Here is a 55537-nt window from a genome sequence, read left to right on the forward strand (position 1 = left end):
TAAATCAAACCCCAAACCGAGCCGGAAACTCCAATCTTCAAAAGCACAAATAGTCTCAAATCATTCGACGACGGACACAAGATGCAGGCCGGTCGCACGAGCTTCGAGCCGTTCGCCAATCTGGCCTATGTCCGGCTTCATACTGACGGATATGATGAGGACGGTGTTGCCGGTCTTCACAGCGACAGCGACAATAGCGATGTCACCTACACGACGCTGGGTCTGAGAGCCGCGACCGATCTGACGCTTGGCGGTATCGCCTCGACGTTGCACGCAACGGTCGGCTGGCAGCACGCGGTCGGGGACACTACTCCCGTTGCAAATCATGCATTTACCGGTTCGGATGCCTTCACTGTAGCGGGTGTACCGATTGCTGAGGATGTAGCCTTGATTGAAGCTGGTCTGAACTTCCAGTTCAGTGAAAACGCTTCGCTTGCAGCCGGTTACAAGGGGCAATTCGGTGATGGAGCCGTGCGAAACGGCTTCAACGCTTCGTTCAAAGTGAAGTTCTAGGCTCATAAAATTTGTGACGATTGTTGCTCATGGCAACGATCGTCACAAATGAAGATATGGCAATTACTTCTGTTCGGGTGCCGTTGTCTGAATGCTGGCAGTTGTTTGAGGCTTCTCCATCTTCGTGGAGGATTGGGCACTATGATAGGTGCAGTCTGCCATCGCCGCTGTAACCGACAGAGCGAGGACAGCGGTAGTCACGAATACGACTTTCATGTCTGTCTCCCTTCAGTTTGGATGTGGCATTGCAACGGCAAGTTTAGCAGAGCCTGATCGTCCTGTCGCATCACATCGTTCGCCAAAAACCGCCTGCCTCATTTTCGCCATGATTTTGTCGGGCGTTAGCCATAATTTTCGACGGTAAAATGTATTGGTTCTCGTCGCAAAAACGTATTTGGCGCGAAAATCGCGCCAAATCATGGTTCTGCCTTAATGTGATTTCGCCCCCGTTCAGGAGGCGCAGCGGCTCACCACTGCGCGCTTGCCGCCGAGCGACAGGAACGAGATATGCAGGGACTGGCCGACGGGTGAAATCGTGATGTTTTCATTCGACTGTTGGCCGTTGGCGGTGCAGGACATGGCCACGGTATACGTCCCTTCGTAATTGTTCATCCGCGTGACCGAACATTGGCTGTCGCGGCTATCGAAACGCTCGCCGGAAATGGAGAACCGCTGGCCATCGGAGCTGCACCAGTTGCCGGTGATGGGTGTAGGGTCGACGGGCGGCTTTGCGAGGGCGGCACTTGCCGACGGGCCAGGCGTCGTTTCGGAACATGCAGTCAATGCTGTGACAACGAGGGCGAGGGCAAGCAAACCGGGTTTCTGCAACAATCTTCTCCTTCATGCATCGGACAAGCCCCTCCTAAAAAATGAGATTCGGGCGATATCGCGACGCGAAGAAAATAAATCCGCTGATTACATGAAAAGGGCCGGATTGCTCCGGCCCTTCTGTTTGGACATAAGGGAAGACTCCGGATTATTCACCCGGAGCCAGATGCGGGGCTTCGATCTTCGCGCCTGCATGCTTCAGCGGACGTTCTCCGGAGAGCTTGCGGATCAGCACATAGAACACCGGCGTCATGAAGATACCGAAGGCCGTCACGCCGATCATGCCTGCAAAGACCGCGATGCCCATGGCCGAGCGCATTTCAGCACCGGCGCCGGTTGACGTGACCAGAGGCACCACGCCCATGATGAAGGCCATCGAAGTCATCAGGATCGGGCGCAGACGCAACCGGCTAGCCTCGACTGCAGCCTGCACGACGCTTCGTCCGGACAATTCCAGCTCGCGGGCGAATTCCACGATCAGGATCGCGTTCTTCGCCGATAGTCCCACAAGGACTATCAAGCCGATCTGGGTGAAGACGTTGTTGTCACCTCCCGTCAGCCAGACGCCGGTGAGTGCTGCCATGATCCCCATTGGCACGATCATGATGATCGAAAGCGGCAGGGCAAGGCTTTCATACTGTGCAGCCAGCACCAGATAGACCAGCAGCAGCGCCAGCGGGAAAACGAGGAAACCGGAACTGCCAGCCAGAATCTGCTGGTAGGTCAAGTCGGTCCACTCGTAAGCGATGCCCGGAGGCAGGGTTTCTTCCGCGATCCGTTCGATGGCAGCCTGAGCCTGACCGGACGAGAAGCCGGGAGCCGGGTTGCCGTTGATATCGGCGGAAAGGAAGCCGTTATAACGGATGGCGCGTTCTGCACCCACGGTCTGCTCGACTTTCAGAAGAGCCGACAGCGGGATCATCTCGCCCGACTGCGAACGAACCTTCAGCTTGCCGATATCCTCGGCATGGCTGCGATAATTCGCATCGGCCTGAATGCGCACGCTGTAGGTCCGCCCGAAGGCATTGAAGTCGTTGACATAGAGTGAACCCAGATAAATCTGCAGGGTTTCGAATACATCGGTCACCGCCACACCAAGCTGACGTGCCTTCGTGCGGTCAAGATCGGCATAGAGCTGCGGCACATTGATCTGGTAGCTCGAATAGAGACCGGCCAGCTCAGGTGTCTGATAAGCCTTGGCGAGAAACGCCTTGGTCGCATCGTCAAGCGCTTTGAAGCCAAGTCCGTTGCGATCCTCAAGCTGAAGCTTGAAGCCGCCTGTCGTGCCGAGACCCTGAACGGGCGGCGGCGGGAACATGGCGATGAAAGCATCCTGAATGGCACCGAACTGCTGGTTCAGGTCTGCCGTGATTGCATTGGCTGAAAGCTCCGGCGTCTTGCGCTCCTCGAACGGCTTCAGCGTCACGAAAACGATGCCGGAGTTCGACGAATTGGTGAAACCATTGATCGACAGGCCGGGGAAGGCGATGGCATTGGCCACGCCCGGATGTTTGAGGGCAATGTCGCTCATGCGGCGGATCACATCTTCCGAACGGTCGAGCGTTGCCGCATCCGGCAATTGCGCGAAGCCGATCAGATATTGCTTATCCTGTGCCGGAACGAAACCACCGGGCACCGCACGGAATAGCACGAAGGTGACGCCAAGCAGCACGACATAGAGACCCATGACCAGCGACTTGCGCGAGAGAATGCTGCCAACACCGCGTCCATAGGCTTCCGAACTTGCACCGAAGAACCGGTTGAAGCCACGGAAGAACCAACCGAACGCCTTGTCCATGATGCGGGTAAGCCGATCCTTCGGCGCATCGTGACCGCGCAGCAGCAGGGCTGCCAGAGCAGGCGAAAGCGTCAGCGAATTAAACGCGGAGATCACCGTCGAGATCGCGATGGTGAGAGCAAACTGACGGTAGAACTGGCCGGTCAGGCCGGTGATGAAGGCAAGTGGCACGAAGACCGCAACCAGCACCAGTGCAATGGCGATGATTGGCCCGGACACTTCCTGCATGGCGCGATAGGTTGCCTCGACCGGCGACAGGCCCTGTTCGATGTTGCGCTCGACATTTTCCACCACCACGATGGCGTCATCGACCACAATGCCGATGGCAAGCACAAGGCCGAAGAGGCTGAGCGCATTGATGGAGAAGCCGAACACATACATGACCGCGAACGTGCCGACGATGGAAACGGGAACGGCAACCAGCGGAATGATCGAGGCGCGCCATGTCTGCAGGAACAGGATGACGACGATCACCACCAGCACGATGGCTTCGAGCAGTGTGTGAACGACCGACTCGATGGAGGCTTTCACAAAGGCCGTCGTGTCATAGACGATGTCGAAATCCACACCCTCCGGCATGGTCTTCTTCAGATCGGCCATGGCGGCGTGGACGTTCTCAGAAATCTCAAGTGCATTGGAGCCGGGGGCCTGGAACACGCCCATGCCCACAGCCTGCTTGTTGTCGAGCAGCGAGCGCAGCGAATAATCGGCAGCTCCCATTTCAACGCGCGCAACATCGCCCAGCCGGGTGATTTCACCTTCGCTGCCCGATTTTACAACGATGTTGGCAAATTCTTCCGGTGACTGGAGACGGCCTTGCGCATTGACAGAAAGCTGAAGGTCGAGACCCGAAACCGACGGCGATGCACCGATGACACCGGCAGCGGCCTGAACATTCTGCTGGCGGATGGCATTGGCGATGTCGCTTGCGGAAAGTCCGCGCTCGGCTGCCTTCTGCGGGTCAATCCAGACACGCATCGAATAATCACCGCCGCCGAATATCTGCACCTGACCGACACCCGGAACACGGGCAATGCGATCCTTGACGTTCAGAACGGCATAGTTGCGCAGATAGTTCACGTCATATCGCCCATCGGGCGAAATAAGGTGAACGACAAGCGTGAGATCGGGCGAGCTTTTGGCGGTTGTGACGCCCAGCGTGCGCACTTCTTCCGGCAGGCGTGGTTCGGCCTGCGAAATACGGTTCTGCACCAACTGCTGGGCCTGATCGGGATCGGTGCCAAGCGCGAAAGTGACGGTCAGCGTCATGACGCCATCGGCGGTCGCCTGGCTCTGCATGTAGAGCATGCCTTCGACACCGTTGATCTGTTCTTCAAGCGGCGTTGCGACGGTTTCGGAAATAACAGCCGGGTTGGCGCCGGGATATTGGGCGCGGACCACGATCTGCGGCGGCACGACTTCCGGATACTCCGAGATCGGCAGACCTGTCATGCCGATCAGACCGGCAACGAAGATCAGGACCGACAGAACGCCAGCGAAGACCGGGCGGTCGACGAAAAAGCGTGAAAAGTTCATCTGTTTATCCCCCTTAAGCGGGAAGGCAAAGACTCTCCTGTCCCGCGGGAACTTGCGTTCTCGCGGGTTGATGAGGCTGAGTTCTTGCGTCTAGCGCGCGCCGTAAGACGCGCCGTTTCAACTAATTCTTGGCAAGTGTTTCGGTGACAGGCTGCGGTACGACGACCACGCCCGGACGAATGCGTTGCAGGCCGTTGACGACGATGTTCTCGCCGGGCTTCAACCCGCTTTCGACAATGCGCAGGCCGTCATAATTGCGACCGAGCACCACCTGCCGGTATTCAACCTTGTTATCCGCGCCGACCACGAAGACGAATTTCTTGTCCTGGTCGGAAGAAATCGCCCGGTCGCTCACCACCAGTTTTTCATCCGGTTCCGGTTCGCCGAAACGAATGCGGACAAACTGGCCCGGTATGAGCCTTCCATCCGGATTGTCGATTGCCGCGCGAACGCGGATCGTGCCGGTCGTGGCATCGACTTCATTGTTGATGAGCTGGATATGGCCGGAAATCGGAGTGCCTTCATCGGAAGCGGTGCCGATCTGGACGGGAATGCGCTCGATGGCACTTCCGCCGGGTGAGGCGGCAAGCTTGGCAAGCGCCTTGGTGACGACTTCCTCATTGGCGCTGAAGCTTGCATAGATCGGATCGACCGAAACAAGCGTGGTCAGGACCGGCGAGGCGGAACTTGCGGCAACCAGATTGCCCGCCGTGACTTCCAGCCGTCCGACGCGACCGGAAATCGGCGCGCGCACTTCCGTATATTGAAGGTCAAGCTCGGATGAACGAAGTGCTGCCTTGGCGGAACGCAGGCTTGCCTGCGCCTCGTCATAGGCGCTGGAGCGCTGGTCGAGGCCGCTCTGGGCAATGGTGCGGGTGGTCACGAGCTGACGCCCGCGTTCCAGTTCCGTTTTGGCCAGCGCAACGCGGGCTTCTTCGGCTGAAACCTGCGCTTTCGCCTTTTCGACCGCTGCTGCATAGGGCTCGGGATCGATGGTGACGAGCAGGTCGCCCTGCTTTACCAGCGCACCTTCGCGGAAATGAGCTTTCAGGATAGCGCCGCCGACGCGCGGGCGAATTTCAACCCGGTCAATCGCTTCCAGACGACCGGAAAATTCTTCCCAGCTCACGATGCGTCGCGATTCCGCCTTGGCGACCGAAACCGGTACGGCAGGTGGTGGAGCGGAAATATCGGTTGCGGCGTCGGCCTTGAGGTGTGGAACACCAAAGAGAATGGCGCCGCCGCCGGCTGCAGACAATAGGATACTCAGGCCGGCGCCCCAGAGGGCCCGGCGGGCTGTGATCGATGTCATTGTTGTATCTCCTAGAGCATAATCCGACCGGAGTGGAACGAGGATCGGTCAGATTATGCTTTCAATAAAGGAGGTTAGAGCTTCGCTCTAACCGGTGGGGGCCGGCTTCAATGTGAGCATCAGATCAAAGCTTGGGAGGACTTCAAAACTGATGTTATGCTGCGATTGGCTTTGCTCCTGCCTGCCGGAAGAAATCGGCAAACAGGTCGATAAGTTTATGTTCCTGTGGCGACCAGTCGGTGCCCGCCACCTTGTTTTCGGGTATCCAGCCGGCTTTTCCGGGCAGGACATGAGACTGAACCTTCACGCCCGCCTGACGGAGACGCTCGGCATAGGCCTGCGTTTCATCGCGCATCGGACATTGGGCGCTGGTGACAAGCAAAGTGGGTGCCAGGCCAGCAAGACGCGTACACAAGGCGGGTGCAGCATAGGGGTGGGTGAAACCCGCACACTCGCCCAGATAATGCTGCCAGCCATCCGACATCGTCTGGACGGCGCTTTCCGGGCAATATTTGCGGAAAGACGCCGTGGCAAGGCAGGGGTCTAGCATGGGCGAAAGCAGTATCTGACCCTTGAGATCGGTCAGATATTGATCGCGCGCCATGAGGGCCACGCCGGCAGCAATATTACCGCCCGCCTCTTCACCGGCGACGAACAGCATCGACTTCTTGTGCGCAAATTCAGGGCAACGCTCGCGCATCGAAGTCAGAATGGAGTAGGCTATCTCAAGCGCCGCCGGGAACGGGTTGAGGCAGGCCGACGAATATTCCGGCGAGACGACCACCGCACCTGCCTCGGCAAGTGTTTCGGCAACGCGTTCGCAAGCGCCAAGGCAGTTGACCGAGAAAGCCCCACCGTGAAGGTGCAACACCACCGGCGGCGGAGAGAGCAATTTGGCGCCCTTATAAATGCGCGCCGTGCAGTTGGTGTTACCCGCCTGCATTGTCTCAACCGTAAACTTCTCACACATCTTTCCTGGCCTTCATGTATAGCGGCAAACCGCCATGGTTAGATATTATCATTGTCTATAGACTGGAATAGTCCCCTATAATTGGTTACACTGTCCAGAATCTCGAACAATGACGGCTTTTTGATAATGGACCAGCTTTCGGCCATGCGCGCTTTTCTCCGGGTTGTTGAAACCGGTAATTTCACGCGCGCCTCCGCCTCGCTCAATATGCCCAAGGCGACGATCAGCAATCTCATCCAGGGATTGGAAGCCCATCTGCGTACAAAACTCCTCAATCGTACGACCCGCCGTGTTCTCGTAACACCGGACGGCGCGCTTTACTATGAGCGCGCAGCGCGTTTGCTGGCCGATCTCGCGGAGCTTGACGGCAGCCTGTCGAGTGCCCAGACCTTGCCGAAAGGTCGGCTGCGCGTTGAAATGGCGAGCGCGGTCGCCAATCTCATCATCATTCCGGCGCTGATCGAGTTTCACCAGCGCTATCCCGATATCCAGATCGATCTCGGCGTATCGGACCGGCCTGTCGATTATGTGGCGGAAAATGTCGATTGCGCCATTCGTATCGGTGAGTTGACCGACCAGTCGCTGATTGCGCGCCGCATCGGCGACATGCATTTCACTGCCTGCGCTTCCGCCGAATATCTCGACCGCTGTTCCACGCCGCTCCATCCTTCCGATCTGAGCCGTAACTGCACGGTGGTTGGCTATTTCCGGCCCTCGACGGGCCAGCAGATGCCCTTCCGTTTCAAAAAGGGGACGGAGGAAATCGAGGTCAACGGGCGCTACGTGGTGGCGGCGAACGAATCGACCACCTACCTCGCCGCCGCGCGAGCAGGGCTCGGCGTGGTGCAGGCACCATTGTTCATGGTGCGCGAGGATCTTGAAAACGGCACGTTGCGCCCTGTCCTGCAGGAATGGGAAATCGAACCGATGCCGATCTATCTGGTCTATCCACCAAACCGGCATCTCAGCAACCGCCTCCGCGTCTTCGCGGACTGGGTCGTCAAGACCGTTGCAAAGTCTCAACTGACCGATAGCTGACGCATCTGCAACTTTGTCGGGAACAAAACCGCTTCAGATTCATTTACTTCGAGCGTTTGTCCGGGAATCACCGGATGATCAGCTGTGTCCAGGTTTCCGGTCGTCACAAATCGGGAGTTTGGGGGCATATCGATTTTCAACGATTGGAGTTCATTATGGGGATTTTCGATAAGATTAAGAACGCCATTTGGGGAGAGGCACAAGCGGCTACTCCTGGGACGGAAACGGCTGCACAGCCTGCGCCGACACCAACCGCTTCACCTACTGCCGCCGCTCCGGCGCCATCCGCATCCGCACCCGCTTCGACGGGCGCCGTCGATGTCGGCGCCATTCTGGACGCTGCTGTTGCCAAAAGCGGTCAGAAGCTCAACTGGAAGACTTCGATCGTCGATCTGATGAAGGCCCTTGGCCTCGACAGCAGCCTGGAACACCGCAAGGAGCTCGCCAAGGAGCTGGGCTATACCGGCGATACGGGCGATTCCGCGACCATGAATGTCTGGCTGCACAAGCAGGTCATCCAGAAACTCAAAGATAATGGCGGCAAAGTACCCGCCGGATTGTAATCAGGAGGGTTCCCGATGGGAAGCGCAGGAATAGGCTGGATTGCGGCAATCATCATCGGCGGTTTGGCCGGCTGGATTGCCTCCAATTTCATGAACAGCAATACCGGGATATTCATGAACGTCATACTCGGTATCATCGGCGCAGCCGTAGCGAGTTTTATCTTCGGATTTCTCGGTGTTTCGTTCGGCGGCTGGCTGGGCTATCTGATCGCGGGCTTTATCGGTGCCTGCATATTGATATGGCTGGGCCGATTGGTAAGTTAGCAAAAAGGCGCCGCAAGGCGCCTTTTTCTTTGCGGGATTAATTCCGAGTCCGATGCTCTGCGAGAAAAATGCGGTCATCCCGATTGGAGCAGATTACCGCGAAGATGATCGCCAGAGCCGCACCCAGAAACGTATCGAGGATACGTTCGGAAATCATGCCGTCGTGCGGCACTCCCGGTGTCGCCAGATAGGTCATCAAAAGCGCCATCGGCGTCACCAGAATCTGTCCCAGCGCATAATTGCTGCCGATAATGACTTCGGTAGCGAATTGCAGTCCGGCCAGGATTGCAATGACGGACCAGAGGCTGGGCCCTTGCGCAAGCACCAGCCATGTAATCAAAGCGCCCAGAAGAGTGCCCGCCATGCGCTGCAAGGCCCGGTTCATGCTGATGTGCAGATGCGCACCCTGCATCACGGCGACAGCGCCCATGGCCGCCCAGGCGGGATGCGTAGCACCCAGAGCATGGGCAGTCAGGGCAGCAATTGCGGCACCAAGCGCAATCCGACCAGCGGCAACAAGCCGGTGAGCGGCCGGTCGCGACGGCTCGGACGGAAACGGTCTTTCCGGCGACGCCTGATGACGAAACTTCTCGGTCAGGGCACAGATCAGGCAGGCGAGAGCCGAGACAATTGCCGTCGCGGCGGTGCGCTCGAAGACATCATGCAGCGATCCGACCGGCGCCATGGAGGCACCGGCTGCGAAGATGAATATGAGCGCGCCGGGCGGCCCGAATTTTCCGGTGACAGTTATGAAAGAGAAGATGCCCGCGGAAAGTGCCAGCAGCACAAGCTGGCCGGGCAGGGGCAAGCCGACCCATGTGGCGAGCGACATGAAAAATACCGCGAGCGTCTGGCAAATCGCGCACAGGAAGACGATCCATTCGCGTTTTGCCTCCGGAGCGAACCGGCCAAACAATGCGACAAGTGAGCCAAGCGAAGCAAAGCCGATCAGATGCGACCACGAGGACAGGCTGACCAGCGGAAGCGCGATAGCGACGGTGGCGGCAGCCTGAAGCCCGGCAAGCGACGAGTTTCGGAGCGAAGGCTGGCCAGCAAGGGCAATGCTTTCCCGAAACTGCTGCGGCTTCAAAAGATTATAGGCGGCGTGGCGCCGCCCGGAAAGAAATCCATCCGTTTTCATTGTTCTGGGTCCTGCTCGCGGTCGGATTGTATCTGCGACAGCCGGTGCTCGATGCTGTCGAAGCTGCGAAGTATGGTTGCAATGTCATCGTCCGACAGATCGGCAAGCATTTCTTTCTCGCCTTTTGCCAGTTCCTGACGAATTTCGGCGACCCGCTTTTCCCCTTGCGCCGTGAGATGGACCAACCTTGCACGACTGTCCCTTTCATCGACGCGGCGTTCCGCCAGGCCTTGACGGCATAGAATGTCGAGAAGGCGCACGAGGCTGGAGCCGTCTATCCCGACCAGGGCAGCCAGTTCCTTTTGCGTCAGGCCGCCTCCTGTCTGGTGAAGATGGACAAGGGGAACCCAGGTCGCATCGGTCAGTCCGGCTTCGGCAAGCCGGATGTCAAGCGCACGCCGCCAGCGCCGCGCCAGCAGTGAAAAGCGAATACCAAATTGGGAACGGGGAGTGTCTGAAATCATGCAATGATTAAGGCATAAAATAGTTTGAATTGCAAATCAAATTATAATTGAGGGCGCATGGGGAGCGACCGGAACGGGATCGACCGTTCCGGCGTAACGGTTCAGAGATTGCCTGTTGTGCGTGCGATGACCTTGATTTCAAAGTCGAAACCGGCAAGCCAGTTGACGCCAACCGCTGTCCAGTTGGGAAAAGGTGGATCGCTGAAAATCTGGTTCTTGATCTGCATGATGGTTTCGAACTGGTTTTCTGGATCGGTATGAAAGGTGGTCACATCGATGATATCGTCGAAGGTGCAACCGGCAGCCTTCAGCGTTGCTTCAAGATTTTCGAAAGCGAGCTGAACCTGCTTTCCAAAGTCTGGTTCAGGTGTTCCGTCGTTGCGACTTCCAACCTGACCGGAGACGAAAACCAGATCGCCTGAGCGGATCGCGGCGGAATAACCGTGCGCTTCATAAAGGGCATGGCGGTTGGCCGGAAAGATAGCCTCTCTTTTTGTCATTCTCGTTTTCCTTCGTCGTGTTGCGGCGTGGGTCGCTGGGAGAATTTACCCGTTCGTGGCTTCACAAGCGGTCGGTTTATTTGATATACGCCATGTATATTAAACAGCACATATACGGCCTGTATGTCAATTCATATACGTATCGTATATAAAAATGGGTGTGATAATGGCGGTGAACCTGCGCATCAAGGCGATGGAAGAAAACCGGGTGAAGCTGATTGCAGCGGCCCGGAAAGCTTTTGCGGAAAAAGGTTACGCCGCCGCCTCAATGGATGAATTGACCGCTGAGGTGGGCCTGACACGCGGTGCGCTCTATCACAATTTTGGTGACAAACGTGGGCTTTTGGCAGCCGTGGTTAGCCAAATGGACAGCGAAATGGCTGCGCGTGCGCAAGCGATTGCTACGCGCGCCGATAATCTGTGGGAGGGGCTTCTGGCGGAAGGGGTCGCCTATATGGAGATGGCGCTCGATCCGGATATCCAGCGCATCGTGCTGCTCGATGGACCGGCGTTTCTCGGCGATCCATCACAATGGCCGAGCCAGAATAGCTGTCTGCAAGCGTCGCGGCAGAAGATGGCGAAGCTGATCGAGCAAGGCGTGTTGAAACCGGTTGACCCGGAAGCCGCCGCGCGATTGCTCAACGGCGCTGCACTGAATGCGGCGCTCTGGATTGCTGCCAGCGACGATCCGAAAGCCGTTCTTTCCAAGGCGATTGAGGCCTTTCAGTCACTCGCGACCGGCCTGCTGGCAAAACCGGTTTAGGGTCAGGACCTTTTGACGGAAATGGCGCCTGAAATGACAGGAGCAGATCGCGAGTTATTTCAGTGTCCAGAGGATGTGGTCCATCCGCCCGGCTACTTCATCGAAAAAGCTCGGAAATGAACCACATTTCCTTCGCCTTTTCTCCTCGTGTCCAAACGGATGGCCTCGTACCATTTTCACCAAATTAATAGGTCCTGCCCCCTAGATATCTGGCAATCCGGTTGACGGAGATGTGGTAATTGTTCAGTTTTTATTGACTTGTTATATTAGGAAAACAGAACAAACCGATCCCGACACGGAGACCCTATGGCGACTGAAGGACTTGGACAGACACTTGGGCCTGCTGTGGTTCTGCTTGCCGCCGGTGTCGTGGCGGTGCCGCTGTTTCGGAAGCTTGGTCTCGGTTCGGTGCTGGGGTATTTCGCTGCCGGTGCCCTGGTCGGGCCGTCGGTTTTCGGGTTCTTCACCGACCCCGCAACGATCCTGCATTTTTCCGAGCTTGGCGTGGTCATGTTCCTGTTCGTCATCGGACTTGAAATGCGTCCCGGCAAGCTCTGGACAATGCGGCAGCAGATATTCGGTCTCGGTCTTGCACAGGTTCTAAGCTGCATTGCCCTTCTCACCGGCGCGGGCGTTCTTCTGGGCTTGTCGCCGGTAACAGCCCTGATTGCCGGCTCCGGCTTCGTCTTGTCTTCCACAGCCGTCATTATGTCGATGTTGCAGGAGCGGGGGGAAATAGCCACGCCGGACGGCCAGAAGGCCGTCTCCATCCTCCTGCTCGAAGATCTCATGATCGTACCGCTACTGGCACTTGTCGCCTTTCTTTCACCTGCTCAGCATGAATCTGGCGGGGTTTTGGGTATTGCGATAGCCATTGGCGCCATTTTGCTGCTGATTGCTGTCGGGCGCTGGTTGCTCGATCCGTTCTTTTCGTTACTGGCGCGGGCCCGGACACGGGAGGTTCTGACAGCGGGCGCCTTGATCGTCGTGCTTGGCGCTGCCTTGTTGATGGAAGCGAGCGGGCTTTCCATGGCAATGGGCGCCTTCCTGGCCGGGGTGATGCTGTCCGGTTCCAGTTACCGGCATCAGATTGAAAGCGACATCGAGCCGTTCAAGGGGCTCTTGATGGGGCTGTTCTTTCTGGCAGTCGGCATGTCGCTCGATCTTGGCGTGGTAGCATCGGATTGGCCGTCGGTTCTCATCTTCCTTGTCGCCTATGTGATTACGAAGGCAATCGGCATCTATGCTGTCGCCCGTATTTTCGGCTCCAGCCATCATTCGGCGCTCGAACGGACACTGCTCTTTGCGCAGGGCGGCGAATTCGCCTTTGTTCTCTATACGTCGGCATTCGGCAACGGGCTGATTTCCGCGCGAGACAACGCCCTTTTTTCAACCGTCATCATTTTGTCGATGGCTGTGACGCCATTCGTTCTTATTCTGGGTTCCCGGCTTTTGCGTGAGGAAGCGCCGTCTCTCGAAGGCATTGAAGCCGCGCACAATCTCAAAGGCCGTGTACTGATGATCGGCTTCGGGCGGTTCGGGCAAATCGCATCGCAATTGCTGCTCGCACAAAGGTCGGATGTTTCGATTATCGAAGCCGATCCCAACCGCATCCGTGAAGCCGGGCGGTTCGGTTTCAAGATATTCTATGGCGACGGATCGCGGCTCGACATCCTGCATCACTCAGGCGCGGACGAAGCCGAAATCATCATGGTCTGCGTGGACGACCGGAAGACGGCCAATCGGATTGTCGAGCTGGTCAAGTCCCATTTTCCGGCGGCAAAGCTCATGGTGCGTTCCTATGATCGTACGCATTCCATCGAATTGCTCAAGGCAGGAGTGGATTTCGAGCTGCGCGAAACATTCGAATCCGCGCTCCTTTTCGGAAAGGAAGCTCTTTGCGAGCTTGGGCTGGACGAGGTGGTCGCAGAAGACACGCTGCGCGATATTCGCATGCGCGATGCCGAACGGCTGACGGCGCAGGTGCAGGGCGATATCTATTCCGGTGCCGATCAGCTGCTTACCGGCGTTCCTGTCCCTGAACCTCTGACGCCTCCCGGCAAGATTACGAAACTCGCCGGGGAAGAAGGTTCAAGCTGAACAATATGCTTTGAAGTGCCGAATTAGCGCATCCCGAAAAGTGTGAAACGGCTTTCGGAATAAGATGCGCGTCAAAACAAACAGGTAGAGCGTCGATCTGATTCGAACAGATCGAAATGCGCTCTAGTCCCGCACTGCCATTTGCAGTTCGGCCTGACGCCCCAGTGTCGTCATCCATTCGCTGTACTGGGGGTTCCGCTCGATCTGGCGCCCGTAATGCCTGCGCAATGCGGCTGTCAGTTCGCCTTTACGCCCAAGCTGTTCGTCCGCAAACCCGATCATCTGGGAGTTCGGCCAGGCCTGCGGGCGAATGGCGACAAGGCGGGTGAAGAGGCTTTCGGCCGTCTCGTCCTGATTGGCCTGCGCCATAAGCGAAACCATCGCCGCCGTCGAGCGCGACACGCCCATGTGGCAATGGACCAGCAGATGGCTTGGCGCTTCCGGGTTTTGCGCGGCAAGGAATTCCGAGCCGAACTCGAGGATCGCACTCATATGATCTGGGGTCGGCATTGTGTGGTTGTCGGCGGCATTGATGATGTCATGAAAACGCAACGTCACGCGATGATGTCGCTCGAAAGTCTGAAACGCATCGAGTTCCGGAAGGTCCGGATCGACCAGCGAAAGAACATGGGTGACTTTGCGCGTCCGCTGTTCGGGTAGTTCCTGAATTCCACACACGGTCAGTTGCGGGGCGAAATGCACAGTCATGCCAGTCTCCTTGGATTTCAGTTATGCCGTCCAGAGCATTTCCTGTTTTTTTGAATCATCAGGAATGGTCTATCCATTTGTTTTTACACACATCTTTTTCCGAAGGCCGCTTTGCGCTTTTCGGAGTGCGCTCTGGTTTGAAAATGACGGGATGGTGATACATCGCATAGACGACATTTTCATGTTCGATGTCCCGAGCCCGTCTCATCGTCGTTGGTGCTCCCAAGCCCCATACCGCCGCCCATGCCACCTCCCATTCCCATGCCGCCGCCTTTCCCGCCTTCGCCCTTCGCGCGGTCATCCTTGCCGCGTCCACTGCCGCTCGACGGTCGTGTCGGACCCTGAGACGGGATTTGCAGATCCAGCGGGATAGGATCAAGATCAAGGGCGGTGCGAATGAAATTGCGCAATGACGTGACCAGCTCACCCGTATGAACCGGGTGTCCTGCCACCAGTTCGCGGGCCGCCTTTTCTGCAAGCCTTACATGCTCTTCCGTCCCCAGAAGAAGAACATCCGAAAGTGCCGCCTCGACAGAATCGCGAATACGCCGGCGGCGCTCGGAATGCGCAACGATCTCCACCGTCTCGGCTTCTTCCGTCTCCGGTGGATGCCGTAACTCGCGCAAATGGCGCGGATCGACGGAAAGGTCGCCCGTAAACGAACCGCCAAGCGTCTTATAGGCAGCGATGAGTGTCTTCAGCCGTTCGTTGATCTGGCGATTCATGCGCTCGCGTCGCTGTTGTATCGTCAACATCATAAGCAGACGGATGCCAACGCCGATCAGCGTAAAAAGTGCGAGGCCCAACAAAGTGGCTGTCAGACTTTGCCAGGAGCTGAAATCAATGCCGCGCAGCGAAAATCTCCATGGGGAAGGTGTACGGTTCCTACTAAAGCCCGAAGTGTGGTGCGTTGCAACACTTGTTGCGGCTACAGGCATGTTCATTTGGGCCGTGCAAAGGGCAGTTTGAAATCGCTGATGCTAATCCCTTGGAAGCTGCCTTCTGGCCCATTCTCCTTCGGGAATGGCCCGTCCGATATTGTAGCTGAAAGTGTCGATCACCATCGTTTCCGCATCGACCTTGCACGTGAAATCGATAGCATACCATTTGCGCTTGCTACGAAAGGCGCCGTCGCTGACCGTCAGGCCAGTTGCTGAAACGGAACCGCCTTCACGCGCAAGCATATCCGGAAAAGCGCCAGGTTGATGGCGGCGCACCTGTTCGAGCGCCTCGATACCGCATATCTGGATGATCCGGTCGTTGGGCGCGAGCTTGCCCAGCGCCTGTTTCACACGAGGATCGGACATGGCATCCTTCGAATAGATTTCGCGCGCTCGCGTCAGCTTTTTGGCTGGCGTCGCCGGTTTGGGAGCGTCGGCTTTCTGATCCTTTGCCGTTTGAGCTTTTTCGGACGTAGCTGGCTTTTCTTGCGGTGCGGGCGGCTTCTTTTCTTCAGCTGCCGCGATCTGACCGGTTTCGGATGGTTTTTCCTTAGCCTGCTCAGCATCCGTTGCCGCATCAGCCTCGGAGGGCTCGTCCGGCTTTTGCGTTTCTTCAGGTGTCGTGGGCGGCAGGTCCTGCTCTGGCGGCGATTTCACCTCCTGTTTAGCTGCCGCGGACTCGAACGCCTGCGGTTGCGGTGGAGGAGCGGCCTGTTCCGGTGTCTTTGGTGCCTTTGGCTGCGGCTTCTTTTCAGGGGGCGGCGGTTGAACCAGCTCCACATTGACGCTTTGTTCGGCAGCGGGCGAGGGAAGCTCCGGAAGGCGGATCAGAAACAGCAATGCCAGCATCAGATGCAAGGCGACCGAGGCGGGTAGTCCCCAACCGGCCTCTTGCAAAACTCTTCTGGTGAACTGCAGCATGGCTCCAACGATCAGGGACTCGAAAAGTTCAATCTAGAGCGCATCCTGAAAAGTGTGAAACGGTTTTCGGAAAGATGCGCGTCAAAATAAACAGTTAGAGCCCGACATTCGGCCTGTCGATAATTTCACGCAGGGCAAAGCTGGAATTGATCTTCACAACATGCGGAAGAGCCGAAAGCCAGTCGCGATGAATGCGCTCATAGTCTTCCAGATCGCGCGCCGCAACCCGCAGAATATAGTCATATTCGCCCGACATGAGGTAGCAGACCAGTACGTTAGGACACCGTTTCACCGCCGCCTCGAATTCGGACAGCGTCTTGGCGAATTGCCCCGAGAGCGAAATATGGACAATCGCAATCATCCGGTACTCGAGCGCCTTCTGGGAAAGGCGGGCGTGATAGCCCGCAATCACACCGCTCTTTTCAAGAATATCGAGGCGGCGCGAACAGGCTGAAGGCGACAGTCCAACCTTCTCCGCAAGTTCTGCATTGGTGATGCGTGCATTGGCCTGCAATGTCCTGAGAATTGCAAGATCGATAGGATCAAGATTGCTCATTCGAAGAACCTTCGAAAAAGAGGATAACTTGCGCAATAATTCACCAAAAAGACGGGACGGGCAAATCTTCTTTGCAAGGACATTGCGAGCCGCAGGTGTTCTCATTTTCGGATCGACAACGACCCACGGCAAGTGGGCAAAAAATGAGAGGAACGCTTATGCGTGTCGGTTGCCCGAAGGAAATCAAGAACCATGAATATCGTGTCGGACTGACCCCCGCCGCAGTTCGTGAATATGTGGCTCATGGCCACGAAGTCTGGATTGAAACAAAGGCAGGTGCCGGTATTGGTGCCGATGATGCCAGCTACATCGCGGCTGGCGCGAAAATTGCCGCTTCTGCAAAAGACATTTTCGAGAAGTGCGACATGATCGTGAAGGTCAAGGAGCCGCAGCCCTCCGAATGGGTGCAGCTTCGCGAAGGTCAGCTTCTCTACACCTATCTCCATCTTGCGCCCGACCCGGAACAGACCAAGGGGCTGCTTGCCTCCGGCGTAACGGCAATTGCCTATGAAACCGTAACGGATGATCGCGGCGGACTGCCGTTGCTCGCTCCGATGTCGGAAGTGGCGGGTCGCCTGTCGATACAGGCCGGTGCGACAGCGCTTCAGAAGGCAAATGGCGGCCTTGGCATTCTGCTGGGCGGTGTGCCCGGCGTACTTCCGGCAAAAGTCACGATTATCGGCGGTGGTGTCGTCGGGCTTCATGCAGCCAGAATGGCAGCGGGCCTTGGCGCCGACATATGCATTCTTGATCGCTCGCTGCCGCGTCTGCGCCAGCTCGACGATATATTCGCCGGTCGCGTTCACACGCGCTATTCCAGCATTCAGGCGCTGGAAGACGAAGTCTTCTCTGCCGATCTCGTCATCGGCGCCGTGCTGATCCCCGGTGCTGCAGCGCCGAAACTCGTTACCCATGAAATGTTGTCCGGCATGAAGAAGGGTGCGGTTATCGTCGACGTGGCTATCGATCAGGGAGGCTGCTTCGAGACCTCCCATGCCACGACACATTCCGATCCCACTTACGAAGTGGACGGGATCGTGCATTACTGCGTGGCCAATATGCCGGGCGCCGTTCCGGTGACCTCGGCCCATGCCCTCAACAATGCGACCCTTCATTACGGTCTGGCGCTTGCCGATCGTGGTCTGAGGGCGCTTGCCGAGGACAAACATCTGCGCAACGGCCTGAATGTCTACAAGGGACGCATCACCAACAGGCCCGTCGCGGAAGCGCTGGGCTATGAAGCTTTTGCGCCCGAAAGCGTTCTGAACGTGGCATAGGGCCTTGCAAGGCGGCGCCAGTCACTCGGAGCCGCCTTGATTGTCGGGACTGTGGACAAGTGAGGCGGGTGCCGCAACGGGGCACGTCGGCATGGATTGACAAGCTGTCCGAACCGTCTATAACCGTAAATGCAGACTGAAGATTTAAGACCATCTGCAAGGGTGGTCTTATTGCGTCTGGAATCCGGATAAGTCCTCTTGCAGATGTCTTAGCGACGTTGGGAGGACGCCGTAATGCACGGTAGCAAAATAGCCCTGAGGGGCGTGCCGGATATTATTTCCTACATTGATGCGAATGACGGTATTCGAGGCCGCGCCGGTATTATCTGGTGGCTTGCCCTCGGTGGCCTGTTCCTTGATGCCTTCGCCAATTCGGCGCTGAGCGCAGGGCTTGGGCCGATGACACGCGATCTGGGACTGGATGCGGCGCAGGTCGCGCTGATGACATCCTTCGCTTCGTGGGTAGCGATTGCATTCAATCCGATTGGTGGCTGGATCGCCGACCGCTGGGGCCGCATGCGCCCGCTGGTCTTCGCAAAGTTCATCGCCCTCATCGGCGCGGTGCTGGTGATGACGGCCCATTCCTATGAAGTTATTCTTATGGGGCGCTTCTTCGTGGGTGCCGCTTACGGCATCGATTTTGCCATTGCGATGGCCGTGCTCGCCGAATTCACACCGGCGCGCCTGCGCAGCCGTCTCAACACCTGGCAGGGCATCTGGTACACAGCCGTTTGTACAAACGTGCTTCTGGCCATGTTGTTCTATAGCTGGGATGTCGGTGACTCGATCTGGCGCTATTCGGTCGCGGCAACCGGTGTCTTCGCTTTCGCGATCATGATGCTGCAGCTCGTCTTCATGGTTGAAAGCCCAATCTGGCTTGCCCGCAAGGAAAGGCTGGAAGAGGCCGCTCGTGCGATGACCCGTATCTATCATCGCGATTTCGTTGCCGCCCTGCCGGAAGACCGTTTGCCGGTTCTCAATCAGGCTCGCCGCGGCATTGCCAATGTTGCCCTGATTTTCCGCGGCATCTATCTGCCGCGCACCATTCTTGCCGCGACCGTCCAGATCGGGCAGTCGATCCAGTATTTTGCCGTGGGCTGGTACCTGCCGCTCATCAGTGCGGCGCTGTTCGGCAAGGATTTCCTCTATGCCATGCTGGGCACGCTGGTGTTCAACGTCTTCGGCATCATCGGCGGTTTCTCTTCGCCGGTCATCGGGCGCGTACTTGGCTTGCGCAAGGCTTCCGCCATCGGCTTCGGTGCGGTCTTCGTCATGCTGGTCATCATGGGGCTGTTCCATGACACCATGCCGACCTGGCTTGCAGTGATCGTGCCTTCGCTGTTCATCCTGTTCCATTCTGGTGGTCCGGGCGCAAACGGCAAGAGCCTGTCGTCGCTCTCGTTCCGCAGCGAGCTGCGTGCAGGCGCCAACGGCATCATCGGTGCCCTCGGCGCCATGGGCGCGGCGCTTGGCCTTCTGGTTTTCCCGCTCTTCCGCGAGAATTACGGCCTCGGCCCGACGTTCCTGATCCTGTCGGTCGTTCCGCTGATTGCCTGCATCATCTGCTCGATCATTCAGTGGGACCCGACCCGTACCAAGGTCAGCCCGGATGACGAGCCGAATGCGCCGCAGTTCGAAGGCGACCGGTAACAACGGAGGATAATGTGAACGGACGCAAACAGGCCATTCTGGCCATTGATGAAGGAACGTCCGGAACCAGGGCCGCGCTTGTCGCGGCCGACGGTTCGGTCTCCGCCGTCAATTACACGACGCTTGCCGTCTCTTCCCCGCGTCACAACGTGGTGGAACAGGACGCCGATGTTCTTTTGCAAAAGACCATCGAAGTGTGCGGCAAGACGATTGCCGCAGCGCGTGATGCTGGCGTGGAAATCGCTGCAATGGCAATCGCCACGCAGCGCGCGACCGGTGTTCTGTGGGATACGCAAACGGGTCGGGCGCTGGTCCCGGCCATGGTCTGGCAGGATTCGCGCTATGCAGAAGAGCTGAAACCGCTTGGGGCCATATGGGACGCGAAACTCGTGTCGCTTGCCGGGCGTCCTGTCGGCGGACGGGCGATCTATCTGTGGGCGGCGCGCCACATGCAGGAAACGCCCGCCGTGCGCGAGGCATGGAAGGCAAAAAGGCTTGCTTTCGGCACCGTCGACACCTGGTTGCTCTGGAACCTGTCCGAAGAACGCAAAGCCGTCACCACGCCGACGAATGCGACCTCTGCCGGTGCCTATATTCTCGGTGAGAACCGCTATTTCACTGACTGGGTTGAGGCACAGGATTTTCCGCTGGAGCTGTTGCCCGAGCTGAAACAGGACGCTGACGATTTCGGTTATACGCGGCAGGATATTCTGGGTATCCGCGTGCCGATCAAGGCGTCCTGCGGTGATCAGCTGGGCGGTCTTGTCGGTCTTGGCTGTCACGATGCGGGGCAGGCCATGTGCGTGCATGGCACGGGCAGCTTCGTTGATCTTGTGATCGGAAAGCAGACGCCGAAAAATCCCGGCCTCTATGAAGCAACTTTCACCATGACGGCCTGGCGGAGCGAGAACCTCTCGCATTTCGCGGTCGAGACCTATGCCGCCACAACAGGATCAGCGCTCAACTGGCTTTGCAATGAAATGCGCTGGTTCGAGAATGCCAGGGAAATCAGCGAACTGGCTGCAACCGTGCCGTCTTCCGACGGCCTGTTCTTCATGCCAACCCTGACGGGATTGCGCCAGCCGAATATCGTTCCGGATGGCCGGGCATCGCTGACCGGGCTTTCGATGGCACACAGCCGGGCGCATCTTGCTCATGCCATTCTGGAAGGCATTGCCCATTCGGTCGTCTCCTGTGCGGAGGCGAGCTCGGAAGTGGCTGGCGTTCCTGTGCGGGAAGTGGTGGCAGGCGGAGGGCTTTCCTCCAGCGACACGCTGCTGCAATTGCAGGCTGATCTCAGTGGTGTGCCAGTAAGGCGCATGGCGGATCAGGATCGCGCGAGCCTGCGGGGCACCGCGTTTCTGGCAGGTAGCGATGGCTTGCTCTGGAGCGACCTTGCGGAAGCCCGCGCCACGCTGCCCGAAGGCAATCTTTTCATCCCCAAGACCAGCGAAGCGGAAAGACAGGACCGCAGAGCGCGATGGCACGCCCTCACGGATGAGGAAGTCGCACGCGTCCGATCCGGTCATTATGAATAAACAGGAGTTGAAATGCTGAATCTGCGCTCCCGGCGCGCGGACAAGGATCGCGCCCGGATGATCCGCACCGAGCCGCTGAGGCTGAACCGGTCGGAACAGGAAGACCGTCTTGCCACTGAAACCTACGATATTCTGATCGTCGGTGGCGGCGTGACCGGTGCTTATTGCGCCTTTGACGCAAGTCTGCGCGGCTTTCGTGTTGCGCTGGTTGAGAAGGATGATTTTGCATCCGGCACGTCGTCAAAATCCTCCAAGATGGTGCATGGCGGCTTGCGCTATATCGAGCAGGGCAATCTTGGCCTGGTTCGTCATTCCCTGCTGGAGCGCCAGCGCCTGCGCCGCAATGCAAGCCATCTGGTGCAGCGCCTGCCGTTTCTCTTTCCCATTCTGGAACGGGATGGTGTGTTCGATTCACGCTTCGCCAAGGCGTTTGAAGGCTTGCTCTGGACATATGATCTGGCCGGCGGCTGGCGCGAAGGCATTCTGCACCAGAAGCTGACCGCTGCCGAAGTGCTCGCCCACTGCCCGACCTTCAAGGACGAATATCTGCGCGGCGGCCTCATGTATTTCGACGCCCGTGTCGATGATGCTCGCCTGACGCTGGCGCTTGCCCGCTCTGCCGGTTTTCATGGGGCAACGGTCCTCAACCATTCGAAGGTCGCCGAGATTACCCGCAGTTCGGGCCGGGTCGATGGCGCTATCGTTCAGACGGTCGAGGGCAAGGAAATCCGCGTGCGCGCCAAGACCGTCATCATGGCGACTGGTGTATGGCTGCGCGACTGGATGGGGCTTGGCAAGGATGGCGAAAAGCCGTTGCATGTGCGCCCGGCCAAGGGCGTTCACGTCGCTATCCCCTGGCTGAAAATCCGCAACGACTGCACGGTGACGGTGCCTGTACCGGGGCGCAGCCGCCGTGCGACCATCACGCGCTGGGGCAATGTCTCCTATCTCGGCACCACCGACGAGGATTATCAGGGCGACCTCGATGATGTGCATTGCACGCGCCGCGAGCTTGATTTTCTGATCGAGGGCGCGTGCAGCGCGCTCAATATCGACCTGACGCCGGATGATGTCGTCGGCAGCATTGCCGGTTGCCGTCCGCTGGTCGCTGCCTCGTCAGGCGGCAGCACCATGGATGTCAAGCGAGACCATTCCGTGCATGTTGCGCCGGATGGCCTTGTCACGATTGTGGGCGGCAAGCTGACGACGTCGCGCCACATGGCCGAACAGACGGTGGATGCTGCTGCGAAAGTTCTCGGCGATCGTCGTCGCTGTACCACGAAAAAGGCATTTCTGCTGGGCGCTGCCGGTTATGACGCGCAGGCAATCGTGGCCTCCGGCGGCGTGGAAGCGCATCTGGGCGAACGTTACGGCACGGAATCGCGCTTTGTCAGCGATCTGATGGCTGCCCGTCCTGAACTGGCCGAGCCCATTGTGGAAGGACTGCCCTATACCGGCGGCGAAGTCGTCTATGCCGCCCGGCACGAACTTGCCCGAACCATCGATGACGTGCTGTCGCGTCGTATGCGTGCCCGCCTGATGGCGCGCGATGCCTCCGCCCGCGCTGCCGCAAAAGTTGGCGCCTTGCTGGGTGAGGAACTTGGTCTTCCCCAGGCCGAAATCGACCGTCAGGTCGCCGCCTATGTGGCCGCGACCGAAAAAGAAAAATCCATTCTCACAGGAGCGAACTGAACATGATCAGCAAGGAAGCCATCAAGCGCGGTTACAATCGCGGAAATTATGTCGTCGGCGCCCCGACCCAGCCGCATTATGCCGGTAGCATCAAGGAAATCGGCACCGAGGCCGATCTGGCTCAAAACGCCGTTTCGGTGGATGCTGCTCTCGTCGAGAAGCTGCAGGGCGTTGCGGACGAAGTTCTGACCGCGCGCGAAGATCTCGTTGTGAACACCCGCGACTGGTGGGCGCGCACGATGGTCGCGGAAACGGGCGGAAAGCCTGCAACGGTTGACGGCGTATTCGTTCGCGTTTCGACGGTGGAGCAGGTGCAGGCCGTCATGCGCCTTGCGTATGAAGCCAAGGTTCCGGTTACTGTTTCTGCAGGGCGCTCCAACGTTACGGGCGCGGCGCTGCCGCTGCGCGGCGGTATCGTTCTCGATGTCTGCAATCTCAACCGTCTTGTCAGCTTTGATGCGGACAGCCAGATCGTTGAAGTTGAAGCTGGTATGTTCGGCGATATTTTCGAGGAAACGATCCAGCGCGACTATGGCATGACCATGGGGCACTGGCCATCTTCATACGGTATCAGCACCGTGGGAGGCTGGATCGCCTGCCGCGGCGCAGGCCAGCTTTCCACGCGCTACGGCAAGATCGAGGATATGGTCTACGGCATGGAAGTCGTGCTGGCCGACGGTTCGCTGGTGACGGTTGGAAACTATGCCCGCGCAGCGATCGGCCCCGATCTGCAGCAGATCTTCATCGGTTCGGAAGGCACGCTCGGCATCATCGTGAAGGCGCGCCTGAAACTGCATCGCCTGCCGGACTATGCTCGCGCGATCGCTTATGGCTTCAAGAGCTTCGGCATCGGTCTGGAAGCCTGCCGCCGTATCATGCAGGGCGGTGCCAATCCGGCAGCTTTGCGTCTTTACGACGAGCTGGAAAGTGGTGTGCAGTTCGGTTTGCCGGAAAGCAACGTGCTGCTGATTGCCGATGAAGGCGCGAAGGAAATGGTCGATGCCGTTATGGCGATCAGCGAAAGGGTTTGCGCCGAACTCGGTGACAAGCTTGATGGCGACGCGATCTTCGAGAAATGGCTCGATACGCGCTATCTGACCGGCAAGAGTGCGGAGGGCTTCAAGCGCAGCCCCGGTTTTGTTGCCGATACGCTGGAAATGACCGGATGCTGGCGCGATCTGCCTGCGATCTATGATGAGGTGGTTGCCGCCATCAATGCAGTGCCGGGTACACTCGCCGGTTCGGCGCACCAGTCACATGCCTATGTCGACGGCGCCTGCCTCTATTTCTCGCTGCGCGGTGACGTGGACGTGGAAAAACGCGCTGAATGGTATCGTGCTGCATGGGATGCTGCCAATGCCGTTCTAATCAAGTATGGTGCAGCATTGAGCCATCACCACGGCGTCGGACTGCTTCGCGCGCCTTACATGAAGGACGCTCTCGGATCGGCATTTCCGTTGCTGGAAACGGTGAAGAAGGCGCTCGACCCGGACAACCTGCTTAACCCCGGCAAGCTCGGACTTTCGCTCGACATGCCAAGAGACGGAAAATGATGGAATGACATTGGACAGAACGATCGGTGAGCGGCTTTTACGGGCGCCAGTCATGGCAACGCTCTACGGCGTCGAGAATCTTCAGGCATTTCTGGACAGCAAGGCGGAAGTGGGCATCGTTGCCAACATCGCACTGCGCCATGTGGCTGAAGTGCTGAATGCGCTGAAGAAAAGCAACAAGCTGATCGTTCTGAACATCGACAGTTGCGAAGGCCTGTCGCAGGACAAGGGAGCTATCGAGTTTCTTGCCGAGATTGGCATTTCGGTTCTGCTGTCGACCCGCGTTCCAACAATCCAGAAGGCCGCGCAATGCGGCCTCCTGACCATGCAGAAGGTCTTTGTTACCGACCGCTCCACATGGCCCCGCAGCCTGAAGGCGATCTCGCAAAGCGCACCCAATCTGGTGCAGATCATGCCATCGCCGATGCTGGGTTATCTCTCGGTGGAGGACAAGCGCCGCCTGCCGCCTATCGTGGCGTCAGGATTCATCTGCAACGAAAGCGATGTCGGTACAGCGATGACACAGGGTGCAATCGCTGTTTCCTCAAGCAACAAGTCGCTCTGGAACTATTCCGGTGCTTCGGCCTTGCGCGGGAAGGGAAAAAGCTAGATTAGGCTGCTGTGAACTAAATTGTTGCACGACCTTGTTTTGAACAAGATGTGCACCTATATGGCTGTCATAGGCATTGCTTAAGAGCGCTGGAACGCGTCTGTCGCTCGCAATAGCCTTCATCGCTTGATGCTTTTGACCACGGATGTACTGGCACTGGTAGGAAAGCGATGATCAGGAAGGTCGGTGCGTTTTCGCCCCGGCCTTTTTTGTTGTCTGCAGTTTCGCGAGAATGAAGCAAAACGGCCTGCTGAATTTTTCAAGCAGGCCGTTCGTCTAAAGCATTTCCTGTTTTGATTGAATCATTGGAAATGCTCTATCTGTTTGTTTTTACGCATGTCTTTATCCCAAAAACCGGTTCCCACTTTCGGGAGACATGCTCTAGAAATTAAGCAGCGAGTGCTTCGTCTTCCGAGGTCGGGACTTCAGAGATCGTCTTCAGAACCTGCGAAGCGATCTGGTACGGGCAGCCCTGCGAGTTCGGGCGGCGATCTTCCAGATAGCCGCGATATCCATCCCTGACGAACGCGTGTGGAACGCGGATCGAAGCGCCGCGGTCGGCAACGCCGTAGGAGAACTTGTTCCATGGGGCGGTTTCATGCTTGCCGGTCAGGCGCATGTGGTTGTCCGGGCCGTAAACGTCGATATGGTCCTGAAGGTTCTTGTCGAACTGCGCCATGAGCGCCTCGAAATAGTCCTTGCCGCCCACTTCACGCATATATTTGGTCGAGAAGTTGCAGTGCATGCCCGAACCGTTCCAATCGGTGTCGCCGAGCGGCTTGCAATGGAATTCGATATCGATTTCGTACTGCTCGCAGAGACGAAGCAGGAGATAGCGGGCCATCCAGATCTGGTCGGCGGCGTTCTTGGAGCCCTTGCCGAAAATCTGGAACTCCCACTGGCCCTTGGCCACTTCCGCATTGATGCCTTCGTGATTGATGCCGGCATCGAGGCAGAGATCAAGATGTTCCTCGACGATCTTGCGGGCGATGGAGCCGACATTCTTGTAGCCGACGCCGGTGTAATAGGGACCCTGCGGGGCAGGGAAACCCTGTTCCGGGAAGCCGAGCGGGCGACCATCCTTGTAGAAGAAATATTCCTGCTCGAAACCGAACCATGCATCGTCGTCTTCAAGGACGGTTGCGCGGCTGTTGGACGGGTGCGGCGTGACGCCATCCGGCATCATGACTTCGCACATCACAAGAACACCGTTCTTGCGCGCAGGATCGGGATAGATCGCGACCGGCTTCAAGACGCAATCGGAGCTGCGGCCTTCGGCCTGCATCGTCGATGAGCCGTCGAAGCCCCAGAGCGGCAGTTGCTCAAGCGTAGGGAAAGCGTCGAATTCCTTGATCTGCGTCTTGCCGCGCAGGCCAGCAGCAGGGGTGCATCCATCGAGCCAAATGTATTCGAGCTTGTACTTGGTCATCGCTAGTCTCTCTGTCATCCTCGGTTGATCAATCACCACAAGTCATGCGGTGTCGCGCGGCTCGGTGTTCGATTTAATAGAAGCAAGGACCGTGCCAGTTTCGAATTTGGCGCATTTTTAAGGTGGAAACGGCAAATGCGACCGAGCGGGCAAGATTTGCGCAACAGAAAGCGGAAAATGTCTGCTCAAAAAACAGGCAACGGATTACAATTTCATCACGCCTGATATTCAGCTTGCATCATCCCGGTCTCGCCGCTTGTCATTCGGGAGCAGAAAGCCGGGAAATTCAAAGGCATAAAGCAAAATCGAACAGGCGGACAGAATAAGTCGTTGGACGCTCCGGCCACCATTCTTCACCTTATCCTCAAACAAAAGGGGAGTGACTGATGGCACGTTCGATCAACAGAAAATCGGCTTTTCTGGCAAGTTTAGCGTTGAGTGTTTCGGCAATGACTGTTTTCGCGGCCAATGCTGCGGAAATTACCGTGATGGGATATCGCGGCGCATTCCAGGACAATTACGTCAAGGCCGTCATCGAACCGTTCCAGAAGGAACATCCCGACATCACGGTCACCTATTACGGCGTGCAGAATGCCGCGACATCGCTCGGCAACATGCGCGCCCAGAAATCCTCGCCTCAAACGGATGCGGTCATCTATGACCTTTCGGTCGCCAAGATTGCCGATGAGGAAGGGCTGGTCGAAAAGCTCGATCCGGCATCGCTCAAAAATTATGCGGATGTTGCCGATCTCGGCAAGGAACTCGCTGGTTCCGCAATTCCCATTACATATGACACGCTTTCGCTGCTTTATAACCACGATGCATTTGCGGAAAGTCCACCGGTTAGCTGGGAAGCGCTCTGGGACAAGCAGCAAAGCGGCAAGGTCATCATCCCGGCGCAGGGCGGCGGCGATATTCAGGCCATCCTGCTGACGATCATCGCGAACCGTCTCGCTGGTGAAGACGACTATACGAAGACTGTGAAGCCGGGCGTCGACAAGCTGGTGGAACTGGCGCCTGCCGTGCAGACGTGGGAACCGAAGCCCGATGCCTATACGCTGGTTGCAAACGGCACGGCGACCTTGTCCATCGGCTATAATGCTCGCGCCCAGTTCTACTTCGACCAGACCGGCGGAAAGCTTCAGTCGGTTGGACCGAAGGAAGGCACGGCTGCGCAAGTGAACGTCATCAGTGCGATTGCCAACGGCAAGAACATGGATGCAACCAGGATATTCATCGATTATGCAATAAGTCCCGAGGCGCAAGCCCGGTTCGCCGAGATCATGTTCTATGCGCCATCGAACACGAAAGCGGATGTGAACGACGAAACGAAAAAGCGCATCCCGTACATGGATACGGCCCAGCGCGAAAAGCTCATTCCTGTCAACTGGATGACAATCGGCGATATGCGCGACAAGCTGCTCAATCCCTGGCGCCGTCAGATCATTCCGGCTGGTCGTTAGATCCCTACCTCACCCTGAAATTCACGCTTCCGCCCCGTTTCGCCGGGGCGGCAACGACCCCTCACAGGTTTCGATATGGTAGCAGAAAACTCATTTCTACAGTTGAAGGCTCTCACCAAGCTCTACGGTAACAATTACCGGGCAGTGGACGACCTTCATCTCGATCTGCCACGCGGAAAACTGCTCGGTCTCCTCGGCCCATCCGGTTGCGGCAAGACGACGACTTTGCGCATGATTGCCGGTCTCGCCTCGATATCAGACGGTAACATCCTGATCGATGGCAACGATATTTCACACAGGCCGCCCCATCAGCGCGATATCGGTCTGGTTTTCCAGAACTACGCCTTGTTCCCGCATATGACCGTGGCCGAAAATGTCGCTTTCGGTCTCGATATGCGCAAGGTCGGCAAGGCCGAAGCGAAGAAGCGGGTCGAGGAAGCGCTCGAAATGGTGCGGCTTCCCGGCTACGGTTCGCGCAAGCCGAAAGAAATGTCTGGTGGTCAGCAGCAGCGCGTGGCATTGGCGCGCGCGCTGGTTATCCGCCCGCGCATTCTTCTGCTCGACGAGCCCCTGTCCAATCTGGATGCGAAGCTGCGCGACGACATGCGGATCGAAATCCGCGAGATCCAGAAGCGCCTCGACATCACCACGGTTTTCGTTACGCATGACCAGGTCGAAGCGCTCACAATGTGCGATGTCGTCGGCGTGATGGATAGCGGCAAGCTGGCGCAACTCGGTTCGCCGGAAGAAATCTATGAAAAGCCGTCCTCCCTGTTTGTGGCCAAATTTGTCGGTCGCGCCAATGTCCATGATTGCGAGATCGTCGACGAAAATGTCTGTCGGCTGGGCAGCGGCACCTATCGCTGCAACACGCATGGAAAGTCGCGCGGCTCAGGGCAGATTGCCATTCGTCCGCATCGCATCAATCTCACGCCCAACCGCGATCGCAATCTTGTCAGCGTCGTAACCAACAGCGCGCACGGCGTGGTCGAGCGCACGACCTATATCGGTGACATCGTTCAATACGACATCGAGATCGAGGGCGCTTGCCTGAAAGTAGAAGTACCGACCGCCAGCGCGGGACATGCGTTCCATACCGGTGACCGGCTGCTGTGCGAATGGAAACCGGAAGATATGCTGGTTTTCGGGAGCTGATGTCATGACAGCGATCACGTCAACCGATATCATTCCGGCAAAGCCATCGAGACGCAGGCGCTATAGTCTCGTCGCAGTTGCGCTCCTTCTGCCGATGGCCTTGATCAATCTCATCGCCTTCATCGCGCCGGTTGCGCATCTGGCTCAAATATCCTTCCTGCAGAGCGAAAGCGGCGGCGTCCTGACAGACCGCTACACGTTCGAAAACTACATCAATTTCTTCACCGACAGCTTCAATTGGGGGCTTGTGTTCAACTCGCTCTGGCTGAGCGCGTTCATCACGCTGGCAACGCTGGTTTGCGCCTATCCAATAGCGCTTTTCCTGCATCGTGTTTCGCCGGTCTGGCGCAACTTCCTTTTCGTGGTGACAGTCTCGCCGTTGCTCGTCAGCAGTGTGGTGCGCACCTATGGCTGGATGGTGCTTCTCGGCGACCAGGGGCTCGTCAATGGAGCCTTGATGAATCTCGGCCTCATTTCCTCCCCCATCAGGCTCGTCAACAATACGCTCGGCGTATTCATCGGCATGGTGGAAATCCTGATCCCCTATATGGCGCTGTCGCTGATTGCCGGTTTCGGGCGTCTGAACGCCTCGCTTGAAGAAGCTGCGGCATCCCTTGGCGCCAATGCCTTCACGCGGTTTCGCCGGATCATCCTGCCGCTTACCTTGCCGGGTATCGCACTTGGCTGCCTGCTTTGCTTCGTGCTGGCGATCAGCTCCTTCATCACGCCGAAATTGCTGGGCGGCGGACGCGTGTTCCTGCTGGCGACGGAAATCTACGATCAGGCTGTGATCCAGCTTGAATGGCCGCGTGCCGCCGCAACCTCCGTCATTGTCCTGATCATCTTCGGTCTCGCCTTGATGGTCTATTCCCGCATCGCACGTCGTATCGACTGACTGGCAAAGGAGAAACGAGATGATTGGTTCAACTTCATTGCCATTCCGCCTTCTGGTCGGCCTGCTCTATCTGTTCCTGCTGGCCCCCATTCTGGTCGTCGTGCCGCTATCGTTCAGCAACGACAACTATCTCACTTTTCCGCCGCAGAGTTGGGGTGTGCGGTGGTATGCGGAAATGCTGCACCATGAAACGCTCATTCAGGCGTTCTGGATCAGCCTCGGCATTGCATCTGTCGTCACCGTCCTGTCGCTGCTGGCGGGTATCCCGGCGGCCTATGCGATCCGCCGCTATCAGTTCCGTGGACGCGAAGCAGTGCTGAACCTCTTCACCGCGCCGCTGCTTCTGCCGTCCATCGTGCTTGGCCTTGCCATTCTGCTGGTCTTCGTGCGGCTGGAACTGCTCGGAACGTTCACCGGTCTGGTGATCGCCCATCTGATCGTGACGACCCCTTACGTCATCCGCATCATGATAACGGCATTCTCGACTTTGCCGCCATCGGTAGAAGAGGCCGCCACGATGCTGGGCGCATCGCCGTTCACCGTGTTTCGTCGCATCACCCTGCCGTTGATGATGCCGGGTCTGGTGGCAAGTGCGGCTTTGTCCTTCCTCCTGTCATTCGATGAGGTGGTGATCTCGCTCTTCATCACCGGACCGCGCATGACGACGCTGCCGGTTGAAATCTTCAACTATGTCGAAAGCCGCACCGACCCGATGACCGCTTCCATCTCGGTCGTGCTGATCGCAGCCACGCTGCTCATCATCTTCGTTATCGAACGCACACTCGGATTGTCACGCACAATCGGCAAATAACCTCCCAACTGAAAGTGACTGCAAGCATGGAAAATATCGCCCTCTGGATGTCGCAACCGCATTTCAGCTATCTCGAAATTGCCCGGACCTGCGGCTTCTCATCCTTCGTTCTGGAACTCGAGCACGGAACCTTCGACCTGTCGACACTGGACCAGTTTCTGGCTTTCACCAAGGCGCAGGGTCTCTCCACTTTGACCAAGGTGCTGGCACCGACGCCGGAAGCCATCCAGCAGGCGCTGGACTTCGGATCGGATGGCGTCATCGTTCCGCATATTCTCGGTGTGGACCATGCGCATCAGGTGACAAAAGCTGCAAAATATCCGCTCGTTGGCACGCGCTCTTATACCGGTGGCCGCATTTTTGGCTATGCCCGTCCGGCGACCGATGCTTTCGAAAAAGAGAACAAGCGCACCAAATGCTTCGCCATGATCGAGACTGCGGAAAGCCTTGCCGACGTCGAGAAGATTATCGCGCTTGATACGGTCGACGGCTTGTTTCCCGGCCCTTCGGATCTGGCGCTTGCGCGCGGTCGGGGAGCCTACGCTTTCAATGATGACGACAAGGCCGATCTGCGCCGTTGTGCGGCGGCTGCACGCGCTGTCGGTAAGCCATGGATCATGCCTGCCTGGACCGAAGCCGAACGACGCTTCGCGCAGGAAGAGGGCGCCGCGATGCTGGTCGTCGCCACACAGAACATGACGCTTCGCCAGGGCATGGTTTCAACCGTGAACATGCTGAAAAGCGAAGCCCTCGTTGCCTGATGATTACCTGAACTGAATACCCACTCATTCGCTGGAGGAAAAAATGAAGATTAGCCTGATCCAAACGAGCCCGCAGACCGACAAGGCAGAAAACCTGCGTATTACGCGGGGATTGATGGAAGATGCCGTGCGCACGGATTCTCCGGACCTGATCGTGCTGCCCGAATATTTCGAATACTACGGCGGTACTCCGGAAGAAAAGCTTGCAGCGGCAGAGAGCGTCCCCGGCGGTCCTGCCTACAAGATGGCGCAGGATTTTGCCCGCGAGCATAAGGTCTTCGTCCATGCCGGAACCCTGATGGAAAAGGTTCCAAACGAAAAGCGGATATACAATTCCACCTTCGTCTTCAATCGCGAAGGCAAGGAGATCGCGCATTATCGCAAGATCCATATGTTCGACATCGTCGGGCCGGACGGGACGGCCTATAAGGAATCCGCAACCGTCAAGCCGGGCGAGAATGTCGTCGTCTACGACCTCGACGGGTTCAAGATCGGCTGCGCGATCTGCTACGACATCCGCTTTGCCGAACTTTATCTGGAGCTGGAAAAGGCTGGTGCCGATGTCATCGTTCTTCCCGCCGCATTTACGCTGCAAACCGGCAAGGATCATTGGGAAGTGCTGGCGCGTGCCCGTGCCATCGAAACCCAGACCTATTTTGCCGCCTGTGGCCAGACCGGCAGCACGGTTTCGAATGGCGAGCGGCGTCATACCTATGGTCACTCGCTGGTCTGCGATCCGTGGGGCCATGTCGTGGCGCGCGCATCCGACGGCGTCGGCTTCGTGACGGCGCGCATCGAGCGTGCGCAGATCGAGCGTGTGCGTTCGCTTATCCCCATGGTCAGCCATCGCCGCATCGGCAAGCAGTTGCAAGCCTGCGCTTAGGAGGCGCCATATGTACACGATCAATCCCATGCCGGAGCAGATTCCTGCCGGTGATCTCCAGCTCCTATCGGGGGTCGAAACGGCCACCGTCGGGCACTGGCGTTTCTTCGGTTTCATGCACCGTTCCATCCAGCCGCTCCTCCCGAAGCGCCGTGTGGTTGGCACCGCCGTCACCATCGCCATACCGGGTCCGGATTCCACTTTGCTTCACCACGTCACCGGAATGCTCCGTCCCGGCGATATTCTGGTGGTGGACCGGATGGGCGACGACCGCTATGCGTGCTGGGGCGGCGGTGTGACCATCGCTGCGAAGGCCTCCGGTGCTGTTGCAGGCATCGTGGATGGTCCCTGCACCGACCTGACGGAAATCGAGGATTCCGATTTTCCGATGTGGGCAAGGGGCATCTCGCCCATCACCACCCGGCTCTATGATCTGGGTGGCGGCATCAACATTCCGGTCTCCTGCGGCGGTGTCGTCGTCAATCCCGGTGATGCCATTCTGGCCGATGAGAGCGGGGTTCTGGTCCTGCCGCGTGATGAGGTGAATGCGGTCGCCTCGCGTGCGCTCGACATACAGGACAAGGGCAAGGTGCGCGAGGCATCGGTGAAGACCGGCCTCAAGCTCGGTGACGTGTCTGGCGCCACCAAGAAAATTCTCGCCCATGCGGGAAGCTGATCCGATAGGGGCCGGTTTAAACCGGCCCCTATCATTTGTGGGGTGGAATACGACTATTTGCTTATTTTCACCCCGCAAGTGTCTTAGAAAGAAAGGACGAATCTGGTTGCCCGGAGCGCAATAAGGGACTTCAAGAAACGCAGGCGCGCGGGTAATTGAAATGGGAAGGGACATACCCGTCCATGAATATCCGTTTTCTGGAAACGGTGATCTGGTTGTCGGAACTGCGTAATTTCCGGGCGACGGCGGCTCGCCTCAACATGACGCCAGCGGCAATATCCAATCGTATCGGCGCGATGGAGCAGGAGCTCGGGTTCCGGCTCTTCGACCGCGATGCCCGCGACGTCAACCTGACGGCGGAAGGCGAAGCTTTTGTCGAGGGCGCGCGTGACGTGGTTCGCCGCTACCACGATCTGGTGGAAAGCCTGAGCCCGCAGAACGGGCTTGAAGGCACGCTGAAGATCGGCATCGTTCCAAGCCTCGCCATGACCATATTGCCGGGCATTCTCGATATTGTCCGGCAGCGCTACCCGCAAATCCGCATCTCGATCACGACCTCGTCATCAAAAGGGATCGTGCAGAAGCTGGAGCAGCGAGAGCTCGATATTGTCTTCGCCATCAAGCCCGAACCGACGTCTAATCTGCGTATCGTCGACATATGTACTTTCGGCATGTTCTGGATATCGCGCAGCAATCAGTTTCCGGGCGGGGCAGAAGACATGCTGTCCCGCGATGACCTGCTCGGCTGCAATCTCATTTCCTACGAGAGCGGTTCCTATAATTATCAGCAGATCATCAATTATTTCTCGGAAGAACGGCTGAAAGATGCGACCGTTCACTATTCCAACTCGCTCACCACGACGATCAACATGATTTCGGCTGGGGTAGGGATTTCGGTCATTCCACCGGTGGTGATTCAGAAAGAGCTTCGGACGGGCGAGCTACAGGTACTGAACACCAATGCCGTTTTCCCGGCGACGAGCTATAGCGCTATTTACCTGGAGAGCGCGGCAACGCGCCTGATCACGCTTGTGGCCAATATCGCCCGTGAAGCCGGACGCAATTTCAGCGGCAATTTCAGTGATAGTCTTGCTTATCAGGATTAAGGCGGTTTCCCTTATGCCGGATCCAGGTTCTGGACGGGCATATCCTCGCAATAAATGCTGATGATCTCTTCGGCGACCAGGCGCTGCAATTCCCACAGATTGCGGTCGCGAATGCCTTTTTCTTCCAGATGCTTGACGGTGAGATAGAGATATTCGGCGCAGGAACCCATATGTCCGCAGGCGCGCGCGAGCAGTCGGGCCACCGACGTCAGAGGCAATTTATCCGAAAGCCTGTCTCCGCGCGGCCCAGCCCAGAAAACGAGCGCACGCACAGGCCCATCTTCGGTGTCGACTGACACCCAGCGAATGGAATAGGCATCGTCAATCGAATTGATTTCGCGCCGGATCATTCTGCGCAATTGTCCGAGGCGGTCCTCGTCGGACAGCCGAAAAACAATTCCTTTGCAGCTACCGCCCGGTCGCAGCGCCAGCATGAGGCCGGGCTGTGCCATCGTTGCGCGCCAGCGCGTTAGCCGAAGGCAGAATGAACGGTGCCAGCCGTTCGCAGTTCCGGCGCGCGAGTCCACCGCATCGAAATCCGGTTTCCAGATCAAGGAACCATAGGCAAAAACCCAAAGCGGATCGCCTCCTGCTTCGTGAAAGAGTTGATCGGCCAGTTCCTCGACCTCATTATCGGTGATCGATGCACGGCTCGGATCGGGACCGCGATCAACTTCAAGCCGAAGGCTCAGCGAAACGAGCTCCTCGGTCAAAGCCATCCGGGATATATCGGCAGAAGGCACGGCGTATTCTGGCTGATCGTAATTCTTGGTCATTCTTTCACGGCAAAGCATGTTCATGGGCACGTCGCCTCAGATACTCGCATTTTTGCGCATATCATCAAGCTGTCGCAATGATGAAAATAACGATTCCCGGTCGCGCAGATGCTCTTCGTAGAGAGACACGAAAATGGAATTCGTCGTTACATGCGGCTCAGGCGCGGATTGCGCCCGTCGCAAGCTGTTGTTAGCCTTGCGCTTGGCATCTTCGACTTTGGCCTGCAATTCTTGAAGCCTGCCGGGATTGCCAAACGCACGAACTCCGCCTTCCGGTGCGCCCGAGGCGACTGTATTCGATGTCGAGTGGATCATGGTCTGCATCTCCAATGGCAAGATATAGAGCTGATCGTGGCGTCTGTTTATGATATAATGATGTTATAAAATGTACTAAATTACATTCTTGTGATGTTGTGTTTCGGGCATTGTTTTTAAGAATAATTCTATTTCTTGCTGATCAAATTTTTAGCACTATCAGGGCGTTGGAAACGAGGCATTCAATGCCAAAACATCCAGTGAATGCGGAAAATAAGCATGGCGGCGCTACATCCGAATAGATTCCGGGCGCGCAGATTTTGGGCCTTGAGAGCGGGATATCAATCAGCGTCGTGGTTCATGAACGGCAGCATATCGACCGTGTCGATAGCCGTTGGCTCGACAGGCTTGCCGTCTGGCTTGGCGAAAATCATCACCGCAAAGCAGTAGATCAAAAACACCGCCACACCGATAGCTAGCAGGCTGGCAAATATGAGTGGCCAATCAAACATGCCCAACACCTTGGCGCAGTTTGCGCGCCAACTCAACAGTCTGTTGCGATAGGAAAGCCTCAACGCTAGCCTGTCGGAAAAGAACGACGAATTTTTATTGGGGGGACGCAATGTCCGAAATTAAAACACTGGGGTCCAGGCAGGTTTATGAAAATCGTTGGATGAAGGTTCGCGAGGATCGCATCGTTTATCCGGACGGCAGTGAAAGCATTTATGGCGTCGTTGAGAAGAACGATGCGGCGATGATTTTCGCGATGGACGACGAGGACGGCGTCTATCTGGTGGAGCAGTTCCGCTATCCGGTCGGGAACCGCTTCTGGGAACTTCCGCAAGGAGCGTGGCAGGAGCAGGCGGATGTCGATCCATTGGTTCTGGCTCGCGGAGAGTTGCGAGAGGAAACCGGGCTGACTGCTGCGGACATGGTCTATCTTGGCGAGACTTACGAAGCCTATGGTTTTGCAGCCAACAAGTGCCACATCTTTCTCGCCACAGGGCTACAGATGGGGAAGCCCAGTCTTGATGCCGAAGAGCAGGGGCTGATCTGCCGCCGCTTTTCTATCGGGGAAGCAATAGAGATGATCCTTCGCGGCGATATCAAAGATGCCTGTACAATCGCTGCCTTCGGGCTTTTGAGCCTGAAAGGGATTATCTGAAACAACCACATGGATGCAGCCACACCCACTGAAATCAGAGGGGCAGTCTCCAAAGCAGATATAAGCCCACGACTGTCGGCACGATAACGCCGAACCAGAGCCATGTCTGGTCCGTCAGCAAAAATCGCGTCATTTCTTGTGGGTCTCGATCCAGGTAATGCCGAAGACGACAGCGCTGACGGCCAGGATCGCTGTTATCTCAATCCAAAAAATCAACTGCATGGCGATGTCCTCCAGCATGGTTAACAAACAACTAATGAAAAGGTTCATTCATAGGGGCGTTCGTTGACATAGTGACATCATGATGTCACTATGTCTGAATGAAAATCACACAAGATCATGCTCCTCTCTATGCCAGGGTAGAAACATCGCTGGCAGACGATATTGCAGCCGGTATTTTGCCGACTGGAAGTCAGCTTCCTCCGGAAGATCGTCTGATTGAACGCTTTGGTGTCAGCCGGACGACTGTTCGCAAGGCTGTCGAGAATCTGGTGGCGCGGGGCCTCGTCGAAATCCGCCGCGGCAAGGGCACGTTCGTCGCTCAACCCAAGGTCACTCAGGAATTGACGGAGTTGACCGGGTTCGTCGAAGACATGCAGGCGCTTGGTCGGGCCGCGACGGCGCAACTGCTCGACAAGGAGATTGTGCCTGCCGATGCAGATGTTGCACGGCAGCTTGCTCTGCCGTCCGGAGCTCTGGTCATGCGAATTCGGCGTGTCCGGCTTGCCGACGGCGTCGCCATGTCTTTGGATGAAACATACCTGCCGCGTGAAATCGGTGAGAAGATTGTCACACACGATCTGGACGTCGAGCCGATCTTCACACTGCTTGAAGACAGATATGATTTGCCCCTTGTCGAAGCGGAGTATCGGCTGGAGGCTGTCAGCGCTGCTCCGGACGTTGCAGCGGCCCTCGGGGTGAAGCCCGGCAGCGCTGTTTTTCTGATCGAGCGTACATCCTTCACTGAAGGACATCGGGCGATAGACTATGAAAAGCTCCATTATCGCGGAGACCTCATCAGCTTCGTCACTCGCCTGGCCCGGCGACCACGCGATCGCAAGTAGGTGGGGTGGAAATGCTGGCTTTATGGTTGTTTTCGGCCGCTTTTGGCGCAAGCGCACTTGGCGGTGTGCTGGGCATGGCAAGCGGCATCTTCATCGTACCGGCGCTCACGCTCTTTTTTGGCGTGGACATTCATGTCGCTATCGGTGCGAGCATCGTTTCGGTCATCGCATGTTCCTGCGGCAGCGCGGCTCCGCTGCTGAAGAGGCGACTGACCAACATCCGGCTTGCGATTGTTCTGGAGACGGCGACCACCTTCGGTGCGCTGACCGGCGTGTTTCTGATCGGGATCGTTTCGACTTCAGTTCTGTACGGTCTGTTCGCAGCCATTCTGGTGCTTTCCGCCAAGCAGATGCTGGTGCGACGGCGCGAGGAAATGAGTTCAACCGCGCCCGTTGCGACGAGCCTTGCCACAAGCCTTCGGCTGCATTCCAGCTTTCCCGATCCGGCATCGGGGCAGGAGGTGCATTATCGGGTCGGGCATGTTCCGCTGGGCATGGCGCTGATGTATGGGGCGGGACTGGTCTCGGCGCTTCTGGGCATTGGCTCGGGCGTTCTCAAAATACCGGCGATGGACACTGCCTTGAAACTACCCATCAAAGTCTCGTCCGCCACCTCCAATTTCATGATCGGGGTCACAGCTGCCGCGAGCGCCAGCGCTTATTTTGTTCGGGGCGACATCGATATCGGGATCACGGGCCCGATTGCGCTCGGCTCGGTGATCGGCGCGCTGGTCGGTGCCCGGCTGCTGATGAGCCTTCCGGCGGAAAAGCTGCGTGTCTTCTTCGTCGTGGTCCTTCTCATACTCGCGGTACAGATGCTTTTGAGCGCTTTCGGTATTGAAATCATTGGGGGTTCGAAATGAAACCTGTCGAAGATTCCGGGCGTCGGGACGGGGCCGTCGCGACACTGCTCTGGTACGGTTCATGGCTCGCCTCTGCCCTGATCGCAGTCGGTGTTGCGATAATGGAAGTTGAACCATTACAGGCGGTGTTTTCGCTTTCCTTAAGCGGCTATGACATCGTGAAAGCCGGTATTGCGATATTCATTCTCCTGCCGATCACCCGCGTTGTGCTGGTGATATATCTTTTCCTGCGTGAGCGTGACTACGTCTACGCCGTCATTGCGGCGCTCGTTCTAACGATCATCCTGACCGGCATTGTTCTGGACTTTGGCCCAGTTTAGAGCGCATCCCCAAAAGTGTGAGACGATATTCGGAAAAGATGCGCGTAAAAACAGGCACTTAAAGCGCCGATCTGATTCTTTCAGATAGGCACTCTAAACTCTGGCAATGGCGATACCCCGTCACGCTCTGCTCACAGGGTCCGCGATGCTGCCGCAATCGAGCTATCACGGATGTGCGCGGCATTTCGATATGCACGCGGAGTGAGCCCCGTCTCCAATAAGAAATAACGATTGAAATTGGACAGATTGTTGAAGCCGGCTTCAAAACAAATATCGGTTATTGCGAGATCTGTTTCTACCAACAAGGTTCGTGCTCGCCACACTCGAACGGAACGGCTGTAGGTCGAGAAGGTCATGCCTGTTAGTCGCTTGAAAGCGCGGGAGAAAGACGCCGTGTCCAACCCGACAGCTTCGGCAACATCCTGCATCTGGCGATCGGGATTTGATTGCAGAATCTGGATAGCCTGATCAATACGCCGATGCCGTTTATCGGAGGCTTCGCTGTAGAGCGATACGAAATGCTCGCTTGCCAGGGGCCGCTTTTGCTCAGCGCTGTCAATCGCATTTAATATTTCAAGGAAAAGGCCAAGGCCTGCTGCATCCGACTGCCGGTGCAGTGACAATATCATTTCCCCTATGTCGAGCGCCTCCTGACCTGCGATTTCGATCCCCCGGCGGGATAATTGTTTCAGGCGATGCAGCACTTCGAATTCGGGGCAGACAGACCGAACCTGAATAAGTGCGTCGGCATTGAACTGAAGCACGAGATCACGGCCCGGAATAGATGTCGCGCCTGGCGTGATCCAGTTGTGGGGCAGATTGGTTCCGGTAAGAACGAGATGGCCAGGCTGGAATGGTCCCACGTAATCGCCAACATAAGCCAACCCTTGTGCGTGAGGAATATAATGGATTTCCCACTCCGGATGATAGTTCCAGATACATATCGGATTGGGATAGTCGTCGCGGCGAATGAGATAGGATTTTCCACCCGGTAGGGTGATGCGCTCTCGTGTGGCGGCATAGGCGTTCGGGAGAGCGGAAGAAAATTCCGATGATAAAACCATGATACTGCACCATGTAAGGCATCATAATGTCAAAATAGTATCAATTATTGACGGAAAACAAACTAGTCCCTTCTCGCTGTTTTTACAAAATTCAAACGACAGGATGCGGGGAAGAGGAGCATCCGGTGGGAACATAATTGGGAGGATGACATGCTACGTATAATCTTGCGTACCGGTTGCGCTATCATCGCGCTCACTGCCGCTTCCAGCGCTTTGGCGGCTGCGGTCTGCAGCAAGGATGTAAGAGTCCTGGCGCAGCCGCGTGACGGTCTTACTTTGCTGGAAGACTATGTGGACGAGTTTGAAGAACTCTCCGGTGCCGGTTTCGAAATCAGCTATCTGAACGAGAATGACCGCCGTGCCAAGTCGCAGGCGGACGCATCGACCGTGGGCAGCTACAATGTCTACTATGTTGATGAGGCTAATCTCGCCTTGTTTGCTTCGTCGGGCTGGATCGTTCCGCTCGAGGGTTTTTACCCCAAGGAATATGATTACGACGATTTCGATGCAGGCATGCGCGCGGCTGCCACATATGACGGCAAGCAGTGGTTCGCACCTGTTCAGGGCGGTGGTGACCTGATGGTCTATCGTACCGATCTGCTCGAAAAGGCAGGCATCCAGCCGCCCAAGACCTGGGACGAATACAAGACCGCTGTCGCCAAGTTGCATGACCCGGAGAACGGCGTCTATGGAACTGCACTGCGTGGACAGCGCGGCTCGGGTGCCAATGTCTGGCGGTGGATGCCGTTGTTCAAGGCAAACGGCGGCGAATGGTTCAAGGATGGCAAGCCCGCTTTCAACTCGGACGCAGCAGTAAAGGCGACCCAGGAATATCTCGATCTTTTCAAGTATTCTGCTCCGGGCACACAGACAGGCTCCTGGGATGAATCCACCGGTGCGTTCCGGGCAGGCAAGGTAGCAATCATTATTGAATCGGCTCCCCTGGGCGGCATGTCGGTAGATAAGGCACAGAGCCAAGTCGCAGACAAGGTTGCCTTTGCGGTTCCGCCCACGCCGCTTCCGGGGGCTGGTTACGCACATGGCTTTGCAATTGCGTCAAAAGCCAATGCGACGGACGAGGATAAGGCTTGCGCCGGGCTTTTTGTAGCCTGGGCCACCTCAAAGGAGCAGGAGGCCCGTCGTTTGGCTGCAGGTCAGCCGGGCGAATTGACCCGCACCAGCACCTATCAAAGCCCGAAATATGCCGAGACCTTCGGACAGAACCTTGCAGATGCGATGGCCGCTACCGGCGAGCGCACAACAGTTACTTTCTGGCAGGACGCGCGCTGGCAGGAACTGGGAAATCAGTGGGGTATCATGCTGGAAGAACTTATCACCGGCAGCCGTAAGGATATCAAGTCGACGCTCGACGAGCTTCAGTCATTCGCTGAGAAACTCTAGAGCATTGCCGGCAAAAGTGCGAAGCGGTTTTGCGTAGGATAATGTGGCGAAACAAATAGTTAGAGCGGCTCCGTTTTAACTGGAACCGCTCTAGGTGCCGTGCGTTCGGGGCGGTTTCATTGCCCATATTGGTCGAAACCGCCCCGCCTCCCAAGATGGATTCTGCCCTGGAAGCCAGGCGTGCCTCACGGTGCAGGCCGTTTTAGTCATCGCCTTCAGACAAGGAATGTTCATGCAACGTGGACGCTCGCTCCCATACCTTTTCTTGGGACCAACCCTTCTCATTCTCGTCGTTCTGGCGCTGGTTCCGACCGTTTTTGCGATTACGATTTCGCTACAGAACCGCACTTTGTCACAACCAGTGGCCGAATATGTCTGGTTTGCGAACTATGTCGATCTGTTCAGCGATCCGCGTTTTCTCAACGCGTTGTGGGTTTCACTGAAATGGGAAGTCCTGACGGTCGCACTTACCATGTTAACCGGCGTCGGGCTTGGTATTGCGATGTTCGAAGCCGCCAGCCCGCGCATGCGAAATCTTCTTTGCGTCTTGTTCATCATTCCTGTGTTGTTGCCGCGCGTCTGCGCAGCCTTCGTATGGAAGTTTGCTTTCCATCCGCTTTATGGTGCCCTGACCTGGCCTATCCGTGAACTGACTGGCGCCACACCCGATATACTTTCGACGCCGGTTGGCGCGCTTCTGGCCGTTGCTTTCGTGGATGTCTGGCAATGGGGTCTGTTTTTTGCGGTTATTATCTTGAAATTGCTTGAGGCTTTGCCTGCCCAACCTTTGGAAGCGGCTCGCATCGATCGCGCCAAAAGGTGGGAGATACATCGCTTCATCACCCTGCCGATGCTCAAGACCCCGCTGATAAGCCTTTTGCTCGTCAAAGCAATCGAAAGCCTGCGTTCTTTCGATCTGGTTTACGTTATGACGCGAGGTGGCCCCGGCATCTCGACCGAAACCCTTGATATGTATGCCTATTCGCAAGGTTTCATCGAGTCCGGAAAAATCTCCTACGCCTCGTCAATGGCCGTCATCATGATGCTGCTGACTATCGTCATTTTCACTATTGCCTGGAAGAGGCTGAACCGATGAAGATTTCAACCGTCCTTCTGCGCGCGGTTCTTGTCTTTGCAGCAGCGCTCGTCGTGCTACCGTTGCTATGGACTTTGCTCAACGCATTCAAAACCAATGCCGATCTGCTGGTAAGCACGCCGAAAATCGCCTTCCAGCCCGTATGGGATAATATGAGCTATGTGCTCAATCGTCGCTCGGTTGCGCGTGCGCTCACGAACTCGCTTATCATCTGCTCGTCCGCCGTCGTCATTGGCGCATTGATCGGCGTACCTGCTGCCTATGTGATTGCACGATACAAGAACAGGCTTACAGCCGAAGCACAGTTCTTCGTTCTGTCGTTGCGTTTTCTGCCTCCCGTAGCAATAGCCATCCCGATGCTGGTGATTTGGCTTTCGCTTGATCTTTACGACAGTCGCCTTTCTCTCATCATAACTTATCTGATCATTACTGCATCGATTACGATCTGGCTGTCGGTTCCCGCGTTCGAGCGCGTGAGCCTCCATGTGGAGGAAGCCGCTCGGGTCGACGGGCTGGGGCGATATGCAACATTTTTCAGGATTGCCCTGCCGATAGCCCGATTTCAGATATTCGGCGCCATCGCCTTCTCCTTCGTTCTGGTTTGGAACGAATTCCTTCTGGCGATGATGCTGACGACGTCTCGCGCCAAAACCTTGCCTATCATCGCTTCTGAAATGTCTCAGCTCGGCATGAATGTGCCATGGGGCATCCTCAATGCCGCTGTCGTACTTCTCTCCCTCCCACCTTTAATTCTGCTTGGGCTTCTTGCGGGCGGATTAAATGCCGTTTTCACCAAAAAACAAAATCAGGAATGATCCGATGAAAGCACTTGTTCTGGAACGCATCGGCGAATTGAATCTGCGCGAAATTGAACTCCCCGCCGATATGGGACCGGATGATGTCCGCATCAAACTACATACTGTGGGTGTGTGTGGAAGCGACGTGCATTATTACACGCATGGGCGTATCGGAGACTTTGTGGTCGACCAGCCAATGGTGCTTGGTCACGAAGCAGCAGGTACGGTAGTTGAGGTCGGTCGGAATGTGGCACACCTCAAACCAGGAGACCGGGTCTGCATGGAACCGGGCATTCCAGACCCGCTCTCGCGCGCTTCGAAACTTGGCCTCTACAATGTCGATCCTGCTGTGCGTTTCTGGGCTACCCCGCCCGTCCATGGGATACTGTGCCCCGAAACGATCCATCCTGCAAATTTCACATATAAACTGCCGGACAACGTATCTTTTGCAGAAGGTGCGATGGTGGAACCCTTTGCGGTTGGTATGCAGGCGGCAACGCGCGCGCGCATCAATCCGGGCGATACGGCCGTCGTGACCGGCTGTGGCACAATCGGCATCATGGTTGCGCTTGCGGCCCTGGCAGGAGGCTGTTCCCGTGTTCTGATCTCGGATTTTTCGGAAGCCAAGCTGCAACTCGCAGAAACCTATGACGGCATTACCGGCATCAATCTGGGTGAGGCCGACATCGTGGACGCGGTCAATGATGCTACGGGAAACTGGGGCGCCGATATCGTGTTTGAGTGTTCCGGAGCAGCAGCAGCCGTTCGGGACTTGTTTAAGATAGTACGACCCGGTGGCGCGGTTGTGTTGGTTGGCTTGCCACCCGAACCCGTACTGTTCGACATTTCGGCGGCGACGGCACGGGAATGCCGGATCGAAACGGTCTTCCGCTATGCCAATGTGTTCGATCGCGCACTTGCACTGATCGCGGCAGGCAAAGTTGACCTTAAACCGCTGATCTCGGGAATATTTCCATTCGAACAATCCATTGCCGCTTTCGATCGCGCAGCGGAAGGGCGTGCAACTGACATCAAGTTGCAGATCATTCTGGATGGAGAGGAAAACTGATGTCTACCGTAGAATGTCGGTCCATACTGAAGCGATATGGCGCGCAGGAAGTCATCCGGGATTTCAACCTTGAAATCAGTGATCATGAGTTTGTAGTTTTCCTTGGGCCCTCCGGCTGTGGAAAATCAACGATCTTGAGAATGATTGCCGGGCTTGAGGAAATCACAGGCGGCGACCTTCTGATCGGCGGCCAACGGATGAACGATCGCGATCCAGGTGACCGCGGTATCGCCATGGTGTTCCAGAACTACGCGCTCTATCCGCATATGACTGTTCAGGAGAACATCATTTTTGGGTTGGAGCGCGCGGGTATACCGAAGCAGACCATAGCCGACAGGCTGAAGCCGGTTGTGGCCGCTCTGGGGCTTGAAGTGTATCTAGGACGCAAGCCGTCCGAGCTGTCGGGCGGCCAGCAACAACGCGTCGCAATCGCGCGCGCGATGATAAAGACGCCAGAAGTATTTCTCTTCGACGAGCCGTTATCCAACCTTGACGCCAAATTGCGCGGAAGCCTTCGGGTCGAGATCGCCAATCTTCATCGCGAACTGAAGACGACCAGCATTTATGTTACTCACGACCAGCTTGAAGCCATGACATTGGCGGACCGGATCGTGTTGATGAAAGATGGGCGCATAGAGCAGATGGGAACGCCCGAGGAAATCTATCAGGCGCCAGCGACGCTTTTTGCCGCCGGATTTATCGGTACGCCCAACATGAATTTCTTCGAGCTGAACGCTGATGAGGAGAAAATTGCCGATGAAACCATAAGTTTGCCGCGTCCTTCCGGGTTGAAACCAGGTCCGGTAACGGTCGGCATACGTCCGGGAGCATTCCGACTGAACGAAGCAGGAGGTCAAATTCGCGGCCAGATCGAACGCAACGAATTTCACGGCGAGAACCGCTTGGTTACAATTCGGGCCGGAAAACATGTCTTCAGTATCGCTGTGCCGACTTCGATGCGCCTGCAGGAAGGGCACAATATCGGGCTCGATGTGGTTCCCAATAGCTTACATCTGTTCGATGCGCATACCGGCTTGCGTAACTCAATATCCGGCGGGTAGTGGGTGGATCAGCACGAACATGTGAGCATTCCGTTCGCTCCAATCGCGTCACCCGAAACCAGTCACGATGGTGAAGAGCGAATATGACGCGGCCGGCAACGGAAAATGTCGTTATGAATTGAACTCCAACCCTCAGTTCTGTTAATCCTCCCAATTCATAAGCTGGCTATCCGGTTAGGGAAATGGGGGCATCATGCAACTGTCGTTGTGGACATATCCGTGGGACATACAGGATCTGGGGCTGGATACGGTTTGCTCCGAACTGCGCGAGATTGCAGGCGGTAATACGATCAGTCTTGCGACGTCCTATCATGCCGGGCGGTTTTTCCAGCCGCGCAGCCCTCTGCAAAAGGCTTATTTCCCCGAAGACGGCACCGTCTACTACACTCCGGATGAGACCTTGTGGAGAGGAAAAGAGATACGTCCGCTTGTTGCAAAGAATTGCATTGAGCGCGGCGACATGCTCCAGCGATTGATCGAGCGTCGAAGAGAAGACGGGTTGCGGGTATCGTGCTGGACAGTTGGTCTGCACAATAGCCGCCTTGGAGAACTTCATCCCGGCCATGTTACCCGCAACGCTTTCGGCAATGCGAATTATTACAATCTCTGCCCGTCGAGCCCCGTTGCGCGCGAATATGTCGTGACCCTGGTTACGGATATCACTTCGCGTTATCAACCGGACATGGTCGAGCTCGAAAGCGTAAACTTCATGGGCTTTGCGCATGAGCATCATCACGAAAAGGATGGTGTCGGCCTCACCGACGAAGATGATTTCTTCATGTCCCTGTGTTTCTGCGACCATTGCAAAGCTCGGGCAAAGGCAGCCGGTGTCGATGTGGATGATGCCCAGGCCGTTGTGAAACAGTTCATCGCCGAGGCCTGCGAGCGGGAAGTTCCGCAAAAGCAGTTTGCCGATTTCCCGCAAGCGGGAATCTCTGCTTTTGCCAACTGGCCATCGCTTCATGCCTTTCTGCAATGGCGGACCGAGCCGGTAACCAGCCTGATTGGCGAAATTCGCGCGGCGGCAAACCCGGCAACCAAAATCGTATTGATCGACTTGAAGGATGGTTGGCTGGGAGGTGTCGATCTAGAGGAGGCTGTCTCCGCCTGCGATGGCATTATTCTCTGCTGCTATGACATGGGTGCGGAACTGATCGGAAAAACAATTCGTGATGCACGCTCCAGATTACCCGACGACAAATATGTGGGACTCGGTCTCAGCCTGTTTTATTCGCTCGTGAAGTCGAAAGAAGAACTCGCTGCCCGGGTCGATGCAGGAAAGCAGGCTGGTGTCGATGGCATGAATTTCTACAATTACGGCCTCATTCCTCAAAAGCGGCTGGAATGGATTGGGGCAGCTTTGACGCGCTGAACCACATTCCGCCGACAGTCTTGAAATGTTCTAGGCGTGTCGTCCCGAAAGTGGGGACTGCTCTAATCACGTTGAAAAGCCGAAACTTTTCCTTTCAAGCTGAGAGCAGCCTCTCGCAGGGCCTGCAGATACATGTCGTGGTTGCGAATGCCGTCATCGCGCGGGGCGACGAGGCAGACTGTCGCGCAGAACTTTCCGTCGTCGCTTTCAACAGGCACTGCGAAGCAATGTGTGAAGCTGTCGACAATGCTGTCGAACGTAAAGGCGCCGGCCTTGCGTGCGGCATGAACCTCGCCGAGGAAAACATCCGGCGCAAGCCATTGGCCATCGGGAAGCTGGAAGTCCTCCGGCGGAATGAAGGACAGAATCTCGGCATCATCGAGATGTGACAATAACAGCCGTCCTGAAGCCGTCCACGGAATGGGAACGCGCTGCCCGACATCGGACGAAATCCGGAATGGCCGGGCTCCCTCCCGCATGCGCACGACGGTATACTTATTCTCGTCAAGCATGCAGAACTGGGCGGTTTCCCGTGTTTGTTCCGCCACTTTTGAAAGCGCACGGTCGCATTCGCGTATGAAGTTGAAATGGTCTTCGTAGGCGGCGCCGAGAAAATAAAGCTTGCGCCCAAGATACACACGGCCCTCATCGTCAGAATATTCAAGAACGCCATTGCTGAGCAGCAGGTTAACCAGCTCATAGACTGTCGAGCGCGGAGCCTTGATGCGTGCTGCAATCTCATTGGGATTGGCCGGTGCACGGCTGACACGCAGGTAATCGAGAATCTCGAAGGCACGTTCCAGTCCGCGTGAACGTTTCGCCGTGGGTTCTATCAGAATTTTATCCATAGTTTCTACGATGGTCTCCAGCCTCTTCTTCTTTGTGGGCGGCAGAGGCCCGACTGTCAATTAGGCGTTTTGAAACCGGCAAACAGTTTCCCGCTTGCCAAGCGCAAAATAATTTCTATGATTGCAATGTCTGATAATTCAGACATATGTACACTATAGCAGACATTGTTAGCGCTGTGAATGTGTCAAATTTGGATGGAGGGGACAATGATGCATTTTATGACCAAAGCCGGATCAGGCTTCCGTATGCTGCTGGCCGGTGTGAGCGGCGCAGCGCTACTGTGCATGGCTGGCGTGGGCTCGGCCGAAGCGGCTGCAAATTGCGTTAAGGGAGATCGCAAGGCGCCGTATACGGTGGGCTGGGCGAATATCTACGCCGTGCCAACCTGGATGAAACAGACCGAAGCTACGATCGTCGATGAAGTGGCGCGGCTGAAGAAGGAAGGACTGGTCAAGGACCTGATGATTACCGATGCGCAGGGCAATGCGCAGACGCAAATCCAGCAGATCCAATCGATGATCGACGCCAATATCGATGCTATCGTCATCGATGCTGGCTCGTCCTCCGCGCTTGATCGTGTCATCGCTGATGCCTGCGAGAAGGGGATTGCCGTCATCAATTTCGACAGCCTGGTCGATACGGAAAATCTGACAGCAAAAATCAACACCGACTCGGCTGAATGGGGCGAGCGGGCTGCCCAGTGGATGGTTGACCAGCTCGGTGGCAAGGGCAAGATTATCATCATGAACGGTCCCGCGGGGGTTTCGGTCAGCGATGGTCGCCGCAAGGGTGCTCAACCGGTTCTCGACGCCAATAAGGACATCGAGATCATCACCGAGACGAATACGGAATATAACGTGGCTCCTGCTCAGGAAGCGATGACCAGTTTGCTGTTTGCCAATCCGGAAATCGACGGTGTCTTGTCTCTGGGTGGCGCAATCTCCGCTGGCGCGGTTCTCGCTTTCGATCGTCAGGGGCGTGATCCGGTACCGATAACGGGTGAAAATGCCCGTCAGTTTCTGGAACTCTGGAAGGAAAAAGGCCTGAAAGGCTGGGCGACCATGCAGCCCAACTGGCTTGGTGCATTCTCCGTCTACGCAGCCGTACAGGCCCTTGAAGGCAAGGATGTTCCGAAGTCGATCAAGGTTCCGCTTCCTGTCATCGATGACAGCAATGTCGACACCTATCTGGCACGCGCCGACAAATTCCCTGCTGACGGTTATGTCTATTCGGACTACGACCGGGCCTTGTTCGACAAGTTGCTGGGGCAGTAAGCGGCGTCATGCAGGTTTCGTCTAGGCCTGTCGTGGACGCGCCGGCTCCGGTGCTCGAAGCGCGCAACGTGTTCAAGGGGTTCTTCGGTAACCCTGTGCTCAAGGGCGTTAGTATCGCCTTGCGGCCGGGTCGCGTGCACGCTCTGCTTGGAGAAAACGGTGCGGGCAAGTCCACACTTATCAATCTGTTGTCCGGCGCCTTGTCGCCGGACAATGGAAACATTGTTCTGGAGGGTGCTGCACTTTCCAGATTGAACCCGGCGCAAGCACGCAAGGCTGGCATTGCTGTCATCCAGCAGGAACTTAGTCTGACGCCGGAATTGTCGATTGCCGAGAATATCGGGCTCGGTGCCTATCCACGCCGGTTCGGACTGATCGACTACAAGACCCTTCATCAGGAAGCACTGGCAGTCTGCGAACGTGTCGGCTTGACCGAGCCACTCGAAACGCCTGTGGGCCTGCTGTCGCTCGGACGCAGGCAGATGGTCGAGATCGCCAAGGCGCTCTTCCGCAAGCCGCGAGTGCTCATCCTTGATGAGCCGACATCATCGCTGTCCGCACATGAGGCGGGCGTGTTGTCGTCGCTGGTCCTCAAATTGCGGGATGAGGGCGTTGCGCTGCTCTATATCTCTCACAGGCTCAACGAAATCCGTTCGCTCTGTTCTCACGTCACGGTGCTGAAAGACGGTGTCGTGACGGCGGACCAGTCTTTGTCGAATGCCGATCCTGAAGAGCTGGTTCGGCTGATGGTCGGGCGCGATGCCGGTGATCTTTTCCCGGCATGGCGAACCAGCACCACGGACAAAAGACTGCTTCATATTCGCGGCATGAATGCGGGCATGGTGCAGGACGTCGATATGGATGCGAATGCAGGTGAAATCATCGGTATCGGCGGTCTGGTAGGGCAAGGGCAGGAAGATTTTCTGCTGGGTCTCTATGGCGCGTTGCCGACTACAGTCAGTGAAGCGGTACTTTGCGGAAATAGTGGCTTGTTCAAATCGGTCGGTGCCGCAAACTCTGCAGGCCTGGCCTATGTTCCGGCGGATCGGAAGAGGGAAGGGCTTGTTCTGCCGCATTCCATTGCATCAAATCTGCTTTTGCCATCGCTTGATCGATATACACGCCGCGGTTTGCGTGATGCCGCAAACGAGCAGGGCGTCGTTGCCAAGCTCGCTGAACGCCTGACGATCAAGGGAGACACCGGACGCCCGGTCCAGGCGCTGTCTGGTGGCAATCAGCAAAAGGTTGCGCTCGCCAAATGGCTTCCGCTGGAGCCGACCATTCTGTTGCTGAACGATCCGACCCGCGGCGTCGATATCGAAACGAAGCGGGAAATCTACCTGATGCTGCGCCGGTTTGCCGACGAAGGCAAGCTCGTCGTCCTGTTGAGTTCCGACACACCGGAGCTTGTGCATCTGTGCGACCGCGTCATGGTTTTCCGCGAAGGCCGCATGGTCGCGACACTGGAACACGGGGACCTGTCGGAAGAGGCAATTGTAGGGGCTGCCATGGGCCTTAAATCGTCGAGAAAGGCAGCCTGATGCAACAGGGTACGGCAGGAAACCTCTATATCTCCGTTCAACGCAGCCGAAACAGGGGGCTGACCGGGCTTTATGTCGTCGTCGGTATTTTTGTTCTGCTCTATGCCTGGCTTTTCCCAGGAATTCTGAGCGTAGGCGGCTTTTCCAAGTTTACGCAAAACTGGTTTCCGCTGGCGCTGGTGACCATGGCACAGGCGTTGCTGATGCTGAACGGCGGCATAACGCTTGCTATTGGGCCGCTGGTGAGCTTGGGGGCAGTCATTGCTGCCACGACAATGGGTAGCGCCTTCGGTGTTTTCGGCGGTGTTGTTGCCGTTATCCTCAGCGGCTTTGTCATCGGTGCGCTGACCGGTTCCATCGTTGCGTTCATGCGCCTCCCGGCCATTATCGTAACGCTGGCGGGTTCCTTCATCATCACCGGAATAGCCTTGCTTATTCTACCGAGACCGGGCGGTTTCATTCCAGACTGGCTCTCCGATTTTCTGGCAGGCCACTCGCCTTCCGCCTTCATAATTCTGGTACTCGTCGTACTGGGTTGGAAACTGTTTCTGGCCACCCCGATGGGGCTTGGCATCTATGCCGCCGGTGAAAACCCGACCGGAGCCTATCGGTCCGGCATCCCGGTTGAAAAGGTCAAGGTCATCTCCTTTGCCTTGTCGGGCGTCCTGGCAACCTGTGCGGGGCTGTTCGTAGCCGCGCAAACGGGATCGGGCGATCCGGTTATAGGCACGCCCTTCACCCTCAATTCCATTGCGGCAGCAGTACTGGGCGGTGTCGGCTTCCTTGGTGGAAAAGGCACGATGCGCGGTGCCATTTGCGGCAGCCTTCTTCTTTCCGTGATGATTAACGTTATGTTTTTCTTAGGTTTTCCTCCTGTGGCGCAATATATCGCTCAAGGACTGATTATCGTTGGTGCGGTGGCTTTGCCGGAGTTTGCGGGCAAATGGAGGAAGTCATGAGTTCAATCTTGCTGTCCGGGCGTCGCATGTTGCAAAGCCCGCCTTTCCTGACGTTGCTTCTGGTTGCGTTGGTCTGGCTTGTGGCCAGTCTGACGCTGCGTGGCTTCGGGGCTTACGGTCATCTGCGCTATCTTCTGGAACTGGCGGCAATTATCGGCATCGTAGCTGCCGGTCAAACGCTGGTCATCATTGTAGGGGGTATCGATCTTTCGGTCGGCGCAGTCATGACCGTGACGGCTATCCTGCTTCCGGTAATCTCGCCTGACTGGGACCCGACGGGCTTGCTTGGCGTCGTCATGGTTCTGGCTATCGCGGCGATCATCGGAGCGGTGAATGGAATTGGCGCGGCGTGGCTGCGCGTGCCGCCCATCATCATGACACTGGCCATGGCAACCTTCCTTCAGGGCCTGCTGGTTATCGTGGCAGGCGGCAGCGCGGTATCCGTGAATAATGCGACTGCAATTTTCCTGGGTTCGGCTCGCCCCTTCGGTATCCCGGCCAGTATCATTCTGTGGGTGGTGGTGACTGCTGTTGTGTTGGTTCTGCTTCATAAGACACCAACGGGTGCGCGCTTTCTGGCGCTGGGTGCCAACCCTGTCGCGACCCGGTTGTCCGGGGTCAATGTCAACCGCAATACGGTCGCACTCTACGCGCTGTCGGCACTCTTTGCCGGGCTTGCTGGCATCGTGCTTCTCGGTATGAACCGTCAAGGTTATGTCGGCATTGGTGAGCCATATGTTCTTTTGTCGATTGCGGCGGTGGTGCTTGGCGGTACCTCGATTCTCGGCGGGCGCGGCACCTACGCCGGAACAATTCCTGGGGCCATTCTTCTCGTGACGACAACTGCGCTCATCACGATGGTCAACGCATCGCCGGGCCTGCGCTCTATCCTGTTCGGTTCGCTCATTCTCGGATTGCTGATGATTTCCGGGCGGGAGGCGCGTCGATGACGCGTCTTTATACCGGGCCGGTCATCGACCCGCATCATCATCTGTGGAATCTGGAAATGCAGCGCCATCCATGGCTCCTGCATACACCCGGACAGGAGGCAGCTTCCGGCAATGGTATGGGAATCCTGCGCAATTACATGCCGGATGACTATCTGGCAGACGTTCAGGGGCAGAACATCGTCGCTTCCATCCATGTTGAAGCGGGCTGGGATCACCGCTTTCTAACCGAAGAAACCGTTTGGCTGGATAGTCTGGCCAAATCCCACAATATCGCCCGGCATTATATTGCCCGCGTTCCGCTCGACCACCCTGACGCAGCGCGCCTGCTGGCAGAAGCGAACCGGAACAGCCGTGTCGTCGGCATTCGCGATATCGTCAGCTGGCATCCGGACCCGGCGAAGAGCTTTGTCGCTCGCAAAGGACTTATGAGCAATTCGCAATGGCGTGCGGGGCTGACCGCTCTTGCCCGTCATGACCTTGTGTTTGATCTGATGCTCTTTCCCTGGCAGATGGCGGAAGCCGAGCGCCTTCTGCATGATTTTCCGGACACCATGTTCGTGCTCAATCATTGCGGCAGTCCGGCGGACAGAACCCCTGAAGGGATGTCGCTCTGGCGTGACGGTCTGCGCAGACTCGGAAAAGCGGAAAACCTGCGCATCAAGATTTCCAATCCGGTCGCTTATGACCCGCATTGGAGCATAGATAGTCTGAAAGATGTCATTGAGCATTGCATAGCATGTTTCGGTGTCGAACGCTCCATGTTCGCCAGCGATTTTCCCGTCGCCGGTTTGTATGCGTCATTCCCCGAGCTTTATGGAGCTTTCCGTAACATCGTTGCCGAATGCAGCCCTTCGGAACAAAGCGCGCTTTTCTTTCAAACAGCAAACCAAACCTACCGATTGGCGTTGGACCGAACAGGTTTGAACCAGGAATGAACCATGTCTGATCTTCGTTTTCACGATACCGATAGCGACACCGATATTGATGACCGCGTGCGTGGTTTTCCGACCGGCCATGCGCCGGTGTTTCTCAGGGATATCGGAAACTATGGCTGGAAACCCTTCGATGGCGAAATGGCCTTGCCATTGATGTCGCTCGATGAGGCGGCTTTTGAGGCCAATGCAACGGCGATGCTGGCCTATGCGAAATCGCAAGCCGTGGAGATCGCTCCGCATGCCAAAACGCCGATGTCGCCGGTTCTTGCAAAGCGGCTTATTGATAAGGGCGCATGGGGCGTAACAGTTGCCGACATGCGGCAGGCCGCCGTGTTGCTGAGGGCCGGATTCAGAAAGCTCATTCTTGGGAATGAAATTGGCGGCTCCCATGCAGCCCGCCGACTGGCCCGACTGCTGGCGCAGTATCCCGATGCCGAGATGTATGTGTTTGTGGATTCGGTTGCATTGGCGAACAGTCTTCTTGCTGAATGGCACGAGCGGGCGGACTTGCCGAAACTGGGATTGCTCGTTGAACTGGGCGTCGCGCGGGCAGGAGCCCGTAGTCCCGCAACCGCACAGTCTGTTGTGGAAACGATCCTGTCCGGTGAACGCGCCAATATTACGCTCGCCGGTGTGGCTGCCTATGAAGGCGCTGCGGGTGTTCCGGATCCCGTTGAAACGCTTGCACGTATCGATGCGCTCCTGTCCGAGGCAACGGCGGTTTACCGGTTCATCCGCGACCGTATCGGCTTGCTGCGGCCTTTGCTTCTGACAGCTGGCGGTTCGCTGTTCTTCGACCGCGTGGTGGCGGCGTGGGCTCCCTTGCTGGAGGTCGATGGCAACCTTACGATCATGCTGCGCAGCGGTGCGGTTTTCTTTCATGATCACGGTGTCTACGAGCGCGGCATCGAGCAGCTCGATGCGCGTCAGGGATTTGGTGAGGAACAAGCTTCCAACGCATTTCGACCGGCTTTGCGGCTTTGGGCGGAGGTGCTTTCGCGACCGGAACCGGGGACGGTGATCTGCGGTTTCGGTATGCGCGATGTAGCTATCGATCAGGACTTGCCGAAGGCGCTCTCACTCTTTCGCAACGGTCAAAAACACGGTGCATTTGCCGATGCGACGGTGCTCAAACTGAACGACCAGCACGCATTCATCCAATGTGCGGCGGACGCCGATGTCACCATTGGTGACGTTATCGAATTCGGTATTTCGCATCCGTGCACCTGCCTTGACCGGCATTCGCTGATCTACGGTCTCGATGAAACAGCGACCGTGATCAACGCTTATCCCACCTGTTTCGGCTGATGCCCAAACACTCCCCAAACCAAGACAAGGAATGCAAAGTATGATCATGCGCTATCAGAAGGGTTCACGAATGAGCCAGGCAGTCAGCTATGGCGGGCTCGTTCACATTGCCGGACAGGTCGCGAACGACCGGAAAGCCGGTATTGAAGAACAGACCCGTGATGTGCTTGGCAAGATCGATGCGTTGTTGAAGGAAGCGGGCACGGACCGTTCAAAGCTTCTCGCAGTTAATGTCTTTCTGCCTGCAATCGTCGATTTTGATGCGATGAACTCGGTCTATGACGCCTGGATCGATCCCGAAAATCCGCCGGCGCGCGCTTGCGTGGAAGCACGGCTTGCCGACCCGGATTTGCGGGTGGAAATGACTGCCGTTGCGGCTCTTTGAGGCTTGACGGACGACGTTCGGGAGTGTCGGTCCGTTACGGTTGATTGACGCTCCCGTCCTGTGTTTAGCCAACTCGTCAGGTGCTGCCGCGCAGAATGATCGACAGGTCCATACAACGCACCTTGCGATCCAGCGCTTCGCCTCGGAGGCTTGCCAGTAGCATATTGCCTGCATGTCGTCCCAATGCTTCGCTGTCGAAGCCGATGGTGGTTATGCCCGGTGTGACCGCTGCCGCCAGATCATTGTCGCCAAAACCGATCAGTGCAAACTCGTCGGGAATGCGCAGACCCGCATCGCGCGCCGCAAGGAAAATGCCCGACGCAATCAGATCGTTGGCGCAGAAAACCGCCTCGATATCCTTCTTATGGGGCCGCAGTTCCGCGAATGCGCGGCGTCCGTCCTCGATCCCGTGGACTTCCGTGCAAATGATTTTTCGTTCGATCGTCAATCCCAACCGGTTGCATTCCGCAGCAAAGCCCTCATAGCGCAACGCGCCGCGCCCGCCACCACGGCCGATAAACGCCACACGCCGATAGCCGCGTTCCGCGAGATGGCGGGCAGCCATGGCGCCGCCATCCGTATTGGAAATTCCGACCAGAAGATCGATAGGATCACGCG

Annotated in this window: 56 protein-coding genes (1 of these 56 cut by a window edge); 37 read left to right on the plus strand and 19 right to left on the minus strand. The window is 56.9% G+C overall.

The features are described 5' to 3' along the window. Positions 1–81: 81 nt before the first annotated feature. The gene (locus HWX93_RS18385) at positions 82–513 is read left to right on the plus strand and encodes an autotransporter outer membrane beta-barrel domain-containing protein (protein ID WP_176038219.1); all 432 of its coding nucleotides are present in this window, start codon (positions 82–84) and stop codon (positions 511–513) included. A gap of 63 nt (positions 514–576) precedes the next feature. Here the strand turns inward: HWX93_RS18385 and HWX93_RS18390 are convergent, their stop codons facing one another. From HWX93_RS18390 to HWX93_RS18410, 5 genes are all read right to left on the minus strand, one after another. Further along, a complete protein-coding gene (locus HWX93_RS18390) occupies positions 577–729 on the minus strand; it encodes a hypothetical protein (protein WP_155723819.1) in 153 nt (50 codons plus the stop codon). A 234-nt stretch (positions 730–963) separates the two neighbouring features. Further along, positions 964–1341 (minus strand): hypothetical protein, encoded by a 378-nt coding sequence (locus HWX93_RS18395; RefSeq protein ID WP_176038220.1) that lies wholly within the window; start codon positions 1339–1341, stop codon positions 964–966. Between the two features lie 148 nt (positions 1342–1489). Beyond that, positions 1490–4675 carry an efflux RND transporter permease subunit gene (locus HWX93_RS18400; protein WP_176038221.1) on the minus strand — a complete coding sequence of 1062 codons (3186 nt, stop codon included), beginning with the start codon at positions 4673–4675 and terminating at the stop codon, positions 1490–1492. A 121-nt stretch (positions 4676–4796) separates the two neighbouring features. Continuing rightward, positions 4797–5987 (minus strand): efflux RND transporter periplasmic adaptor subunit, encoded by a 1191-nt coding sequence (locus HWX93_RS18405; RefSeq protein WP_176038224.1) that lies wholly within the window; start codon positions 5985–5987, stop codon positions 4797–4799. 154 nt (positions 5988–6141) lie between these two features. Beyond that, entirely contained in the window at positions 6142–6957 is an 816-nt protein-coding gene (locus HWX93_RS18410) for an alpha/beta hydrolase (RefSeq protein WP_176038225.1), read from the minus strand. A 126-nt stretch (positions 6958–7083) separates the two neighbouring features. On the opposite strand from HWX93_RS18410, the gene HWX93_RS18415 reads away from it, so the two are divergent. From HWX93_RS18415 to HWX93_RS18425, 3 genes are all read left to right on the plus strand, one after another. After that, entirely contained in the window at positions 7084–7995 is a 912-nt protein-coding gene (locus tag HWX93_RS18415; protein ID WP_109988128.1) for a LysR family transcriptional regulator, read from the plus strand. A 155-nt stretch (positions 7996–8150) separates the two neighbouring features. Beyond that, positions 8151–8558 carry a DUF3597 domain-containing protein gene (locus tag HWX93_RS18420; protein WP_109988070.1) on the plus strand — a complete coding sequence of 136 codons (408 nt, stop codon included), beginning with the start codon at positions 8151–8153 and terminating at the stop codon, positions 8556–8558. Positions 8559–8573: 15 nt separating this feature from the next. Next, positions 8574–8822: a GlsB/YeaQ/YmgE family stress response membrane protein gene (locus tag HWX93_RS18425; RefSeq protein WP_010659353.1), complete on the plus strand. Its 249-nt coding sequence runs from the start codon at positions 8574–8576 to the stop codon at positions 8820–8822. 37 nt (positions 8823–8859) lie between these two features. Here the strand turns inward: HWX93_RS18425 and HWX93_RS18430 are convergent, their stop codons facing one another. The 3 genes from HWX93_RS18430 to HWX93_RS18440 form a co-directional block, all read right to left on the minus strand. Continuing rightward, positions 8860–9963 (minus strand): FUSC family protein, encoded by a 1104-nt coding sequence (locus HWX93_RS18430; protein WP_176038227.1) that lies wholly within the window; start codon positions 9961–9963, stop codon positions 8860–8862. Then, entirely contained in the window at positions 9960–10427 is a 468-nt protein-coding gene (locus HWX93_RS18435; protein ID WP_176038228.1) for a MarR family winged helix-turn-helix transcriptional regulator, read from the minus strand. The genes HWX93_RS18430 and HWX93_RS18435 overlap by 4 nt, the downstream gene beginning before the upstream one ends. 101 nt (positions 10428–10528) lie before the next feature. Beyond that, positions 10529–10927, minus strand: a complete 399-nt coding sequence (locus tag HWX93_RS18440; RefSeq protein WP_176038229.1) for a RidA family protein — start codon at positions 10925–10927, stop codon at positions 10529–10531. A 166-nt stretch (positions 10928–11093) separates the two neighbouring features. On the opposite strand from HWX93_RS18440, the gene HWX93_RS18445 reads away from it, so the two are divergent. Both HWX93_RS18445 and HWX93_RS18450 read left to right on the plus strand, forming a co-directional pair. Next, positions 11094–11690: a TetR/AcrR family transcriptional regulator gene (locus tag HWX93_RS18445; protein WP_176038230.1), complete on the plus strand. Its 597-nt coding sequence runs from the start codon at positions 11094–11096 to the stop codon at positions 11688–11690. 306 nt (positions 11691–11996) lie between these two features. Next, positions 11997–13790, plus strand: coding sequence for a monovalent cation:proton antiporter-2 (CPA2) family protein (locus HWX93_RS18450; protein WP_176038231.1), 1794 nt, complete (start codon positions 11997–11999; stop codon positions 13788–13790). Between the two features lie 123 nt (positions 13791–13913). Here HWX93_RS18450 and HWX93_RS18455 read toward each other — a convergent pair whose 3' ends face one another. The 4 genes from HWX93_RS18455 to HWX93_RS18470 all read right to left on the minus strand — a co-directional run bounded on the left by HWX93_RS18455 (position 13914) and on the right by HWX93_RS18470 (position 16916). Then, entirely contained in the window at positions 13914–14498 is a 585-nt protein-coding gene (locus HWX93_RS18455; protein ID WP_176038233.1) for a tyrosine phosphatase family protein, read from the minus strand. A 179-nt stretch (positions 14499–14677) separates the two neighbouring features. Beyond that, positions 14678–15442 (minus strand): hypothetical protein, encoded by a 765-nt coding sequence (locus HWX93_RS18460; protein WP_235969141.1) that lies wholly within the window; start codon positions 15440–15442, stop codon positions 14678–14680. A gap of 36 nt (positions 15443–15478) precedes the next feature. Next, a complete protein-coding gene (locus tag HWX93_RS18465; RefSeq protein ID WP_176038234.1) occupies positions 15479–16360 on the minus strand; it encodes a DUF930 domain-containing protein in 882 nt (293 codons plus the stop codon). Between the two features lie 94 nt (positions 16361–16454). Continuing rightward, the gene (locus HWX93_RS18470; RefSeq protein ID WP_109988063.1) at positions 16455–16916 is read right to left on the minus strand and encodes an Lrp/AsnC family transcriptional regulator; all 462 of its coding nucleotides are present in this window, start codon (positions 16914–16916) and stop codon (positions 16455–16457) included. 158 nt (positions 16917–17074) lie between these two features. On the opposite strand from HWX93_RS18470, the gene ald reads away from it, so the two are divergent. The 6 genes from ald (at position 17075) to HWX93_RS18500 (ending at position 25236) form a co-directional block, all read left to right on the plus strand. Next, entirely contained in the window at positions 17075–18193 is a 1119-nt protein-coding gene (ald, locus tag HWX93_RS18475; RefSeq protein ID WP_176038301.1) for an alanine dehydrogenase, read from the plus strand. Positions 18194–18427: 234 nt separating this feature from the next. Beyond that, entirely contained in the window at positions 18428–19843 is a 1416-nt protein-coding gene (locus tag HWX93_RS18480; protein WP_176038235.1) for an MFS transporter, read from the plus strand. Positions 19844–19857: 14 nt separating this feature from the next. Beyond that, positions 19858–21381 (plus strand): FGGY-family carbohydrate kinase, encoded by a 1524-nt coding sequence (locus tag HWX93_RS18485; protein ID WP_176038236.1) that lies wholly within the window; start codon positions 19858–19860, stop codon positions 21379–21381. Positions 21382–21393: 12 nt separating this feature from the next. Next, entirely contained in the window at positions 21394–23073 is a 1680-nt protein-coding gene (locus tag HWX93_RS18490; protein ID WP_176038238.1) for a glycerol-3-phosphate dehydrogenase/oxidase, read from the plus strand. Positions 23074–23075: 2 nt separating this feature from the next. Then, positions 23076–24626, plus strand: a complete 1551-nt coding sequence (locus tag HWX93_RS18495; protein ID WP_176038239.1) for an FAD-binding oxidoreductase — start codon at positions 23076–23078, stop codon at positions 24624–24626. A 4-nt stretch (positions 24627–24630) separates the two neighbouring features. Further along, positions 24631–25236 carry a glycerol-3-phosphate responsive antiterminator gene (locus tag HWX93_RS18500; RefSeq protein WP_235969142.1) on the plus strand — a complete coding sequence of 202 codons (606 nt, stop codon included), beginning with the start codon at positions 24631–24633 and terminating at the stop codon, positions 25234–25236. Positions 25237–25624: 388 nt separating this feature from the next. On the opposite strand, the gene HWX93_RS18505 is transcribed toward HWX93_RS18500, so the two are convergent. Beyond that, a complete protein-coding gene (locus HWX93_RS18505) occupies positions 25625–26665 on the minus strand; it encodes a glutamine synthetase beta-grasp domain-containing protein (protein ID WP_176038240.1) in 1041 nt (346 codons plus the stop codon). A 386-nt stretch (positions 26666–27051) separates the two neighbouring features. On the opposite strand from HWX93_RS18505, the gene HWX93_RS18510 reads away from it, so the two are divergent. The 8 genes from HWX93_RS18510 (at position 27052) to HWX93_RS18545 (ending at position 34415) form a co-directional block, all read left to right on the plus strand. After that, on the plus strand, positions 27052–28128 hold the full coding sequence (locus tag HWX93_RS18510) for an extracellular solute-binding protein (RefSeq protein ID WP_176038242.1): 1077 nt from the start codon (positions 27052–27054) through the stop codon (positions 28126–28128). Positions 28129–28203: 75 nt separating this feature from the next. Further along, a complete protein-coding gene (locus HWX93_RS18515) occupies positions 28204–29283 on the plus strand; it encodes an ABC transporter ATP-binding protein (protein WP_109988053.1) in 1080 nt (359 codons plus the stop codon). A 4-nt stretch (positions 29284–29287) separates the two neighbouring features. Next, a complete protein-coding gene (locus tag HWX93_RS18520) occupies positions 29288–30178 on the plus strand; it encodes an ABC transporter permease (RefSeq protein WP_176038244.1) in 891 nt (296 codons plus the stop codon). Between the two features lie 19 nt (positions 30179–30197). Beyond that, positions 30198–30989 carry an ABC transporter permease gene (locus HWX93_RS18525; RefSeq protein ID WP_006470062.1) on the plus strand — a complete coding sequence of 264 codons (792 nt, stop codon included), beginning with the start codon at positions 30198–30200 and terminating at the stop codon, positions 30987–30989. A gap of 26 nt (positions 30990–31015) precedes the next feature. After that, positions 31016–31750 carry an aldolase/citrate lyase family protein gene (locus HWX93_RS18530; protein ID WP_176038245.1) on the plus strand — a complete coding sequence of 245 codons (735 nt, stop codon included), beginning with the start codon at positions 31016–31018 and terminating at the stop codon, positions 31748–31750. 43 nt (positions 31751–31793) lie between these two features. After that, complete coding sequence (locus HWX93_RS18535; RefSeq protein WP_176038247.1) at positions 31794–32633, plus strand: carbon-nitrogen hydrolase family protein; 840 nt, start codon at positions 31794–31796, stop codon at positions 32631–32633. A 10-nt stretch (positions 32634–32643) separates the two neighbouring features. Continuing rightward, positions 32644–33309: an RraA family protein gene (locus HWX93_RS18540; RefSeq protein ID WP_176038248.1), complete on the plus strand. Its 666-nt coding sequence runs from the start codon at positions 32644–32646 to the stop codon at positions 33307–33309. Between the two features lie 182 nt (positions 33310–33491). Further along, on the plus strand, positions 33492–34415 hold the full coding sequence (locus HWX93_RS18545) for a LysR family transcriptional regulator (RefSeq protein WP_176038250.1): 924 nt from the start codon (positions 33492–33494) through the stop codon (positions 34413–34415). An 11-nt stretch (positions 34416–34426) separates the two neighbouring features. Here HWX93_RS18545 and HWX93_RS18550 read toward each other — a convergent pair whose 3' ends face one another. The 3 genes from HWX93_RS18550 to HWX93_RS18560 all read right to left on the minus strand — a co-directional run bounded on the left by HWX93_RS18550 (position 34427) and on the right by HWX93_RS18560 (position 35958). Then, positions 34427–35191 carry a gamma-glutamylcyclotransferase gene (locus HWX93_RS18550; RefSeq protein WP_235969143.1) on the minus strand — a complete coding sequence of 255 codons (765 nt, stop codon included), beginning with the start codon at positions 35189–35191 and terminating at the stop codon, positions 34427–34429. A gap of 36 nt (positions 35192–35227) precedes the next feature. Next, positions 35228–35506: a hypothetical protein gene (locus HWX93_RS18555; protein WP_176038253.1), complete on the minus strand. Its 279-nt coding sequence runs from the start codon at positions 35504–35506 to the stop codon at positions 35228–35230. Between the two features lie 281 nt (positions 35507–35787). Continuing rightward, positions 35788–35958 carry a hypothetical protein gene (locus tag HWX93_RS18560; protein WP_176038254.1) on the minus strand — a complete coding sequence of 57 codons (171 nt, stop codon included), beginning with the start codon at positions 35956–35958 and terminating at the stop codon, positions 35788–35790. Positions 35959–36068: 110 nt separating this feature from the next. On the opposite strand from HWX93_RS18560, the gene HWX93_RS18565 reads away from it, so the two are divergent. The 4 genes from HWX93_RS18565 to HWX93_RS18580 all read left to right on the plus strand — a co-directional run bounded on the left by HWX93_RS18565 (position 36069) and on the right by HWX93_RS18580 (position 38858). Continuing rightward, a complete protein-coding gene (locus HWX93_RS18565) occupies positions 36069–36611 on the plus strand; it encodes an NUDIX domain-containing protein (RefSeq protein WP_176038255.1) in 543 nt (180 codons plus the stop codon). A gap of 320 nt (positions 36612–36931) precedes the next feature. Further along, positions 36932–37675: a GntR family transcriptional regulator gene (locus HWX93_RS18570; protein ID WP_176038257.1), complete on the plus strand. Its 744-nt coding sequence runs from the start codon at positions 36932–36934 to the stop codon at positions 37673–37675. An 11-nt stretch (positions 37676–37686) separates the two neighbouring features. Next, on the plus strand, positions 37687–38538 hold the full coding sequence (locus HWX93_RS18575; RefSeq protein ID WP_176038259.1) for a sulfite exporter TauE/SafE family protein: 852 nt from the start codon (positions 37687–37689) through the stop codon (positions 38536–38538). Continuing rightward, positions 38535–38858 (plus strand): DUF1634 domain-containing protein, encoded by a 324-nt coding sequence (locus HWX93_RS18580; RefSeq protein WP_176038260.1) that lies wholly within the window; start codon positions 38535–38537, stop codon positions 38856–38858. Before HWX93_RS18575 ends, HWX93_RS18580 begins: the two co-directional genes overlap by 4 nt. Before the next feature lie 131 nt (positions 38859–38989). Here the strand turns inward: HWX93_RS18580 and HWX93_RS18585 are convergent, their stop codons facing one another. Further along, positions 38990–39922, minus strand: coding sequence for an AraC family transcriptional regulator (locus HWX93_RS18585; RefSeq protein WP_176038261.1), 933 nt, complete (start codon positions 39920–39922; stop codon positions 38990–38992). A gap of 150 nt (positions 39923–40072) precedes the next feature. Here HWX93_RS18585 and HWX93_RS18590 point away from each other — a divergent pair, with 150 nt between their 5' ends. The 6 genes from HWX93_RS18590 to HWX93_RS18615 all read left to right on the plus strand — a co-directional run bounded on the left by HWX93_RS18590 (position 40073) and on the right by HWX93_RS18615 (position 46718). Then, positions 40073–41323, plus strand: a complete 1251-nt coding sequence (locus HWX93_RS18590; protein ID WP_176038263.1) for an ABC transporter substrate-binding protein — start codon at positions 40073–40075, stop codon at positions 41321–41323. A gap of 232 nt (positions 41324–41555) precedes the next feature. After that, positions 41556–42419, plus strand: coding sequence for a carbohydrate ABC transporter permease (locus tag HWX93_RS18595; protein WP_176038265.1), 864 nt, complete (start codon positions 41556–41558; stop codon positions 42417–42419). Further along, a complete protein-coding gene (locus tag HWX93_RS18600) occupies positions 42416–43234 on the plus strand; it encodes a carbohydrate ABC transporter permease (protein ID WP_176038266.1) in 819 nt (272 codons plus the stop codon). The genes HWX93_RS18595 and HWX93_RS18600 overlap by 4 nt, the downstream gene beginning before the upstream one ends. 4 nt (positions 43235–43238) lie before the next feature. Further along, positions 43239–44285, plus strand: coding sequence for an NAD(P)-dependent alcohol dehydrogenase (locus HWX93_RS18605; RefSeq protein ID WP_176038268.1), 1047 nt, complete (start codon positions 43239–43241; stop codon positions 44283–44285). Next, a complete protein-coding gene (locus HWX93_RS18610) occupies positions 44285–45346 on the plus strand; it encodes an ABC transporter ATP-binding protein (protein WP_176038270.1) in 1062 nt (353 codons plus the stop codon). Before HWX93_RS18605 ends, HWX93_RS18610 begins: the two co-directional genes overlap by 1 nt. 193 nt (positions 45347–45539) lie before the next feature. Further along, positions 45540–46718: a hypothetical protein gene (locus HWX93_RS18615; protein ID WP_176038272.1), complete on the plus strand. Its 1179-nt coding sequence runs from the start codon at positions 45540–45542 to the stop codon at positions 46716–46718. A 62-nt stretch (positions 46719–46780) separates the two neighbouring features. Here HWX93_RS18615 and HWX93_RS18620 read toward each other — a convergent pair whose 3' ends face one another. Further along, positions 46781–47566 (minus strand): IclR family transcriptional regulator, encoded by a 786-nt coding sequence (locus tag HWX93_RS18620; protein ID WP_176038273.1) that lies wholly within the window; start codon positions 47564–47566, stop codon positions 46781–46783. Positions 47567–47773: 207 nt separating this feature from the next. On the opposite strand from HWX93_RS18620, the gene HWX93_RS18625 reads away from it, so the two are divergent. From HWX93_RS18625 to HWX93_RS18655, 7 genes are read left to right on the plus strand one after another with little or no spacing between them, the layout of a single operon-like run. After that, positions 47774–48841: an ABC transporter substrate-binding protein gene (locus HWX93_RS18625; RefSeq protein ID WP_176038274.1), complete on the plus strand. Its 1068-nt coding sequence runs from the start codon at positions 47774–47776 to the stop codon at positions 48839–48841. Between the two features lie 8 nt (positions 48842–48849). Next, positions 48850–50382: a sugar ABC transporter ATP-binding protein gene (locus HWX93_RS18630; RefSeq protein WP_176038275.1), complete on the plus strand. Its 1533-nt coding sequence runs from the start codon at positions 48850–48852 to the stop codon at positions 50380–50382. Further along, positions 50382–51341 (plus strand): ABC transporter permease, encoded by a 960-nt coding sequence (locus tag HWX93_RS18635; RefSeq protein ID WP_176038276.1) that lies wholly within the window; start codon positions 50382–50384, stop codon positions 51339–51341. The genes HWX93_RS18630 and HWX93_RS18635 overlap by 1 nt, the downstream gene beginning before the upstream one ends. Then, positions 51338–52291 carry an ABC transporter permease gene (locus HWX93_RS18640; protein ID WP_176038277.1) on the plus strand — a complete coding sequence of 318 codons (954 nt, stop codon included), beginning with the start codon at positions 51338–51340 and terminating at the stop codon, positions 52289–52291. The genes HWX93_RS18635 and HWX93_RS18640 overlap by 4 nt, the downstream gene beginning before the upstream one ends. Beyond that, complete coding sequence (locus HWX93_RS18645; protein WP_176038278.1) at positions 52288–53226, plus strand: amidohydrolase family protein; 939 nt, start codon at positions 52288–52290, stop codon at positions 53224–53226. The genes HWX93_RS18640 and HWX93_RS18645 overlap by 4 nt, the downstream gene beginning before the upstream one ends. A 3-nt stretch (positions 53227–53229) precedes the next feature. Further along, the gene (locus HWX93_RS18650; protein ID WP_176038279.1) at positions 53230–54534 is read left to right on the plus strand and encodes an alanine racemase; all 1305 of its coding nucleotides are present in this window, start codon (positions 53230–53232) and stop codon (positions 54532–54534) included. Positions 54535–54574: 40 nt separating this feature from the next. Next, positions 54575–54919 (plus strand): RidA family protein, encoded by a 345-nt coding sequence (locus tag HWX93_RS18655; RefSeq protein ID WP_176038303.1) that lies wholly within the window; start codon positions 54575–54577, stop codon positions 54917–54919. A 76-nt stretch (positions 54920–54995) separates the two neighbouring features. On the opposite strand, the gene HWX93_RS18660 is transcribed toward HWX93_RS18655, so the two are convergent. Beyond that, positions 54996–55537 carry the 3' portion of a LacI family DNA-binding transcriptional regulator gene (locus tag HWX93_RS18660; RefSeq protein WP_176038280.1) on the minus strand. The gene runs 535 nt beyond the window's last position, so the window shows 542 of its 1077 coding nt (coding positions 536–1077); the start codon falls outside the window, past its right edge — the gene reads right to left on this strand; the stop codon is at positions 54996–54998.

Source organism: Brucella tritici (genome assembly GCF_902825325.1).
GTDB lineage: Bacteria > Pseudomonadota > Alphaproteobacteria > Rhizobiales > Rhizobiaceae > Brucella.

What these genes read in the sequence shown, in the direction of transcription:
- HWX93_RS18655 (WP_176038303.1), top strand. Translation starts at nt 54,575, where the DNA reads ATGATCATGCGCTATCAGAAGGGTTCACGAATGAGCCAGGCAGTCAGC.
- HWX93_RS18520 (WP_176038244.1), top strand. Translation starts at nt 29,288, where the DNA reads ATGACAGCGATCACGTCAACCGATATCATTCCGGCAAAGCCATCGAGA.
- HWX93_RS18420 (WP_109988070.1), top strand. Translation starts at nt 8,151, where the DNA reads ATGGGGATTTTCGATAAGATTAAGAACGCCATTTGGGGAGAGGCACAA.
- HWX93_RS18585 (WP_176038261.1), bottom strand. Translation starts at nt 39,922, where the DNA reads ATGGTTTTATCATCGGAATTTTCTTCCGCTCTCCCGAACGCCTATGCC.
- HWX93_RS18600 (WP_176038266.1), top strand. Translation starts at nt 42,416, where the DNA reads ATGAAGATTTCAACCGTCCTTCTGCGCGCGGTTCTTGTCTTTGCAGCA.
- HWX93_RS18465 (WP_176038234.1), bottom strand. Translation starts at nt 16,360, where the DNA reads ATGCTGCAGTTCACCAGAAGAGTTTTGCAAGAGGCCGGTTGGGGACTA.
- HWX93_RS18450 (WP_176038231.1), top strand. Translation starts at nt 11,997, where the DNA reads ATGGCGACTGAAGGACTTGGACAGACACTTGGGCCTGCTGTGGTTCTG.
- HWX93_RS18650 (WP_176038279.1), top strand. Translation starts at nt 53,230, where the DNA reads ATGTCTGATCTTCGTTTTCACGATACCGATAGCGACACCGATATTGAT.
- HWX93_RS18480 (WP_176038235.1), top strand. Translation starts at nt 18,428, where the DNA reads ATGCACGGTAGCAAAATAGCCCTGAGGGGCGTGCCGGATATTATTTCC.
- HWX93_RS18505 (WP_176038240.1), bottom strand. Translation starts at nt 26,665, where the DNA reads ATGACCAAGTACAAGCTCGAATACATTTGGCTCGATGGATGCACCCCT.
- HWX93_RS18575 (WP_176038259.1), top strand. Translation starts at nt 37,687, where the DNA reads ATGCTGGCTTTATGGTTGTTTTCGGCCGCTTTTGGCGCAAGCGCACTT.
- HWX93_RS18535 (WP_176038247.1), top strand. Translation starts at nt 31,794, where the DNA reads ATGAAGATTAGCCTGATCCAAACGAGCCCGCAGACCGACAAGGCAGAA.
- HWX93_RS18515 (WP_109988053.1), top strand. Translation starts at nt 28,204, where the DNA reads ATGGTAGCAGAAAACTCATTTCTACAGTTGAAGGCTCTCACCAAGCTC.
- HWX93_RS18470 (WP_109988063.1), bottom strand. Translation starts at nt 16,916, where the DNA reads ATGAGCAATCTTGATCCTATCGATCTTGCAATTCTCAGGACATTGCAG.
- HWX93_RS18390 (WP_155723819.1), bottom strand. Translation starts at nt 729, where the DNA reads ATGAAAGTCGTATTCGTGACTACCGCTGTCCTCGCTCTGTCGGTTACA.
- HWX93_RS18430 (WP_176038227.1), bottom strand. Translation starts at nt 9,963, where the DNA reads ATGAAAACGGATGGATTTCTTTCCGGGCGGCGCCACGCCGCCTATAAT.
- HWX93_RS18490 (WP_176038238.1), top strand. Translation starts at nt 21,394, where the DNA reads ATGCTGAATCTGCGCTCCCGGCGCGCGGACAAGGATCGCGCCCGGATG.
- HWX93_RS18560 (WP_176038254.1), bottom strand. Translation starts at nt 35,958, where the DNA reads ATGTTTGATTGGCCACTCATATTTGCCAGCCTGCTAGCTATCGGTGTG.
- HWX93_RS18435 (WP_176038228.1), bottom strand. Translation starts at nt 10,427, where the DNA reads ATGATTTCAGACACTCCCCGTTCCCAATTTGGTATTCGCTTTTCACTG.
- HWX93_RS18645 (WP_176038278.1), top strand. Translation starts at nt 52,288, where the DNA reads ATGACGCGTCTTTATACCGGGCCGGTCATCGACCCGCATCATCATCTG.
- HWX93_RS18415 (WP_109988128.1), top strand. Translation starts at nt 7,084, where the DNA reads ATGGACCAGCTTTCGGCCATGCGCGCTTTTCTCCGGGTTGTTGAAACC.
- HWX93_RS18455 (WP_176038233.1), bottom strand. Translation starts at nt 14,498, where the DNA reads ATGACTGTGCATTTCGCCCCGCAACTGACCGTGTGTGGAATTCAGGAA.
- HWX93_RS18610 (WP_176038270.1), top strand. Translation starts at nt 44,285, where the DNA reads ATGTCTACCGTAGAATGTCGGTCCATACTGAAGCGATATGGCGCGCAG.
- HWX93_RS18565 (WP_176038255.1), top strand. Translation starts at nt 36,069, where the DNA reads ATGTCCGAAATTAAAACACTGGGGTCCAGGCAGGTTTATGAAAATCGT.
- HWX93_RS18640 (WP_176038277.1), top strand. Translation starts at nt 51,338, where the DNA reads ATGAGTTCAATCTTGCTGTCCGGGCGTCGCATGTTGCAAAGCCCGCCT.
- HWX93_RS18625 (WP_176038274.1), top strand. Translation starts at nt 47,774, where the DNA reads ATGATGCATTTTATGACCAAAGCCGGATCAGGCTTCCGTATGCTGCTG.
- HWX93_RS18545 (WP_176038250.1), top strand. Translation starts at nt 33,492, where the DNA reads ATGAATATCCGTTTTCTGGAAACGGTGATCTGGTTGTCGGAACTGCGT.
- HWX93_RS18570 (WP_176038257.1), top strand. Translation starts at nt 36,932, where the DNA reads ATGAAAATCACACAAGATCATGCTCCTCTCTATGCCAGGGTAGAAACA.
- HWX93_RS18525 (WP_006470062.1), top strand. Translation starts at nt 30,198, where the DNA reads ATGATTGGTTCAACTTCATTGCCATTCCGCCTTCTGGTCGGCCTGCTC.
- HWX93_RS18590 (WP_176038263.1), top strand. Translation starts at nt 40,073, where the DNA reads ATGCTACGTATAATCTTGCGTACCGGTTGCGCTATCATCGCGCTCACT.
- HWX93_RS18385 (WP_176038219.1), top strand. Translation starts at nt 82, where the DNA reads ATGCAGGCCGGTCGCACGAGCTTCGAGCCGTTCGCCAATCTGGCCTAT.
- HWX93_RS18580 (WP_176038260.1), top strand. Translation starts at nt 38,535, where the DNA reads ATGAAACCTGTCGAAGATTCCGGGCGTCGGGACGGGGCCGTCGCGACA.
- HWX93_RS18400 (WP_176038221.1), bottom strand. Translation starts at nt 4,675, where the DNA reads ATGAACTTTTCACGCTTTTTCGTCGACCGCCCGGTCTTCGCTGGCGTT.
- HWX93_RS18595 (WP_176038265.1), top strand. Translation starts at nt 41,556, where the DNA reads ATGCAACGTGGACGCTCGCTCCCATACCTTTTCTTGGGACCAACCCTT.
- HWX93_RS18615 (WP_176038272.1), top strand. Translation starts at nt 45,540, where the DNA reads ATGCAACTGTCGTTGTGGACATATCCGTGGGACATACAGGATCTGGGG.
- HWX93_RS18635 (WP_176038276.1), top strand. Translation starts at nt 50,382, where the DNA reads ATGCAACAGGGTACGGCAGGAAACCTCTATATCTCCGTTCAACGCAGC.
- HWX93_RS18630 (WP_176038275.1), top strand. Translation starts at nt 48,850, where the DNA reads ATGCAGGTTTCGTCTAGGCCTGTCGTGGACGCGCCGGCTCCGGTGCTC.
- HWX93_RS18605 (WP_176038268.1), top strand. Translation starts at nt 43,239, where the DNA reads ATGAAAGCACTTGTTCTGGAACGCATCGGCGAATTGAATCTGCGCGAA.
- HWX93_RS18510 (WP_176038242.1), top strand. Translation starts at nt 27,052, where the DNA reads ATGGCACGTTCGATCAACAGAAAATCGGCTTTTCTGGCAAGTTTAGCG.
- HWX93_RS18460 (WP_235969141.1), bottom strand. Translation starts at nt 15,442, where the DNA reads ATGAACATGCCTGTAGCCGCAACAAGTGTTGCAACGCACCACACTTCG.
- HWX93_RS18530 (WP_176038245.1), top strand. Translation starts at nt 31,016, where the DNA reads ATGGAAAATATCGCCCTCTGGATGTCGCAACCGCATTTCAGCTATCTC.
- HWX93_RS18620 (WP_176038273.1), bottom strand. Translation starts at nt 47,566, where the DNA reads ATGGATAAAATTCTGATAGAACCCACGGCGAAACGTTCACGCGGACTG.
- HWX93_RS18500 (WP_235969142.1), top strand. Translation starts at nt 24,631, where the DNA reads ATGACATTGGACAGAACGATCGGTGAGCGGCTTTTACGGGCGCCAGTC.
- HWX93_RS18550 (WP_235969143.1), bottom strand. Translation starts at nt 35,191, where the DNA reads ATGACCAAGAATTACGATCAGCCAGAATACGCCGTGCCTTCTGCCGAT.
- HWX93_RS18540 (WP_176038248.1), top strand. Translation starts at nt 32,644, where the DNA reads ATGTACACGATCAATCCCATGCCGGAGCAGATTCCTGCCGGTGATCTC.
- HWX93_RS18405 (WP_176038224.1), bottom strand. Translation starts at nt 5,987, where the DNA reads ATGACATCGATCACAGCCCGCCGGGCCCTCTGGGGCGCCGGCCTGAGT.
- HWX93_RS18445 (WP_176038230.1), top strand. Translation starts at nt 11,094, where the DNA reads ATGGCGGTGAACCTGCGCATCAAGGCGATGGAAGAAAACCGGGTGAAG.
- HWX93_RS18410 (WP_176038225.1), bottom strand. Translation starts at nt 6,957, where the DNA reads ATGTGTGAGAAGTTTACGGTTGAGACAATGCAGGCGGGTAACACCAAC.
- ald (WP_176038301.1), top strand. Translation starts at nt 17,075, where the DNA reads ATGCGTGTCGGTTGCCCGAAGGAAATCAAGAACCATGAATATCGTGTC.
- HWX93_RS18440 (WP_176038229.1), bottom strand. Translation starts at nt 10,927, where the DNA reads ATGACAAAAAGAGAGGCTATCTTTCCGGCCAACCGCCATGCCCTTTAT.
- HWX93_RS18495 (WP_176038239.1), top strand. Translation starts at nt 23,076, where the DNA reads ATGATCAGCAAGGAAGCCATCAAGCGCGGTTACAATCGCGGAAATTAT.
- HWX93_RS18425 (WP_010659353.1), top strand. Translation starts at nt 8,574, where the DNA reads ATGGGAAGCGCAGGAATAGGCTGGATTGCGGCAATCATCATCGGCGGT.
- HWX93_RS18555 (WP_176038253.1), bottom strand. Translation starts at nt 35,506, where the DNA reads ATGATCCACTCGACATCGAATACAGTCGCCTCGGGCGCACCGGAAGGC.